The following is a 57,671-nucleotide window of genomic DNA, read 5'->3' as shown; positions in this document are numbered from 1 at the left end:
CTGCTGTTTTTACGCCTGCTGAAGCGCCCATGGTTGACGCGCCTGATTCGCTGCTACACCGAACTGTTTCAGGGCACGCCGTTGTTGATGCAGCTGTTCCTCGCCTTCTTTGGCGTCGGGCTGTTTGGCATTGATGTGGCGCCCTGGACCGCCGCTTCGCTGGCATTAACTTTCTACACCAGCGCATTTTTGGTGGATATCTGGCACGGCAGTATTCGTGCGCTGCCGAAGGGCCAGTGGGAAGCATCGCGTTGCCTCGGCCTGACTTTTGGTCAAACGCTGTTTCGCGTGGTGGCACCGCAGGCGATTCGCATCGCCATCGCGCCGACCGTGGGCTTTGCCGTTCAGGTGATTAAAGGCACCGCGCTGGCCTCGATTATCGGTTTCGTCGAGCTGACGAAAGCCGGCACTATTTTGAACAATGTGACGTATCAGCCCTTTAAGGTATTTGGCCTGGTGGCGCTGGGTTACTTCCTGATGTGTTATCCGCTGTCGCGTTACAGCCAGTACCTGGAGAAAAAATTCAATGCCGCTCATCACCATTAATCAGGTCCAGAAGTACTACGGCGACAACCACGTCCTGAAAGGTGTCGATCTGGATATCGACAACGGCGAGGTGATTTCGATCATCGGCCGCAGCGGCTCGGGCAAAAGTACCTTGCTGCGCTGCATGAACGGGCTGGAAGGCTACCAGGAAGGCAGCATCAAACTCGGCGGTATGACGATCACCGACCGTGAATCCCAGGCGCGTGAAATCAGCCGCTCGGTGGGCATGGTGTTCCAGAACTTCAACCTGTTCCCGCACATGACCGCGCTGGAAAACGTGATGCTGGCGCCGCGCCGGGTACTGAAGAAGAGCGAAGCCGAATGTCGCGAACTGGCCACGCAGATGCTGGAAAAGGTCGGCCTTGGCGAACGCATCAACTACTACCCGGCCAATTTATCCGGTGGACAACAACAGCGTGTGGCGATTGCCCGTGCGCTGGCGATGCAGCCGAAAGTATTACTCTGTGACGAGATCACCTCAGCGCTCGATCCTGAACTGGTAGGCGAAGTGCTGAAGGTGCTGGAACAGCTGGCTGCCGAGGGCATGACCTTAATCCTCGTTACCCATGAAATGAACTTCGCCCGTGATGTGGGCGATCGCGTGGTGTTTATGCATCAGGGCCGTGTCTGGGAGCAGGGTGACAGCAAAACGCTGTTTGCCAATCCGCAGACCGCCGAGCTTAAACAGTTTATCTCCACCGTCCGTCTTTAAGTCTTCAAAAGGAATAGCACATGGATATCAGTCAGTTTTCGCAAATAAATCCACCACAACGCCTGCTGATGGGCCCTGGTCCTATCAACGCCGATCCGCGTGTCCTGCGCGCCATGTCGAGCCAGCTGCTGGGTCAGTACGATCCGGCGATGACTCACTACATGAATGAAGTGATGGCGCTGTATCGTGGTGTATTTCGTACCGAAAACCGCTGGACCATGTTGATTGACGGCACCTCGCGCGCCGGTATCGAAGCGATTCTGCTCTCGGCTATCCGTCCGGGCGACAAAGTGCTGGTGCCGGTGTTTGGCCGCTTTGGCCATCTGCTGTGTGAGATTGCCCGCCGCTGCCGCGCCGAAGTGCACACTATTGAAGTGCCGTGGGGCGAAGTGTTCACCCCCGATCAAATTGAAGACGCGATCAAAAAAGTGCAGCCGCGCCTGCTGCTGACGGTGCAGGGTGATACTTCCACCACCATGCTGCAGCCGCTGGAACAACTCGGCGCCATCTGCCAGAAATATGGCGTGCTGTTCTACACCGATGCCACCGCTTCACTGGGCGGTAACGTGCTGGAAACCGATGCCTGGGGACTGGATGCGGTCTCTGCCGGTATGCAGAAGTGCCTTGGCGGTCCGTCGGGTACTTCTCCGATCACCCTCAGCCCGCAGATGGAAGCGGTGATCCGCAAACGTAAGTGTGTGGAAGAGGGGATTCGTACTGCGGATCATCAGGACGGCGATGACGAGATGATCTACTCCAACTATTTCGATCTCGGCATGATCATGGATTACTGGGGGCCGGAACGTCTGAACCACCATACCGAAGCCACCACCGCGCTGTTTGGTGCACGTGAGTGCGCGCGTTTGATGATGCAGGAAGGGCTGGATAACGGCATTGCACGTCATAAGTTGCACGGCGAGGCGATGCTGAAAGGTATTCAGGGCATGGGCCTCGAAACCTTTGGTGACCTGAAGCACAAGATGAACAACGTGCTTGGCGTGGTGATCCCGCAGGGCGTAAATGGCGACCAGGTGCGCAAATTGGTGCTGGAAGATTTTGGTATTGAGATCGGCACCTCGTTTGGCCCGCTACACGGCAAAGTGTGGCGCATCGGCACCATGGGCTACAACGCGCGCAAAGATTGCGTGATGCAAACCCTGAGCGCGCTGGAAGCGGTATTGAACCATGTGGGTTACCGTTCGACACAAGGCGCGGCCATGCAGGCGGCGTGGGATCATTACGGGAGCCACGCATGAGCAACAGCCTGATGACCGCCAGCGAGGCGCAGTCCGCCGCTGCCCGCGTCATGGCACGCTGCGATGCCCTGGCTGAAATCAGTGAAAGTGAGGATGGTCTGACGCGTGTCTATCTCTCGCCTGAACAGGTCCGCGCCAACGCCCGCGTGGCAGAATGGATGCAGGCGGCCGGCATGACCACCTGGCAAGATGCTGTGGGCAATATCTGCGGTCGTTATGAGTCTGCTGAACCCGGCGCGCAGGCGCTGTTGTTGGGCTCTCATCTGGACACGGTGCGCAATGCCGGGCGCTATGACGGCATGCTGGGTGTGCTGAGTGCTATTGAAACCGTACAGTGGCTGCACGATCGTCAGCTGCGCTTACCGCTGGCGATTGAGATTGTCGGGTTCGGCGATGAAGAGGGCACGCGCTTTGGCATCACGCTGTTGGGCAGCCGGGGGATTACCGGCACATGGCCCGAGAGTTGGGTAACGCATCCGGATGGAAACGGTATAACTGTGGCGGAAGCGATGCAGGATCTCGGTCTGGACGCTGCCAACATTTTGCAGGCAGCACGCGACGTCAACGACATTGCGGCTTACCTTGAACTGCACATTGAACAAGGGCCGTGTCTGGAACAGGAAGATTTGGCGCTTGGCGTGGTGACCGCGATTAACGGCGCGCGTCGTTTGAATTGCAGCTTTATCGGTGAAGCGGGCCACGCTGGCACGGTGCCGATGACCCATCGTAAAGACGCACTGGCCGCCGCCGCCGAGTGGATGGTGTTTGTTGAGCACACCACTGCCGAGCAAGATCCACAACTGGTGGCCACGGTCGGCACCCTGAGCTGTTTGCCGGGCGCCGTGAATGTTATCCCCGGTGAAGTGCAGTTTTCACTGGATGTACGTGGGCCGCAGGATGAGCCGCTGGAGCGCCTGTTGTCCGCGCTGCTGACACAAGCCGAAGCGATTGCCTTGCGGCGTGGACTGACTTTTACCGCTAGCGAGTATTACCGTATTGCGGCAACCGCCTGTGATGCACGTTTGCAACAGGCGCTGAGCCACGCGGTGGAAACCGTACAGGACCGCAGCGTTTCTTTGCCAAGCGGCGCAGGGCACGACGCGATTGCGATCGCCGATCGCTGGCCAGTGGGTATGCTGTTCGTGCGCAACTATCGCGGTATTAGCCATCATCCAGCCGAGTCCGTGCAGGTAGCCGATGTGGCATTGGGCGTGCAGGCTTATCTGCAAGCGGTCAACGATCTGGCACAGGCTTAAGGAGCCGTTGCATGGAGTTAGCGGTGTTTAACGATGCCACGCCCAATGAGGCACACACAGCGATAGCCCACTGCGTGGCAATTCCTGACTGGCAGCAGGCGCTGGTGGCCGCACGGCCTTTTGCGGATGTGGAAGCGCTCTATACGACCGCCGAAACACTGGCAAAGCGCTGGCAAGGTGCCGAACTGGAACAAGCATTACGCGCTCACCCCCGTATTGGTGAAAAAGCCGCGGGCGCGGGCAAAGAGGCAGTATCGTCACGCAATGAGCAGTCGGCGATGCAGCAGGCCGATGGCGCGCTGCAATTTGCCATGCTGGCGGGCAATCAATCCTATGAACAGCGCTTCAGCCGGGTGTTTTTGATTCGTGCCAAAGGGCGGAGTGGCGAGGAGATGCTGGCGGAATTGCAGCGCAGGCTCAACAATGATGCAGAGACAGAGCAGCAGGAAGCGCTGACGCAACTGCGTGAAATCACCCTGTTACGGCTTAAGGAGAGCATTGTATGAGCACCATTACCACTCACATTCTGGATACCGCGCTGGGTAAACCCGCTATCGGCGTGGCCATATCCCTGGAGCAGAACAGCCCGGAAGGCTGGTTGCCGATGGCGGAGGGGGAAACCGATAGCGATGGCCGTATTAAGGATTTAACGCCCGAGCCGTTAACACCAGGCCATTATCGATTGACCGCAGAGATCGGTGACTATTTCGCTGCTGACGGACGCGATGCGCTGTACGTCAGTGCACAGATTGATTTTGTGATTGGTTCGGCGGGCAGCCATTATCATCTGCCGTTTCTGATCTCACCGTGGTCGTGGTCAACCTATCGCGGCAGCTAATTTTGTCACGGCCACCCTAAATGGCGACCCTGCAACACTCCAGTGACTGCAGGGTGCGCACTTAGGGACAACTGGCTGCAAAGGACACCTGTTTTAGTGACGAAATTATGCGCAGCTGACGATAAAACCCTACTTTTTGTGCGTCATGTCACACGCTGCGCTTGAAAGACAGTAACTATCAAAACCTTCGGTTCATCCAAATATATTCTTTCACAAGGTACGGTTATCTTTACCGGACAATGTGAAGCAAACGGAGCCGAAAAATGAGCACGCACGACAATAACGATAATGCAGCAGCGTCAGGCAAGTGCCCCTTTCATCACGGGGCGTCTGAAGAAAAAAGCGTACTGGCACGTGGCGCGGGGAGCGGAACAACCAACCGCGACTGGTGGCCAAATATGTTACGTGTCGACCTGTTAAATCAGCACTCCAACCGTTCCAATCCCCTCAGTGAAAACTTCAACTACCGCGACGAGTTCAGCAAAGTGGATTACCCGGCGTTAAAAGCGGATATCCGCGCTATTCTGACCGACTCTCAATCCTGGTGGCCAGCCGACTGGGGCAGCTATATTGGGCTGTTCATTCGCATGGCGTGGCACAGTGCCGGTACTTACCGCACCGTGGATGGTCGTGGTGGTTCCGGCCGTGGGCAGCAGCGTTTCGCGCCGCTTAACTCCTGGCCAGACAACGTTAGCCTCGATAAAGCACGTCGCCTGCTGTGGCCGGTAAAACAGAAATACGGTCAGAAAATTTCCTGGGCCGACCTCTATATCCTGGCGGGTAACGTCTCGCTGGAAAATGCCGGCTTCCGCACCTTTGGTTTTGGTGCCGGACGTGAAGACGTGTGGGAACCGGATCTGGATGTGGATTGGGGTAACGAAACTGAATGGCTGGCGCATCGCCACCCAGAAAGTCTTGCCAATGCGCCGGTGGGTGCCACCGAAATGGGCCTGATCTACGTCAACCCGGAAGGCCCGGAAGCCAGCGGCGATCCGAAATCAGCGGCACCAGCGATTCGCGCCACCTTCGGCAATATGGGCATGAACGATGAAGAGATCGTCGCGCTGATTGCCGGTGGTCATACATTGGGTAAAACCCACGGTGCGGCTGCCGCCAGCCACGTGGGTGTTGATCCAGAAGCCTCGCCAATTGAAGCGCAGGGCCTCGGCTGGAGCAGCAGCTACGGCAGCGGTGCCGGTGCTGATGCGATTACCTCCGGTCTGGAAGTGGTGTGGACGCAGACGCCTACCCAGTGGAGCAACTACTTCTTCGAGAACCTGTTCAAATACGAATGGGTACAGACACACAGCCCAGCAGGCGCGATCCAGTTCGAAGCGGTGGATGCGGAAGCGATCATTCCAGACCCGTTCGATCCCGAGAAAAAGCGCAAGCCCACCATGCTGGTGACCGATCTGACGCTGCGTTTTGACGAAGAGTTCGGCAAGATCTCCCGCCGTTTCCTCAACGATCCACAGGCGTTCAATGAAGCCTTTGCCCGTGCCTGGTTCAAACTGACCCACCGCGATATGGGGCCAAAAGCGCGTTACATCGGCCCGGAAGTGCCAAAAGAAGATCTGATCTGGCAGGACCCGTTGCCTGCCGCGATCCACCAGCCAACCGTTGATGAGATCACCGATCTGAAAGCGAAGATTGCTGCTTCCGGTCTCAGCGCCAGCCAACTGGTCTCTGCGGCCTGGGCATCTGCTTCCACTTTCCGTGGCGGTGACAAACGTGGCGGGGCCAACGGTGCACGTCTGGCACTGGCACCGCAAAACGGTTGGGCAGTGAATGCCAGCGTGATTCACGATGTGCTGCCAACCCTGCAAAAAATTCAGCAGGAGTCTGGTAAAGCGTCGCTGGCGGATGTGATCGTTCTGGCCGGCAGTGTGGGTATTGAAATGGCTGCCGCAGCGGCGGGCGTGGCGGTGCAAGTGCCGTTTACACCGGGCCGTGTGGATGCGCGTCAGGACCAAACTGAGGTGGAGTCATTTGACGTGCTGCAACCGCTGGCCGATGGTTTCCGTAACTATCGCCGTATTGCGGGTGGCTCATCCACCGAAACCCTGCTGCTGGATAAAGCACAACAACTGACGCTGAGCGCACCGGAATTAACCGTGCTGTTGGGGGGTCTGCGTGTGCTGGGCACCAACTTCGATGGTAGTCAGCGCGGTGTGTTCACCGATCGTGTCGGCGTACTGAGCAATGACTTCTTCGTCAACCTGCTGGATATGCGCACCGCATGGCGCGCCACCGATGAGAGCGCCGAGCTGTTCGAAGGCCGCGATCGTGCCAGCGGTGAAGTGAAGTACAGCGCCACCCGTGCCGACCTGGTGTTTGGTTCCAACGCCATTCTGCGCGCACTGGCCGAAGTCTACGCCAGCGGCGATGCCAAACAGAAGTTCGTCAATGACTTCGTGGCAGCCTGGACCAAAGTGATGAATCTGGATCGCTTCGATCTTTAATCACATTAAAGCCGCAGCGGTGACACGCTGCGGCTTTTTTCTGTTTAATCTTCGCGGAATGCCTCAAACGGCACGTTAAAACGTTTTGCCAGCGCAGCTTTATGCTTATCCGTTAACTTACGTTCACCTTTCAAAATCCGGCTAACATACGAACGCTGACCAATTTCCTGAGTGAAAGATGATTGGTTCAAATCGTGTTGATCTATCAAAACTCGTAGCAGCGCGACTCCACCTGGCAGAGTCTTAATGCGTGCATTGAAGGCTGAAAATTCCGGCGCGTGCTCTTCGTATTTCGCGACTTTATCAGCCAGCATATCAATCAGTGGATGAGAAGGCTGATGCTCAACCAAATACTCAACCAGCTCTAGCGCTTGCTCATAATCTGCTTTCGATTGACTACCGCCAAGCAAGGGGACGGCTTTAATCAGGTTATCTGAGGCCTGAATAGCTTCGGCGATCATTTATCATTCCCTCGGCATGTTCCAACATGGAAACATTTTAGCCGAAGTTAGGGGTGTTTCCAATGTGGAAACAAAAATTAAAAAAGAGATGAAGCCGCGCCAGAAAGACGCGGCAAGACGTTTACTTCAATGTATAGCCATCGGCATCGCGCCACGCCGGGAAGCGTTCGCGATAGGCTTGCAGATCATCCAGCGACAGCTCCGCCTCCAGCCGGGCGCGGGCAAAAGGTTCGCCAGCGACGAGTATCTCACCGAGCGGCGAAATAATCCGGCTGTCTCCACTGTATTGATGGTTGTTACCATCGCTGCCGACACGGTTACAACCGGCGACATACGCCTGATTTTCAATCGCACGGGCCATCAGCAAAGACTGCCAGTGCAGCGCACGTGGTGCTGGCCAGTTGGCAACGTACAGCGCCAGATCGTAATCATTGTGATTGCGTGAGAACACCGGGAAACGCAGGTCGTAACAAATCTGCGGCAGAATACGCCAGCCGCGCCAGGTGAACACTTCTCGCGTATCACCCGCAACGTAATGCTGATGTTCATTGGCCATACGGAACAGATGACGTTTGTCGTATTGGTGCACGGTGCCATTCGGTTCAACCAGCAGAAAACGGTTCACGGCGCCTTTTTCGGTCTGGATGGCTGCGCTGCCACCGACCAGCGCATTGCTGGTTTTCGCATGGCTGTGCAGCCATTCAATGACCTGTTGCTGCGGCAGCGAACTCTCTGCTGCTTCCATGGCAAAACCCGTGGTGAACATTTCGGGCAGCAGAATCAGATCGCGACCTTCAATGCCTTTCAATACGCCATCGAAGTGATGAAGGTTGGCTTCGCCGTCCATCCAGCTCAGGGTTTCCTGCAGAACGGTAATTTTTAAAGCTGACATAAGCGCTCCGCAGCGGCGATAAGTGTCGCGGGTTGTTTGGCAAAGCACAGGCGAATCAGCTTGTGCGGGAACGGATCGGCACAGAATACCGACAACGGAATGGCTGCCACGCCGACTTCTTTGGTTAGCCATTGGCAGAAACTGACGTCATCCAGATCGGAAATGGCGCTGTAATCCAGCAGCACAAAGTAAGTGCCTTCGCACGGCAACACCTTGAAGCGGCTACCCGACAATGCATCAACCAGACAATCGCGGCGTTCGCGATAGAAGGCCGGCAGGTCACGATAGTGTTCCGGCTCCTGACGCAGCATATCGGCAATCGCCAGCTGCGCCGGGGTATTAACCGAAAACGTCAGATACTGGTGTACTTTACGGATTTCGGCGCTGATCGCTGCTGGTGCAACACAGTAGCCCACTTTCCATCCGGTCATATGGAAGGTTTTGCCAAACGAAGAGACGGCAACGGCACGCTGGCGTAACTCGGCATGCGCTAACACGCTGGCGTGGCCCTCTGCATCAAAACAGATGTGTTCGTAGACTTCATCGCTCAGCACATAGATTTCCTGCTCAGCGATCGCCTGCCATAACTCGGCATAATCGCTTTTTCGCCACACGGTCGCAGAAGGGTTGTGCGGCGTATTCAGAATGACTAAACGGGTTTTCGCGCTCAGCAAGCTGCGGAATTCACTCCAGTCAACGCGGAATCCCGGTGGCTGCAATGCAATGCGTTTCAGCGCGCCGCCGGCCAGTTGAACAGCAGGCGCGTAACTGTCGTAGCTGGGATCGAAGCAGATCACTTCATCGCCCGGACGCACCAGCGCCGTAATCGCGGCATACAGTGCCTCGGTCGCGCCGGCGGTTACAGTGATATCACTGTTAACATCGGGCGTGTGACCGTAAAGCTCAGCCGTTTTATCGGCAATCGCTTCACGCAGGGGTAACACACCGATCATCGGCGCATATTGGTTTGCGCCCTGGCTCACATGATAGGCCAGACGATCCTGTAAATATTGCGGGCCGTCAAAATCCGGAAAACCCTGTGATAAATTGATGGCGTTGAACTGCGCGGCAAGGGCGCTCATTTGCGTGAAAATCGTGGTGCCGAGCGCCGGTAATTTGCTCTCGGGAGTCAGGTTGAGCTGCGTCATTATTTAGTGGCCTTAAGCGCGAATGTCGATGCGGAGAAACCCTGTGTTGCTGCCACTCTACACAGGATGCTAATATTTGGCAATCGAGACGCTTAGACGTCTAAAACAACTGCGGAGCCTCACCTTCACTATGACGGATTTTCTCCCATTGGAACATTTAGTGGCCGCCTGCCACTGGATTGGCGCAAAAGGCTGGGCACCCGCGACGGGCGGAAACATGTCGGTGCGCCAGGATGCCGAATATTGCCTGCTAAGCGCATCAGGTAAAGATAAAGGCAGTTTGACGCGTGATGACTTTATTCAGGTGGAGATCGCGACAAACAGTGTCCCTTCGGGACGTAAACCGTCGGCGGAAACCGGGCTGCATACCCTGATTTATCGCTTGTTCCCACAGGCCGGGGCTGTACTGCATACCCATACGGTGAATTCCACCGTACTGTCGCGTGTAGAGAAGGGCAGTGCGTTGCTGCTGAGCGGCTACGAGATGCAGAAAACCCTCGCGGGTCAGGACACGCATCTCAATACCGTTGCGATTCCGCTGTTTGATAACGACCAGGATATTGAGGCACTGGCACAGCGCATTGAAGCTTTTGCGGCGGACACGCCGTTGCGGTACGGCTTCCTGTTACGTGGTCATGGCTTAACCTGCTGGGGCAAAGACGTCAACGAAGCGCGCCGCCACCTGGAAGGGCTGGAATTCCTGTTTGAATGTGAACTGCAACGTCGACTGCTGGAGACCCAATGATTCGCGCGATTGTTACTGATATTGAAGGCACCACCAGTGATATTCAGTTTGTGCACAATGTCCTGTTTCCTTATGCACGTCAGCATCTGGCAGCCTTCGTGCGGGATAACCAAACGGATGAGAAGGTGGTTGCGGCGCTAAACGCAGTGCGTGAAGAGTCAGCGACGCCCCAGGCATCGCTGGATGACCTCATCGCCACGCTGATCGGTTTTATTGATGAAGATCGCAAATCGCCGGGGCTGAAAGCGCTGCAAGGGATGATCTGGCGTGCGGGTTATGTTGAAGGTCAGTTCACCGGCCACCTTTATCCCGATGTGCTGCCCGCCTTTGAACGCTGGCAGCAACAAGGGATTGCCCTGTATGTTTATTCCTCGGGATCGGTGCCTGCGCAGAAACTGTTATTTGGCTACAGCGATGAAGGTGATTTAACCTCGCTGTTTAGCGGCTATTTTGATACAGCGGTTGGCGCTAAGCGTGAAACCCAGTCGTATCACAACATCGCCGAACACATTGGCCTGGCACCCTCTTCGTTGCTGTTCCTGTCAGATATCCATCAGGAACTGGATGCTGCGGCACAAGCAGGCTGGCACACATTGCAGTTAATTCGTGGCGAGGCCGATAACGCCAGTCGCCATCATCAGGTAAACGATTTTTCGCAGATTAATCCGGAGTCGATTTAACATGAGTGCACTGACAATTTTTAGCGATACCGAATCCAGCCAGCCACTGTGGCACAGTACCGATGCCGAGGCGATTCGCGAGCGCCTGAACGCCAAAAACGTCCGCTTTGAGCGTTGGGAAGCGGATCGCGATCTGGGTAACGACCCTGACGCTGAAACGGTGATCAAAGCGTATCAGCACGCGATCGATCGTCTGGTGGCAGAGAAAGGTTATCAGAGCTGGGATGTGCTGAGCATGCGTGCAGACAATCCTAACAAGCAGGCGTTGCGCGAGAAGTTCCTGAATGAACACACGCACAGCGAAGATGAAGTGCGTTTCTTCGTCGAAGGGTCTGGCCTGTTTTGCCTGCATATTGGCAGTGAGGTTTACCAGATTCTGTGCGAGAAGAATGATCTGATTTCAGTACCTGAAGGCACGGCACACTGGTTTGATATGGGCTCTGAACCGCACTTTACCGCGATTCGTATTTTCGATAATCAGGAAGGCTGGATCGCCAACTTTACCGGCGACAAGATTGCGGATGCTTATCCTCGTCTGGCATAACGCGCTGTGTGCTTAAACCTGCATACGCATAAATGTAATCAGCCTTTGAAAGGTCACTCTTCAGAGTGCATCTGACACCATAGGGCTCGGCATCGTAAGGTCGCCATTTATGGCGACTTTTCCATTTCTGGCGCACCGTAAGGATACGCCATCTGGTGCACCCTTAAGGCTGAAAAATCCCTTCCTTAACCTGTTCTGGCGTCACGACGCCAGTATCCAACACCCAACCGCTAATCAGTGCAGCTGGCGTGACATCAAACGCCGGGTTGTAGACCACCGCATTCTCCGGTGCCCACTGCACACTACCAAAACTGCCGGATACGCCGGTGACTTCACTGGCGGCACGCTGCTCAATCGGGATAGCATCGCCGTTCGGGCATTGACGATCCAGCGTGGTGTGCGGCGCCGCCACATAGAACGGAATGCCGTGATAGTGCGCCAGTACCGCCAGGCTGTAGGTGCCGATTTTGTTGGCGACATCGCCGTTGGCGGCAATGCGATCCGCGCCGACCCAGATCGCATCGACCACGCCGCGCGCCATTAAACTTGCAGCCATCGAATCGGTGATCAGCTGGTAGGGAATGTGCAGCTCGCCCAGCTCCCACGCGGTTAAACGACCGCCCTGCAGCAGTGGTCGCGTCTCATCCACCCAGACGCTTTTCACCAAACCTTGCTGATGAGCATGCGCAATCACGCCCAGTGCGGTACCCACGCCTGCGGTGGCGAGACCGCCGGTATTACAGTGCGTCAGCAGCTGGCTGCCGGGCTTGACCAGAGCGCTGCCGGCGCGGGCAATGTTGTCACACAGCTGCTTATCTTCTGCCACCAGGCGCAGCGCTTCGGCGCTCAGGGCGTTTACGTGATCGCTCTCCGCCAGCGCAATCTTCATACGATCCAGATTGTTCATCAGGTTGACGGCAGTCGGTCGTGACGCACGCAACACCTCCAGCGCTTCCGCCAATGCCGCGCGAGTGACACCTTGCTCGCCCAACAGCGCCAGCAGCAAGCTGGCTGAAAGGCCAATCAGCGGAGCACCGCGCACGCGGAGCGCATGGATATGATCAACCAACTGCGTCACAGTGTGCGCAGGCAGCCAGTTTTGTTGTTGTGGCAGCGCTTGCTGGTCGAGGATCCACAGTTGATTATCGCGGACCTCAAGACTGGTGGTACGAAGTGTTTGCATGGTGTGAAATCCCTGTTGCGTTAATAGCGGCTATTGTGCCAACATGCGTGACGGATGTATAGACGTCCAAACGGCTTATTACTATCGAATGTCGAGGAACAGGCAATGTCGCAATACCGTACCTTCACCGCTGCTGATGCGGTGGAATATGCTAAAAAATTTGGCGGTGTGGACGATCCGTCAGCGCTGGTCAGCGCAGAAGAGATCGGCGATGGTAATCTCAACCTGGTGTTCAAGATTTTCGATAACCTGGGACAGAGCCGTGTGGTGGTGAAACAGGCACTGCCTTATGTGCGTTGCGTGGGTGAGTCCTGGCCGTTAACGTTGGATCGCGCGCGCCTCGAAGCGCAGACGCTGGTTGAGCACTATAAACATTGCCCAGAGCACACGGTTAACGTCACCCATTATGATGCCGAACTGGCGGTGATGGTGATGGAAGATCTCTCCAGCCATCGCATCTGGCGCGGCGAGCTGGTGAAGGGGGCTTACTACCCTGAAGCGGGTCGTCAGCTGGGCGAATATCTGGCGCAGACGCTGTTCCATACTTCTGATTTTTTCCTGCATCCGCACAAGAAAAAGGCCGAAGTCGCGCGTTTCATCAACCCGGAAATGTGCGAAATCACCGAAGACCTGTTCTTCAATGATCCCTTTATCGATCATGAGCGTAATAAATACCCGGCGGCACTGGAGCCGCTGGTGGTCAGCCTGCGCACTGACGATGCGCTGAAAATCGCGGTGGCCGGGCTGAAACACCGCTTCTTTGCGGATGCCGAAGCGCTACTGCACGGCGATGTGCACAGCGGCTCAATCTTCGTGGCCGATGGTAGCCTGAAGGTGATCGATGCGGAGTTTGGCTATTTCGGTCCGATAGGCTTTGATGTCGGCAGCGCGATTGGCAATCTGCTGATTAACTACTGCTGCCTGCCGGGCCTGCTGGCCCCGCGTGAAGCGGCAGAAGGGCGTGAGCGTCGTCTGAGCGATGCGCATGAAGTCTGGACGCAGTTCTCCAGCCGCTTCCTCGAACTGGCACACGCCAACACTTCTGATGTGGCGCTGGCGTATCCGGGCTATGCGGAAGCCTTCCTGCGCAAAGTATGGAGCGACACCATTGGTTATTGCGGTACGGAACTGATTCGTCGCACCGTGGGCATGTCTCACGTGGCCGACTTCAAACAGATCGCCGATGATACCATGCGGACAGAATGTATTCGCAGTTGCATCACGCTGGGGCGTACGTTGATTCTCGCGGCAGATCATATTGCGGATGTCGATGCGCTGATTGCGCGCATTCGTCAGGCGGGGTAAGTCAGGCTTCAATCTTATAACTGCGCCATTCACTGCCCGCTTTGGCAGCGAAACCGCTGTATGTATGCGGGATAAGTTATGCCTGGCCCCATTAAAAAAGCCTCCGTCAGGAGGCTTTTTCGTTTTATGCCGCTTCACTGGCGCGTGTGGCGCCTTTATCCTGCGGCTTCGGTGAGGCCAGTGCCTCCGGCACAAACTCATCGACGTTGATGGCTTTGAGACGGCTGGCTTCAGCGCGCGTCAGTACTTTGGCTTCGCTCTCATCAATCCAGCCCTCTTTCAACGCACGCTGTGCCAGCGCATCCAGACGGGTAAACGACAGATGTTTTTTCTGCTGCTGGCAAAGACGTTCATGAATCACTTCCGCGGCCATCACATCCTGCAGCGCCTGCTCCAGTTGGCCTGCTGGATTGTGTTCGCTTGGCGTCAGGTACATGCCACGGCCCAGCCGCGTACGGGTGGCTGACGGCAGTTGCAACAGCTTCGCCAGCTTGTGGTCCAGTTTGTCAGACGGTGCCGGGCAGTGTTTGCCACCGGCGAAAATCACCATGCGCAGCGCGCCTGCCACCAGGCGATTAGGGAAGTTACGCAGCAGGTCATCCATCGCCACCTCAGCCTGATGCAGCGCATCCTGTACGCCCCAGTGCACCAGCGGCAGATCGGCTTCATTGCGGCCTTCGTCGTCAAAGCGTTTCAGGGTGGCAGAAGCGAGGTACATCTGGCTCAGCACATCCCCCAGACGTGCTGAGATACGTTCACGACGTTTCAGGCTGCCGCCTAACACCGCCATCGACACATCTGACAGCAGTGCCAGGTTGGCGCTCAGGCGGTTGAGCTGCTGATAGTAGCGGCGGGTCACGTCGCGGGTTGGCGACGCGCTGGTGCGGCCTCCGGTTAAACCGAGCCACAGACTGCGCACTTTGTTGCTACCGACATGGCCAATATGGCTGAACAAGGCACGGTCAAAGGCCACCAGATCGTTTTTCGCCGCAGCGTTCATCTCTTCCAGCACCCATGGATGGCAGCGAATCGCGCCCTGGCCAAAGATGATCATGCTGCGCGTCAGGATATTGGCGCCTTCCACGGTAATCGCAATCGGTGCGCCCTGATAAGCCCGCGCCAGGAAGTTGTTGTCGCCCAGCATAATGCCTTTACCGCCGGCGATATCCATCGCATCGATAATGGCGCGCTGGCCTCGGTGGGTGCAGTGATATTTTACAATCGCCGACAGCACCGCCGGTTTTTCACCCAGCATAATGCCGCTAGTGATAAGTGTAGCCGCCGCATCCATCACGTAGGCGTTACCGGCAATGCGTGCCAGCGGTTCCTCGATGCCTTCCATTTTACCGATAGAGACTTTGAACTGACGACGGATATGCGCATAAGCACCGGTTGCCAGCGCAATGCTTTTCAGACTACCGGTCGAGTTGGAAGGCAAGGTGATACCGCGACCGACTGACAGACATTCAACCAGCATACGCCAGCCCTGACCGGCCATCGACGGGCCACCGATGATGAAATCGATCGGCACGAAAATATCTTTACCGCGTGTTGGACCGTTCTGGAACGGCACGTTAAGCGGGAAGTGGCGATGGCCAATCTCTACGCCCGGCGTTTGCGTCGGGATCAGGGCGCAGGTAATGCCCAGCTCTTCAGTCTCACCCAGCAGATGATCGGGATCGGAGAGTTTAAAGGCCAGGCCAAGCACGGTAGCAATCGGTGCCAGCGTAATGTAACGCTTATTCCATGTCAGGCGCATGCCCAGCACTTGCTGGCCTTGCCATTCGCCCATGCAAACCACGCCAGTATCCGGAATGGCACCCGCATCCGAACCCGCTTCCGGGCTGGTCAGCGCGAAGCACGGAATTTCATCGCCGCGTGCCAGACGTGGTAAATAGTGATCTTTCTGCTCATCGGTGCCGTAATGTTGCAACAGTTCGCCTGGGCCGAGTGAGTTAGGTACACCCACGGTGATCGCCAGGATCCCGGAAACGCCCGCCAGTTTTTGCAAGACGCGCGCCTGAGCATAGGCGGAGAATTCGAGGCCGCCATACTCTTTCTTAATGATCATGGCGAAGAAGCGATGCTGCTTGAGATACGCCCACAGTTCCGGCGGAAGATCGGCCAGTTCGTGAGTGATCTGGAAATCATTCGCCATACGACAGGCTTCTTCGACCGGCCCCTCAAGGAAGGCTTGTTCCTCTTCCGTCAGACGTGGCTGCGGATAGTTGTGCAGTTTCTGCCAGTCTGGCTTGCCACGAAACAGATCGCCTTCCCACCAGGTCGTACCGGCATCAATCGCTTCCTTTTCCGTACGCGACATCGGCGGCATCACTTTCTGGAAACTGTGCAGCGCGGGTTTAGAGAACATGCTGCGACGCATGGCAGGCAGATTGAAGGGCAGCAGGATAATCGCCAGCGGCAACAGCAACCATGGCGTCCACAGGCCCACCGTAGCCAGCCCGGCGGTCCACAGCAGCAGGATTACGCTGCTGAGCCGCAGCGAAACTTGATGGTAAAAGAGGGCGCTAATGACAATCAGCGTCGCGACAATCGAGGCAAGCAACATAATGAACCGCTCCGTAAGTTGTAAGAGGTCTGACCTGTTATAAGGTAAGGTTTAGAGCAGTGACCGCTTTTTAGCAATCTGTTTACATCGCAATTACAACAGAACTCACAAAATCGCACTCTCTGGACACCAACAGAGCAGGAATGGCAAAGCCTGGGCCTTTTTCCCCGATGCTGGCGCTTTGCGGCTTTGTCCCATTCCGTTAAACTTGCAGAGTAAATCTTTCCTCTAAAGGACATCCCTATGTATCAGGACATTATTCGCTCAGAACTTAATGAAGCAGCCGATACGCTTAATAAATTCCTGAGTGACGAAGCGAACATTCACGCGATTCAGCGCGCGGCAGTCTTGCTGGCAGACAGCTTCAAAGCAGGGGGCAAAGTGCTCTCCTGTGGCAACGGTGGTTCTCACTGTGATGCGATGCACTTTGCTGAAGAGCTGACAGGGCGCTACCGTGAAAATCGTCCTGGCTACCCGGCGATTGCCATCTCTGATGTGAGCCACCTTTCCTGCGTCAGCAACGATTTTGGCTATGACCATGTGTTCTCGCGCTATATCGAAGCCGTAGGCCGTGAAGGCGATGTGCTGCTGGGCCTGTCCACTTCAGGTAACTCGGCGAACATCATCAAAGCGGTCGAAGCGGCACGCGCCAAAGGGATGAAAGTGATTACCCTGACCGGTAAAGATGGCGGCAAAATGGCAGGCACAGCGGACATCGAAATTCGCGTACCACATTTTGGCTACGCTGACCGCATTCAGGAGATTCACATTAAAGTGATTCATATCCTGATGCTGCTGATCGAAAAAGAGATGGTTAAGTAATGACGCGTCACTCCTGCTCACGCGGGAGTGCTGACTTAAGGCGGTTGCTATGTGCGAATTGCTCGGGATGAGCGCCAATGTCCCCACGGACATCTGTTTCAGTTTTACCGGTCTGGTGCAGCGTGGCGGCGGAACCGGGCCACATAAAGATGGCTGGGGCATCACTTTCTATGAAGGAAAAGGGTGCCGCACATTCAAAGATCCTCAGCCCAGCTTTAACTCACCGATCGCCCGTTTGGTGCAGGAATACCCGATCAAATCACATTCCGTGGTCGCTCATATCCGCCAGGCGAATCGTGGTGAAGTGTCGCTGGAAAACACCCATCCGTTTACCCGTGAGCTGTGGGGACGTAACTGGACCTACGCGCACAACGGGCAGCTGAAAGGCTATAAACAGCTGGAGACCGGGACTTTCCGACCCGTTGGCGAAACGGACAGTGAGAAAGCGTTTTGCTGGATCCTGCATAAGCTGTCTGAGCGTTATCCGCGCACTCCTGGCAATTGGCCGGCGGTATTTCGCTACATTGCTGAGCTGGCGGCTGAGATGCGCGAGAAGGGCGTGTTTAACATGCTGCTGTCGGACGGTCGATATCTGATGGCGTTCTGCTCGACCAATCTGTATTGGATCACTCGTCGTGCGCCTTTTGGCAAAGCCAAGTTGCTCGATCAGGATGTAGAAATTGATTTTATGCAGCAGACAACGCCGAAGGACGTTGTGACGGTGATTGCGACACAGCCGCTGACAGGAAATGAAACCTGGCACCGAATAGTGCCAGGCGAGTGGGCATTATTTTGCCTGGGTGAGCGCCAGGAATGACTTCGAGGCAGCATCCGGTGTAGAAATCACCGGCGTGCTGTTCACCGCATATTGACCCGTCGTCGTCACATTAACCGTTGGCGGTATGTGGTACTTCTCGAAGTACGCATAACCCGGCTGCAGTTCACGCCAGAAGTTGATGTACGTTGAGTAGCGATGACGCTGCATGTTGCTATCAGTCATATGGAACGGATAGATATTGATCTGTACATCCTGCTGACCGTTGCGCAGCGCAGCGTTGACGTAGGTAAAGATCTCGTCCATTGATGCGTTGGTCATGGCGTAGCAGCCAATTGAGACGCAATCACCGTGAATCATCAAATAGTTACCGTCATAGCCTTTATCACGATCGTATTGATTCGGGAAGCCGGTATTAATCGCGCGGTAGAAACGGCTGTCCGGTTTTAACTGGTTCAGCTTAACGTTATAAAACCCTTCCGGACTTTTAAAATCGCCCTGACGACGCTTAGGCCCCAATCCGCCAGAGAAATTACAAATGCGATAGCTGTCCAGCAGACGATATTCATTACCGATTTTGCCGTACAGTTCCAGCGTACGCTCTTCCTTGAAGATCTGAATAAAAACAGGAGTGCCAAGTAATTGTTTCTTTAACTCTTTGCTCACCGGTGCCGACAGTTGCGTTGGCTCTGGCGAAATGGCCCAGCTAAGGACTGGCATAAGAATCATCGCAAGCCACAATGCGATTCTGCCCATTCTGTGTGTACCTTGAAGTGAAGAGAGACGATGACGCTGAGCGTCTTGGTATTGCATTATCGGAAATATCCGCTACCGCAGCGCAACATTAACATTGTCTGAGGTTTAATCAAGACAGTCTCCGTGAAAATGGTGCAATCCTAAAGGGATTACGACCAGAATTTTGTAAACTTTAATTCATCGCTCAACAAATATTGCCGAAGTTTTTTATTGCTGTATACTTATCCAGTATTCGGAGGGCGTATGCGCAAAATCATTCATGTCGATATGGACTGCTTTTTCGCGGCCGTTGAAATGCGCGACGATCCTTCATTAACGGATATACCTATCGCCATTGGCGGCAGCCGGGTGCAGCGTGGCGTCATCAGCACCGCCAACTATCCCGCGCGCAAATATGGCGTGCGCAGCGCGATGCCGACGGCAATGGCGCTCAAGCTCTGCCCGCATCTGAAATTACTGCCTGGACGCTTCGATGCCTATAAAGAGGCGTCACGCCAGATACGCGATATTTTCTCACGCTACACCCCATTGATTGAGCCCTTATCACTGGATGAAGCGTATCTTGATGTCACCGATAGCGAGCATTGTCAGGGATCAGCGACGCTAATGGCGCAGGCGATACGTGCCGATATCCTGCGCGAAACCGGTTTAACCGCCTCGGCTGGCATTGCGCCGATCAAATTCCTCGCCAAGATCGCCTCTGATTTAAATAAGCCCAACGGGCAATACGTCATTACACCGCAAGTGATGCCGGACTTTTTACTGACGCTACCGTTGAGCAAAATTCCTGGCGTAGGAAAAGTGGCGACCAAAAAACTGGAAGAGATGGGACTGCGCACCTGCGCCGATGTGCAGAGAGCCGATCTCGCCTTGCTGCTGAAGAGATTTGGTAAATTCGGCCGCGTGCTCTGGGAGCGTAGCAACGGCATTGATGAACGCGATGTGGTGGTGGAGCGCGAACGCAAATCGCTCGGTGTCGAACGCACATTGATGGAGGACATCCACAACTGGGAGCAGTGTCTGGCAATCATTGATTACCTCTATGCTGAGCTGGATCGACGCCTGACAAATATCCGTCCCGACAAGCAAATCGCGCGTCAGGGCGTGAAGCTCAAATTTAATGATTTCCAGCAGACCACGCAGGAGCATGTCTGGCCGGTGTTGAACAAGGATGACATGATCGCAGTGGCGCGGCAGGCATGGGATGAAAGGCGTGCCGGGCGCGGAGTGCGGTTGGTGGGATTGCATGTGACGCTGGTGGATCCCCAGCTGGAGCGGCAGTTGGTATTAGGTTGGTAAAATCGGCGATTTACACAGCGTGATGCTGGTCAGCGGCGTGTGATCTACCCGGCAACCACGCACAGGCCATTTCTGATACGCATAAAAAAGCTGCCATGTTAAAAACGGCAGCTCTTCTTGAGTATGGCTTAGCTAACAAGCATGACGGCTTGACGCGCCACCAGTGTGCAACACCCGGTAGCTAAATTACTTCTTAGCGTACTTCGCTTCCAGCGTGGCAAACCACGGCGCAACAAAATCGTTGTTCACACCCCAGCCTGGAATAATCTTGTTCAGAGTTGCCACGTTAATCGCCCCTTGCTGGCTATTCAGCAACTGCTGCGAAATGGAAGACGCTTTAAACTCGTAGCTTGCCGGAGTGGCTTCACCCGCGATTTTATTGGCCACTAAGCGCATATTGACCGCACCGATGGTTTTTGGATCGACCGCGACCGTCTGCACCCATGGGCTGTTCTTCTCATGCATCAACTGCAAGTCCTGGTTGGACACGTCAATACTGTAGATTTTGATTTCAGTACGACCATTCTCCTGTAGCGCTTTATAAGCACCCTGACTGAACGCATCCCACGACGCCCAAATCGCATCTATTTTACCTTTAGGATATTTTGCCAGGATCGCACCCACTTTGTTGGCGGTGTCGCCCTGTACATCGGTAGAAACTGCGCCAATGGATTCCAGCTGATGAATGCCTGGATTCTCTTTCAGCAGTTTCTCATACACCACCTGGCGGCGTTCCTGCGGCGGGAAGCCTGCGACCCACAGTTTGATGATGTTGGCTTTACCATGGAAATCACTGATCAACTGACCCAGTGACGCCTGCGCCAGCGAGGCATCATCCTGCGCAGTGACGGTCACGCCATTGACCGGCGTATTTACCGGGGTATCAAAGACGGACAGTTTGATACCTGCATCGACAATGTGTTGCACCAGAACGGTGGAGTAGGGTTCTTTGCCGTGAGAGAGAATGATGCCATCGTATTTCTGGCTGATCGCCTGATTAACAAAGTCCTGGAAACGCGCATCATCGCCGTTACTCAGGAAAGTACTGACTTTAAAGCCCAGTTGACGACCTTGCTGAATGGCACCGGCAATAAACTGCGTGGTGTTATCGTCAGACCCCAGGTTACGGATGATGGCGATGCGCACCGGACCTTCGTGATTCGCAATCGCTGCGGGAACCGGGGTAACGGTATCGGCAAAGGCAGCGCTGGCGTTCAGCAGGCTTAATGCCAGCAGCGAAAGGGTAATTTTTTTCATTAGAATCTCTTTCTCAGTAAACGCGCCTTAGCGGCGCTGAATGTAGGTAATCGCCAGGGCCAGAGCCAGCACCAGGCCTTTGATAATGTCCATGGCGTAATAAGGCACGGACAACATCACCAGCCCGTTCTGCAACACACCCAGAATCACCGCGCCCACCAGCGTACCGAGCGCGTTAGGTTTGCCGGAACCGGCCAGCGAGAAGCCGATCCATGCCGCAGCAACGGCATCCATCAAATATCCACTGCCGGCGTTCACCTGCGAGGAGCCAATACGCGATGCCAGCAGAATGCCGCCTAATCCGGCCAGCAGCGATGCGAGTACATAGGCCAAAACGCGGTAGCGCGTGGTGCGAATACCGGAAAGGCGTGCGGCTTCTGGATTGCCACCCAGCGCGTACATGCGACGGCCATGCTTGGTCAATGACAGCGCCAGTTGTGCCACAATCGTCACCACCAGCATGATGATCACAATGGTCGGCACCTGACCCAACAGAGCGAACGCTGCGGGGATAGTGCCCTCCGCCATATCGCCGCTTGGCATCACCATATTCTCGGTAATCGAACCGCCGAAGCTGTAAGTCATCGCCACGCCCTGAATGACAAACAGGGTGGCCAGTGTAGCCAGCATGTCGGGAATGCGCAGAATCACGATCAGGAAGCTGTTGAGCAGCCCCACCAGGGTACACAGCAGCAGCGTGATGATAATGGCTTCGGTGGTGCCAAAGCCGTGCCAGACAAACAGCGAAATCACCAGCGCATTGGCCAGTGAGGCGGTTGAGCCTACCGACAAATCGAAGCCGCCGATGGTCAGCGAAATCGACACACCAATCGCAATTACCGTGACGATAGCAATCGAACGCAGGATGTTGATGATGTTGGTGGGCTCGAGGAAGCTGTCCGATGCCAGACCAAACCCAGCGATCAGAATCACCACGGTCAGCAACATGCCCCATTTATAGAGAAAATCGAATAGTTTATGACGCAGAGAAACCTGCGGGTTCAGGGATAGTTCTTTGCTGCTCACGCAGGGGTTCCTCCGGTGGAATAAAGCAATAGCATCTCTTCTGTGGCCTGACGACCTTCCATCTCTGCCACAATGCGCCCATCCCAGAGCACACAAATACGGTCACATAAGCCGACCAGTTCGGAAAACTCGCCCGAAGCGTAGATGATGCCTTTGCCTTCACGTGCCAGGCCGTCAATCAGGCTGAACAGTTCGGTTTTGGCTTTGATATCGACACCTTTGGTCGGCTCATCAAAAATCAGCACATCGGCGTTATTGCGCAGCCATTTTCCAATCGCCACTTTTTGCTGATTCCCCCCCGACAGACGACGCAGAATCTGCGCCGGGCCGGTGGTGCGCACATTGAGGCGCTGAATCACCTCTTCGGCCCAGCGCCATGCCTGACGATGGCCGAACAGGCTCCAGCGGGAAAAACTGTTGTCCGCGCTGACGCTCAGGTTCATGCTCACCGGTTCATCGATAAAAATACCTTCCTTGCGACGCTCTTCCGGCACCAGCGCCATGCGGTTTTCCACCGAATCGTGCGGTGAACGCGGCCGCCACGGTTTGCCGTGCAGCTCGCCTTTTTCGACGCGGCTTTTGCTTGCGCCAAACAGCGCCTTACACAGCTCGGTTTTCCCCGCGCCCGCCAAGCCGGCGATGCCGAGAATTTCGCCTTTGCGCAGATGCAGTGAAATGTCCGCCAGCAGTTGATCATCGTGCAGACCTTCCACCGACAGCAGCAGCGGTTGCTCACTCTGTTCACGGCGAGGTGGATAGACATCGGTCAACTGGTGCCCCAGCATTTTCTCAACAATCTGCTCGCCACTCAGTGCCGCCATCGGGCTGCTTTCAATCAAGCGGCCATCACGCAGCACGGTTAAGCGATCGCAAATCGCTTTGAGTTCGTGAATGCGGTGGGAGATAAACACCACGCCAATGCCGTTATTTTGCAGGCGGCGTACCACGGTAAACAGACGCTCGCTTTCATGCTGATCCAGCGGCGCGGTCGGTTCATCCAGAATGAGAAAACGGCAGTGATGGGAGAGGGCGCGCGCCAGCAGGATTTGTTGTTTCTCCGCCAGTGAGCAGCGTTCCACCAGACGATTAACATCGATGTTCACTTCCAGCTGATTGAGCAGGGCACGCGCCTGGCGACGGATTTCACGCCAGCTATAGACATGGCCGGGTTCTGCCAGCTGATCGAGCAGGATGTTTTCTGCCACGCTGAGCTGCGGCACCAGCGCCACATCCACCTCCTGTTGCACCAGATGAATACCGAGTTTTTTGGCATCGCGCGGTGAACGAATGGAGACCGGCGCATCGTCCAGCAGAATCTCGCCACTGTAATCACTGTGTGCGCCGGATAGCACCGCCATCAGCGTGGATTTTCCTGCGCCATTGGCCCCGGTCAACGCATGCACCGACCCGCCTTCGGTCAGAAAATCGACCTGGGTCAGCGCGGCAAAACCGCCAAAAGCGATGGAGATATTACGCATCTCCAGGCGGTTAATCGCACTCATGGGGCAGGCCTTTCATTAAGAGAGTGGGTGGCATTTTTTCTGAACCCATAACGCTGGGCAACAAACGAAAGCGCATAAGCTAGCACGAAATCTTATTAGCCATCCAGACATCTGGGCGTAACGGCGTCTAAAACTAGAGAGGGAGTGTGGAGTGGTAGAATGCTGGGGTAATAAGCAGGATTTATAGTGAAATATGCTGCATGTTACCGTCGGTCTCAAAATGGGTTCCGGCAAATATTGCGACCTTATTAGCAAGAGAATCCTTAACCTCAGGATTGCAGGCATAAAAAAACCAGGCCTTAGCCTGGTTCCTTACAGCATCGCAAAGATTTACGCCTTCTCTGGCACCACGTTCAGCAGCGCAGTCAGCAGTTTCCAGTAAAGACCGACGCTCTCAATGTGCACCTGCTCATCCGGTGAGTGTGGACCGGTAATGGTTGGCCCAATCGACACCATATCCATGTTCGGATACGGCTTCTTGAACAGACCACACTCCAGACCCGCGTGAATCACCTGAATGTTTGGCGTTTTGCCAAACAGGGCTTCGTAGGTTTTACGCGTCAGCGCCATCACCGGTGAATCAGCATCAGGCTGCCAGCCAGGATAACCGCCTTTTGGTGCGGTTTTCGCGCCAGCCAACTGGCCCAGTGAAGTCAGGGTTTCCACCACCCAATCTTTGCCGGTGTCGATCAGTGAACGAATCAGGCAGATGATTTCGGCATTGTCCTGATCCATGGTCACCACGCCGACGTTCAGCGAGGTTTCCACCACGCCTTTGGCCACGTCAGAGTTGCGGATTACACCGTTCGGCGTGCTGTTCAGCAGGTTGATAAAGCGATCGCGGCTTTCGGTGGTCAGCGCCTGGCCCTGATGTGCCAGCGGCTCGGTGGTTAACGCAATGTTCTTCTCTTTAATGCCCAGCTCGTTCAGCAGCGTGGCCTGGAAATGAGCCGCAGCCGATTTGAGTGCATCCACTTTATGGCTGTCGATTGCCAGCGTGGCAAAAGCTTCGCGCGGAATCGCATTACGCAGCGTGCCGCCAGTGAACTCAATCAGACGCACATCCAGTTCCTGCGCGTAGACCGCAAAGAAACGCGCCAGCAGCTTGTTGGCGTTGCCCAGACCATGATGAATATCGGCACCGGAGTGGCCGCCTTTCAGGCCTTTCAGCGTTAGCTTCAGGGTTTCAAAGCCCGCAGGTACGGCTTCACGGTTTAATGGCAGGGTGGTGATGAAATCAATACCGCCCGCGCAACCCATGTAGATCTCACCCTCTTCTTCAGAGTCGGTGTTGATCAGGATATCGGCTTGCAGCCAGTTTGGCTGGAGACCAAAAGCACCATCCATGCCCGATTCTTCGGTCATGGTCAGCAGTACTTCCAGTGGGCCGTGGGTCAGGCTGTTATCAGCCAGCACCGCCAGCGCAGAAGCCATGCCAATACCGTTGTCGGCACCCAGCGTGGTGCCACGCGCTTTAACCCACTCGCCATCAACATAAGGTTGAATCGGGTCTTTAGTGAAGTCGTGCACCGTATCGTTGTTCTTCTGCGGCACCATATCGAGGTGCGCCTGCAGCGCGACAGGGGTACGTTTTTCCATGCCCGCAGTGGCCGGTTTACGAATCAGGATATTGCCGACCTGATCGCGCTCAACCCAAAAGCCTTGCTCTTTGGCCCAGCTGACCACGTGTTCGGCCAGCGCTTCTTCATGGTAAGAAGGGTGCGGAATGGAGCAGATTTTAGCGAAAATATCCCACAGCGGTTGGGGGGAAAGTTGCGACAATTCAGACACAATGCATCTCCTGTGTCAGCGCGGCGGACATACCGCTCGCACGCCGGGTTCCAGTGAAAGATCGCCGTCAGCACATCTGACGTGATGTGGCTGAGAATATCACTGTTTTTCACCGGGTGCGTACTCAGGCGCGCTAAAATCCTGCATCCAATGCGACAGATGCTGGTTTTTAACGCGTCAGATCCTTATAATCTCGCGCAACCTTTTCCCCCTTGCCTATTTTTAAACCAACATTGTTGGTCGGGATTTCTTTTATGAGCGAAAAATACGTCGTCACCTGGGACATGTTGCAGATCCATGCCCGCAAACTGGCCCAGCGCCTGCTTCCTGTGGAACAGTGGAAAGGTATCATTGCGGTAAGCCGCGGTGGTCTGGTTCCGGCATCGCTGCTGGCGCGTGAATTGGGTATTCGCTATGTCGATACCGTCTGCATCTCAAGCTATGACCACGATCATCAGCGCGAAATGAAAGTGCTGAAGCGTGCGGAAGGCGACGGTGAAGGTTTCATCGTGATTGATGACCTGGTGGATACCGGTGGCACCGCGCAAGCGATTCGCGATATGTATCCAAAAGCGCGTTTCTGCACCATCTTCGCTAAGCCAGCTGGTCGTTCGCTGGTGGACGACTACATTGTTGATATTCCGCAGAACACCTGGATCGAACAGCCGTGGGACATGGGCGTGGTTTACATCCCGCCAATCGTCAAAAGCTGATTGATGCAACGCAAACAACGCCCGGTTATGCCGGGCGTTGTGCATTCTACGCCTCGCACCCAACATGTGGGTGCAGTACACTCTTAGGCATCTATGCGACTATCGCGGGAGAACGTCTAAGATGTCGGATAAAAACCTCAGCGAAGAGCTTTTTAAGCCCCGCTTTAAACACCCGGAAACCTCCTCTCTGGTGCATCGTCAGCACCATCATCCGGTTCAGGTGCACAACACCCTCGAAGGGGATACCCAACCTTGCTGGTATCGCATGCTCAACAAGCTGCTGTGGACGTGGCGCGGCTTGTCTCCGCAGGAGATCAGCGAAGTGCTGGCGCGCATCGCTATCAGTGAGTATGAGCACACTGATGACACCCAACTCGACACGGTGATTGGCTATCGCGGGGGTAACTGGAACTATGAGTGGTCGAAGCAGGCCGCCTTATGGCAACAGCGCGCGATGGAGAATGAAGATCACGAGGAAGCCGGGCATCAGTGGATGCGCGCATCTAATCTCTACAGTATTGCCGCCTATCCCTATATCAAAGGCGATGATCTGGCCGATCAGGCACAGGTGCTGGCAAACCGGGCATACGAAGAGGCCACGCAGCGTCTGCCGGGTGAGCTGAAAGCGCTGACCTTCCAGATCAGCGGTGGCAGCCCGGTCACCGGTTTCCTGCATATGCCTGCTGAGGCCAAAGCCCCATACCCAACGGTGCTGCTGTGCGGTGGCCTGGATTCGCTGCAGAGCGATCATTATCGCCTGTTCCACGATTATCTGGCTCCGCGTGGCATCGCCATGTTGACGCTGGATATGCCCTCGGTGGGCTTCAGCAGCAAATGGAAGCTGAACCAGGACACCAGTCAGCTTCACCAGCAGGTGCTGCGTGAGCTGAGCAATGTGCCGTGGATTGATCACACGCGCGTTGCGCTGTTTGGCTATCGCTTTGGCGCCAATGTCGCCACCCGACTGGCTTATCTGGAAGTGCCACGCCTGCGTGCGGTCGCGACACTGGGCGCGATGGTGCATAACGTGTTTGTCGATGAGCAACGCCAGCAACAACTGCCGGACATGTACATGGATATGCTGGCCAGTCGCCTGGGGATGCCGTCCGCGTCTGACAGCAACCTGCGCATTGAGCTCAATCGCTATTCACTGAAGGTGCAGGGTCTGTTGGGGCGTCGCACGCCGACGCCGATGCTGGCGGCATACTGGCCGGGCGATTTGTTCAGCCCAGAAGAGGAGGCTCAATTGATTGCCAACTCTTCCGCACAGGGCAAAGTATTGGCAATACCCGCCACGCCGGTGTTCTCCAGTTTTGAGAAAGCGTTAAATCAAATCTGTGACTGGTTAGCAAAACAATTGGGTGTATGACTGGCAAAAATTCGACGCTCTGCTACTACTTATATCCGGGATATTTTGCGTTGCGCGCGTGATTCGCGTAACGAGAAACAATTTTACGGTTATTTGAGGGAGAATTAGCATGACGTTACCGAGTGGTCATCCCCGTAGTCGCCTGCTGAAGCGCTTCACCGAATTGGGGCCGTACATCCGTGAAGGAAAATGTGAAGAGCAGCGTTTCTTCTTTGATTGCCTGGCGGCGTGTGTCAACGTTAAACCCGCACCCGAACTCCGTGAGTTTTGGGGCTGGTGGATGACGCTGGAAGCGCACGAAGACCATTTCACCTATGAATACCACTTTGGGTTGTTTGATAAAGACGGTGACTGGGGTGTGGCGACGATCAAAGGCAAAGAGAACAACGAGAAAGTGGAGAGTACGCTGCGTAATTTCCATGAGCGTCTGAAAGCGGTCTTGAAGGATCTTAAGTTGGATCTCAAACCTGCATCAGGTTTTAAAGAAGAGCCGGTGAAGCTCAGCGCTTAAGCACGCCATCGTCGGGCTCGGCTTTTAAGCCAACTAAACAGACAAAAAGAAGAAAGAGCCGGTGATGAGCCGGCTCTTTTTTTATAGACACATTGAGGGTAAAGCTAACGACTTAGAACTGATAAGTCAGACCAACAGCAACCACGTCGTCAGTGTTCAGGCCGAGTGGGTTGTTGTCATCCAGCTGGTTGATTTTGTAGTCAACCATGGCAGACATGTTTTTGTTGAAGTAGTAAGTCATTGCTACGTCAACATATTTAACGATATCCGCATCGCCGATACCTTCGATGTCTTTACCTTTGCTCTGTACATAGCCCAGGGATGGACGCAGGCCGAAGTCGAACTGGTACTGTGCAACCACTTCGAAGTTCTGTGCTTTGTTCGCCACACCACCCGTGATTGGGGTCATGTTACGGTTTTCAGAGTAGGTGGTCGCCAGGTAGATGCTGTTAGCATCGTATTTGATACCTGCAGCCCATGCTTCTGCCTTGTCGCCGCTGCCCAGACGACCAGTAGAGGTCTGAGTGTCAGTACGGTCCGCAGAAGACAATGCACCCATCAGGCTGATGCCGGTATCAGCAATGGTGTAACCCAGTGACGCACCGTAACCGTCGCCATTCTGCTTAGAAGCATCTGAACGGCTGTTAGCGCTGGTCGCGTCGTTTTTGCCCTGATATTGCAGCGCGAAGCGCAGGCCATCAACCAGACCAAAGAAGTTATTATTGCGGTAAGTTGCCACGCCAGAGGTACGGCCCAGCAGGTAAGTATCGGTGTAATCGCTGTCACCGCCGAATTCTGGCAGAACGTCAGTCCAGCCCATTACGTCGTATACAACACCGTAGTTACGGCCATAGTCGATAGAACCATATTGACCAAACTTGATACCGGCGAAGCCCAGACGGGTTTTGTTACCACTGTTAGCATCGCTGCCTTCAGTGCGGTTACCCTGGAATTGATATTCCCACTGACCGTAACCGGTCATCAGGTCGTTGATCTGAGTCTGACCTTTGAAGCCCAGACGGATGTAAGTTTTGTCACCGTCTGAACCCGCGTTGTCACTGAAATAGTGCATGCCTTTAACGCGACCGTACAGATCCAGTTTGTTGCCGTCTTTGTTATAAACTTCTGCGGCTTGGGCGGTGGAAGCCAGTGCCAGCGCTGATACGACTAATGCCAGTGTGCTCTTCTTCATTTGCTATCAATCCCAATGAGTAAAATTTGTTGTACCCTTGAAAGGGTTTGTAAAACAGGGGACTTTTTACCGACTGGTGATGAAAGTTTTATGACAGTTTTTCTGATTTCTTGTTAATCGCGAACTTTTGGTCTACTGCATTGTCAGGGGATTTTTGTGCTTTTCCCCTTGCTGTTATTGGCTTCCTCGCTCACTCCTGATAAAACGTCCCTTCGCAGAATTTTTTTCTTATATGGCAGGAAAAACATGAGTGGCAGTCAGACCCTTGTGGTCAAATTGGGTACCAGCGTCCTCACCGGCGGCTCGCGTCGGCTGAATCGTGCGCACATGGTGGAGTTGGTTCGTCAGTGTGCACAACTGCACGCGGCGGGTCATCGTATCGTTATCGTCACATCAGGCGCGATTGCCGCTGGACGCGAACACCTGGGTTACCCCGAACTGCCGCCCACCATCGCCTCAAAGCAGCTGCTGGCTGCGGTGGGGCAGAGCCGTTTGATTCAGCTGTGGGAACAGCTGTTCTCCATCTACGGAATTCATATCGGCCAGATGCTGCTGACGCGTGCGGATATGGAAGATCGTGAGCGCTTCCTCTACGCGCGTGACATGCTGCGTGCGCTGCTCGACAACCATATCGTGCCGGTGATTAACGAAAACGATGCTGTTGCTACCGCTGAAATTAAAGTCGGCGATAACGATAACCTGTCTGCGCTGGCGGCGATGCTCGGCGGCGCGGATAAACTGCTGCTGCTGACCGATCAACAGGGCCTGTTCACGGCCGATCCGCGTACCAATCCGGAAGCGGAACTGATCAGCGATGTGCACCAGATTGATGATGCGTTGCGCACGCTGGCTGGAGGCAGTGTTTCCGGCCTCGGCACGGGTGGCATGGCGACCAAACTGCAGGCGGCCGATGTGGCCTGCCGCGCCGGTATCGACGTGATCATTGCGGCGGGCAGCCGCCCGGATGTGATCAGCGATGTGCTGTATGGCAAGCCCGTCGGCACCCGATTCCACGCACAGCAATCACCGCTGGAGAACCGCAAGCGCTGGATCTTCGGCGCACCGCCGGCTGGCGAAATTGTCATTGATGACGGTGCGCTGGCTGCGGTATTAGAACGCGGCAGCTCACTGCTGCCGAAAGGCGTGCGTGAAGTACAGGGCAACTTCTCTCGTGGCGAAGTGATCCGCATTCGTAACCTGCAAGGCCGCGATATCGCTCACGGCGTGACGCGCTACAACAGCGACGCCATGCGCATGATTGCCGGTCATCACAGCCAGGAAATCAGCGACATCCTCGGTTACGAATATGGCCCGGTTGCGGTGCATCGTGACGACATGATCGTCAGTTAAGGAGCAGATGATGTTAGAAGAAATGGGAAAAGCGGCGCGTGTAGCGTCGTACAAGCTGGCAGAACTCTCCACAGAACAAAAAAATCAGGTGCTGCTGACGATTGCCGATCGCCTGGAAGCGGAAAGTACCGACATTCTGGCGGCTAACGAGCTGGATTTGGCCGATGCGCGGCAAAATGGCATGAGCGCGGCATTGCTGGATCGCCTGACGCTCAATCCACAGCGTCTGAAAGGTATCGCTGACGATGTGCGTCAGGTGTGCCGTTTGGCCGATCCGGTCGGACAGTTGATCGATGGCGGCGTGCTGGACAGCGGTTTACGTATTGAACGTCGCCGCGTGCCATTGGGCGTGATTGGGGTGATTTATGAAGCGCGTCCTAACGTCACCGTGGATGTGGCTTCTCTGTGCCTGAAAACCGGCAATGCGGCGATTTTGCGCGGCGGTAAAGAGACCTATCGCACTAACGCGGCTACCGTTCGCGTAATCCAAAACGCGCTGAGCGAGCATGGCCTGCCAAAAGGTGCGGTGCAGGCGATTGAAAACCCGGATCGCGAGTTGGTTAACCAACTGCTGAAACTTGATCGCTACGTCGATATGTTGATTCCACGCGGCGGTGCAGGGTTGCACAAGCTGTGTCGTGAAAACTCGACGATTCCGGTGATCACCGGAGGTATCGGTGTGTGTCATCTCTATCTTGATGAAACCATGGAAATCGAACCCGCGCTGGAGGTGATTGTTAATGCGAAAAAACAGCGTCCAAGCGCCTGCAATTCACTGGAAACCTTGCTGATTCACCGCGATCAGGCTGAACGCTTTATTCCTGCATTTTTGCAGCGCATGGCGCAGGAAAACATCCCGCTGCACGGCGATGAAAATGTCCTGTCGCTGCTGCAAAACGGCCCGGCCAGCGTGGTGGCGGTGAAAACCGAACAGTATGACGATGAGTGGTTATCCAACGACCTTAACGTCAAGCTGGTGGCGGATCTCGACGATGCGGTTGCACACATTCGCGAACACGGTACGCAGCATTCGGATGGCATCCTGACGCGCAGCATTGGCAACGCCAATCGCTTTGTGAATCAGGTCGATTCCTCCGCCGTTTATGTCAATGCCAGTACGCGTTTCACCGATGGCGGGCAGTTCGGTCTGGGCGCGGAAGTCGCGGTCAGTACGCAGAAGCTGCATGCGCGTGGCCCGATGGGGCTGGAAGCGCTGACGACCTACAAGTGGATTGGCTGGGGCGACGATACGCTGCGCGGCTAATTTTCACTTCTGCAACACAATGGGCACCGTAAGGGTGCCCATTTTTTTTGCTTCCGATCCAATTATTTCCAGAGCTTTTTGATTTATTTCTGTCATCTATGGCGCCGACGCGCTTTTTCGCGCATTTTTTGTTTTAGGTGCTGGTATCAGCGTCACAGAACAATCCTGAAAACCCCTGTCAGAACAAGCTGTAGGGCATTCATTGCTGGTTTCCACCCCGTCGAAGAGGATAATGATCATCCAGCTTCATTGATAAAAGCTGTTGGGTAGTAAACTGACGGTAATATAAAATGAACTGGTAGCAAAAAAGAAAATAACATTCAGTCTTTAACTGATGGCAGATTATTAACTGATGGTTAAAAAAGAGAGTAGCAGACAAGCTTTTACTGCCAGGCTGATTGCCGCGTGTGATAGCGCGGGAATTGTCGGACATGGACGAAACAAACAGGTTGCACAGGCGCTGCAGAAAAGGGGATGCAGGATCTCAACACCGGGGGTCTGGAAATGGTTTAACGCTCAATCGATTCCGGATGACAGTAATCTACTGGCGCTCAGCCAGTTGCTGGACGTGCGCGTAGAGTGGCTGCAGTTTGGCATGGAGCAACCCGATGCCACGGTGAGCCAGCATGCACTTATTGACCCGCAACATCGGTTCCGCGTCGAGAGTCTGGATATTGGGCAGCGAAGCGCTCAGGGCATTGCTGCGCGTGATGAACTGGTCGAAACCATTCAGGCTATCGAGTATGGGCTGGATGAGGCACGCGTGCTGTTCAGCGGCCGTCCGGCAGAGAGCATCCGCCTCATCGCGCTAAACAATGATTCGATGGCCGGCACCTTTGCGCCACGTGATCAGCTGTTCGTGGACATCAGCGTGCATCGCTTTGACGGAGACGGGATTTACCTGTTTACGCTGGATGATCAACTTTATCTCAAACGTCTGCAGCTGCAGCACAGAAAGGTCGCGGTCATCTCCGACAACAAGCGCTATGAGACCTGGTACTTAACGCTGGATGAGGCGGCCTCATTGCAGGTCGTGGCGCGCGTCATCATGAGCCAGGCGCGTGATTACCAGATTTTAGGTTGATCACAAAACGCGCTGAGCAGGTAAAAAAATATTCCGGCTGAAATCATAAATTTAACCGATGGTAAATAAAAAATTAACTGTTGGTGTTTGCCAATGCATTAGAACCTGTTAATAATTTGACCATGGAAGGACGACATCACTGCTCCCGGATGAGCCCGCTCTTAAACAATTGAGGCGCTGCACAAGCGCGATACCCACCACCCAAAGTCAGTGAATTTTGGGATGGGGTGGATGCGCATTATGCAGCGTCGTCAGCTCTCTTCTGACTTCACTCTCCTCTGCTTATTCCTGGCCGCGAACGCAGCCGGGCGGGTCGATGTCGAGTGTTTGCAGTGGAATCACGGACGCCTCGGCTTCAGCCGACACGCCGCGCCTGCCACCCCATCGCCAAAGACTCATTCACAGGAGGAGTTATGGCGATTATCCAGTATGGCAAGTCAGTCTTCACCGGGAACGCGCGCACCCGCCGTCACCGACGCCGCCAGTCACTTAGCCGCCTGAAGCGCAGTATTGACTGCGCCTTAGGCCTTGAGCCCGATAACCCAAGCCTGCGTAGCGCAGAACGCATCTGCCAGCGCCAGACGCAATCGCGAGTCGACTGTGCGGTAATGGCCCCCACACCACGTCAGGCCGAAAGCGCCAGCTTCGACAACTGCTGTCTGCCCCACGTCCATTTGTACGCCGTGCGCTAAATCCTTGTCATATTTCCCAGCTTTAAGCGGAACGTTTCGTTGTTGCTCACTGTTTAGCCTCGCTTGAGCGTAGCGCGGATTACGCGTGGTCTCAGAAGGGCGGATAGATCAGTGAGATTTATGTTTTGGAGTCTTTGCGCAGTCATTTTTGCATCGTTGCGCCCGTCAAAGAGGAATCGCTATGAGCCAGATTATTGCCATTTTGAATTTTGAAGAGGGCTACCGCGAGGCGCCCTACCTTGATACGCAAGGGTTTCCTACCGTGGCCGGCGGTATCCGCATCGGGCCTAAAGGAGCCTCACTCAGCAACTACATCTTCCAGGTACCGCGACGAGTCGGGGATGTGTGGAAGCAGTGCATTGTGGAAAACAAAGTGCTGGAGATGAACCAGCGTGCTCTGGTGCAGCAAGCGCTAAGCAAGTGCAGTGAGGCGCGCTGTGATGTGCTGATCAGCATGGCATATCAATTGGGCGTTGATGGGTTATCCCTGTTTCGCGGCATGCTGAGCGCCATCACCCAGGGGGACTTTAATGGCGCCGCCAATGCCATGCTCGACAGCTTGTGGGCACGGCAAACGCCCGGGCGCGCACGGCGTCACGCTGAAGTCATGCGCAGCGGCAGCTACGACATTTATCGGGGGCTGTTATGAACATGAGATGGATGGTGTTTGTCATCGCGGTGCTGGCAGCAGTGATTGTGCTGTTGCTGCTCCAGCGTTTCACCACGCTGGAGTTTGTGAAGCATGCGCGACTGTTGTTCAAAACCTGGTCAGTATGGCTGGCTTCATTGGGTTCGATGCTCAGCGCCTGGGCGCAATCCTTCCCCTCATCCGCGCTGGATACCTGGAATGCATTGCCTCAGGACATCAAAGACATTCTTCCCCACAACTACCTCGGTTTGATTGGTGCCTTCATGGTGGCGATGGGGGTTCTGGCGCAGTTTGTCCGACAGAAAAACCTGATTGAACAGCGCAAGACGCTGGAGGAGAAACCATGACGCTTATTACTTCACTGCTTGGCGGCAGCTGGCACTGGCTGGCTGCGCTGGCGGGCATTGTTGCGGCACTGGTGGCCAGCTACTTCGGTGGCAGAAAGATTGGCAAGGTGCAGCAACAAGCCAAATCAGAGGTGGACTCCGCGAACAAAGCGGCCGTGCAGGCTGTCGCGGTTAACCAGCAGCAACAACAGTTGCGCGAGGAGGCTAAACGTGTGGAAGCCAGCAATCTTAATCTTGATGACGCTGCTGCTCGCGACAAGCTGCAGCACTCGAAATACAACCAGCCCTGAATCCCCCGTCGTTATCGACTCTGCTTGCACGCTTTTCTCCCCGATTTACACCCACGGCAATGATGCCGAGCGTATGGATGTTCGCACCGTGCGCGCCATCAACAACCACAACGATCTCTGGGATCAGCACTGCGGCCGATTGGCGCAGTAACGCCGTTCCCACACTTGCATTGCAAACCTGAAAAGGCCGAGGAGGCTATGATGATCGAAGTTAATTCATTCGCAGAACTGCGCACCACCACGCCGACTAAAAATGGCGATCTGGCGTTTTTGCGCCGCTACAACGCGGACTCCACCTTCCATGGAGGCGGTGACTTCACCGGTTTTATTGGCACCACTACTGCGACAGACGATGGCGGTACCTTAGCCATCGGTAATGGCTTTTACTGGAAACGCGTGATTAACGATCCTTCTGACGTGAACGTCTATCACTTTGGTGCCAAAGGAGACGGTTATGCCAATGACACGGACGCGGTTAATCGCATGCTAACCTGGACGCAGAATTACAGCGGTAATATTAAGGACCTGCCGATTCGTTTTCCCGGCGGGAAGTTTCTGATCAGTCCAATTGATATCAGCGGCACCGATAACGCCTTCTTCGGTCTGCAGGGTGATGATGTTGAGCTGGGTTCGCTGCCGCGTACCACGATTATCTCGGATAAGAGTGCCAACCCGGTATTCAAGGTGAAGGCGCGCCGCACCTCAATTCGCGGCATTGCCTGGAATGGTCAGGCCTCGGCCGATATCACCACCAACAAAGGCACCATCACTGCCGATATGTGCAGCAACGTGCAGCCGTTCTTCGAAAATACCTGTATCGAAGGCACCACGGTAAATATCTACTGTTTCCGCGCACAGAATAACGGCGGCACGGTGATTAAAGTGCTGGATACGCTGGACACCAAATTTGACCAGATTTATACCCTCTACACCTATGCGCGCGTCTTCGATGTGGGCTGGTCAAATTCACCAAATGGGGTATGGGATCACTCTACCGCGATTGAGATTTGTAACTGTAACTTCCAGACGGGTTATGGTGACGCCACGTTGTATATGCCGCGCTGTACACAGGGGATTTTGCGCAATGTGTGGATCGAGCACACGCGCAATCCAGGAGACTTGTCGGATGGTGGCTGGACCATTGACACGCTCAATATTGAGGATTGCGGCAATCCTTTCAATCTCAATAATGCGCGCGTGGTGATGCGTCAAATCAACCTGCAATCTGGCGCGAAAGTGTCGAACGATCTGGTGGCCGGCAGATGGCTCTCCACCTTCGAATATGGTTATCGCCGCGACGAGAGTTACGGTAGTTTCCTGACCGGATCGCTACGTGCCGGCTATTATAGCGGCTACAAGATCACCAATAACACGTCAACTGACAACTGGTATCGCCTGGGGCAGTTGTTCTTCCCGAATGCGAACCAGCAGTGGGTGATGGAGTTTATTGGTAAAGCCGATGCCACCCAGCCCACCGGCACCGCCGGCACCCCGGTTAACGTGGCAAGTAGCGGCAAAACCTGGATCAATTTGCAACGGCTGGAAACGGTGTGGGCGGATGCCTTTCATATGGGGCAGCCCGCCATCCTGGATATGCGTTACGGCCGTGTCGGTACCACTTATGCCGTGGTGTGGGTGAAGCTGAAAGCGAACAGTGGCGACACCATGCTGAACCTGAAAACTACCGGCCCAACGCGTTTCGATTCAGGCTCATGCTCGCTGTTCCAGTCTGATCTGTCGGTTGTTACCGATACCACCAACATGGGCACACTGAAGCCAGCCGCACGCTTTGGCATGCACAATGGGCTGGCGGGGATTGGTGCTAATGAGAAGGGCGTGCTGACAGTAGCCACTGCCGCCGGCACGCCAACCAATAAAACCGCGCCAACCGGCTTTGTGCTGGTGAATATCAACGGTGTCGATCGTAAACTTCCCTATTACGATTAGGTTCAGCACATTTTGGCGAGGCTTTGGCCTCGCCTTTTTTGTTTGTGGCGTGAGGCTGCCATCTATTTCATGGGGGCGGACTTCGGGCTGTGTGAAGGGGCCTCAGAGGCGCTGCATTACCCCTGCAATAAGGTAAGCACCTGCTGCGGCTGGAGGTTGGCTTTAGCCAGCACGGAAGAACTGGCTTGCTGCACAATCTGTGCCCGGGTCAGCGCGGAAACCTCCGCTGCATAATCTGCATCTTCGATACGTGAGCGAGCACTTGCCAGGTTGGTCGTAGCACCACTTTGTAAGCTTTGCGCCGAACTCAACCGATTGGCCGTTGCACCCAACTCACTGCGTTGGCTATCAACGCGTGCAATCGCTCTATCCAGTGTTGCCAGTGGATCATCAGGATGCTTCAGGCGGATCTCGTCACCCACTTCTTTTACGCTGGTGGTGGTGAGGTTAGTTGAGGTATCCGTGACCGAGGACACATTGGCCATATAGTAGATTTGAACATCACCGACGCCCCGTAAAGTCTTCAGCATCAAAGCGTTCGGTGCGCTGTCTTCCGTCACAAAGGTGGCGGTTTTGCTTTCACGCCCGTCAGGTACCCCCATGTAGTAGTTCCCATCACTGTCCAGCCGCAATACGTCATTGCTGCTGACGCCCTGGGCATCGGTATACCTGACATCGACATTGGCGGGATCCAGCGTGATGTACGAAGTACCGGTCACGCTGGTGACGTCATTAAAACTGTTGATGCTGGTGGCGCTGGTGGCCTTAACACTCAGGCTTACGTCGTTGCCATCCGAGGTGGTGGTCACCGTGGCGTTGTAATATTGGTAGCTACCGCCGCCATTATCCACTTCCATCACATATTGTCCGCCTGTGGTGCGGAGTAAGCGTGCATCACTGTTGGCAACTGCATTGTTTAAGCTATCGCTAAAACTCAGGGTCGCACTACTGGTGGTGACGGTTGGCGTGGCGTTCACCGTGGTTGGCAGTGTGGTGAAATCACTGTCCGTCTTCGCAGGATCGGTGGTCATTGTCGCCGTAATGGCGCCACTGGAGCCGTAACTTATGGTAGCAGGATAATAATTATCATCCTGTTGAATATAATACTGGCCGCTGTCTTCAGTCAGCGTTGGGGCGGGCGTGTTACTCAATGCGGTGCCAGTATTATCCTGGTAGTTAATCGAGGTCATGCTGCGGGAAGCAATGCTCTCCACCGGGCTGTAAAGCGGCACGCTGGTGCTTCTGCTAATTAAAACATTACCCGCCGCTGAGGCGGTATCCCAGCGGGCGCTGACACTGGCCAGATAATAGGTTGGCTTGCCATCGCTGCCTGTGGTTTGAATGAATTGCTGGCCATTGCTACTGCTTTGCACCAACTGTGGCGAGTCCGCTGCAGGAGAGTAGGCCACGGTAATGTCCGGACTACTCAATGACATATTCAGCGCCAAACCGGTCAGGCTCGGAACCGCCGTAACCTTGCCACTGATACCGCTGATCACGAAGTCATCCAGACCTAACTCACTGACGCTGAATCCGCTCGATAAATCGACGCCAATCTTTTGATTATCATTGGCACCCACCTGAATTCCCACACGACCCGCGCTGCCATCCAGGAGTTTTAATCCGTTGAAGCTTGAACTGCTGTTGAGGCGATTGATCTCCTTGAGATTCAGGTTAATTTCCGCCTGAATGGAATCGGTATCTTCCTGAGAGTTGGTGCCGTTCAACCCCTGCACCGTTAGCTGACGGATACGCTGCAAGCGATTGTTGACTTCATCCAGTGCGCTACTGGCAGTATCCACCATCGATAAACCATCGCCAGTGTTACGCTGCGCCTGCGCCAGACCACTCTGCTGGCTGCTAAAACGGTTTGCTATCGCCTGGCCTGCCGCATCATCACGGGCGCTGTTAATGCGCATCCCTGAGGACAGGCGCTCAATCGCCACGCTCAGTGCGGAACCATTTTGGTTTGATTGCTTCGTCGCGATCATCGCAGACACGTTGGTTTGAAGGCTGATCATCGGGGTTCTCAAGGCCAAATTGCACTGTATGCATTATCGGCATCTCATCCCAGACTTTAAAAAATATTTGAGCTAAGTAACCTTTATTGGCTACGCTTCGCTTAAATTATCAGTGTTTTATTCGATAAGTTTGCCTTTGAAATTAATGTTGTTCTGCATAGTGTTGCATAAGCGGCTTTTTATGGAGATATCGACAACAGACTACTAAATATAGTAGGTCCGAAAGTAACTGAAGATTAATTACAGTTTAATTCAATGAGATGATTTGCCTGATAACTTAAAGAACAACGTGTTAGCGTCGGATGGCCTTTTAAATTGTTTTCTATCTTATTATTCCTAACAATCTGTTACAGCTGAACTTATCAATTTGAAGAATCCCAATTCATCACGGCTAATCTTTTCCACTCTGCTTAATCCGTTTATCAGCTAAGTAAATTCCGTATTGGCCTCCAGGCCATTGACCTCATCGCGTTGTCTGGTGAGAATGCGATTAAAAGTTTGAATCAGATCGCAAAATTAGGGCCCTGAGCCCATTGCAACACGGCTGCGAGAGCCATGTTGAATTAACGCCACTTGCCTTTATCGAACGGCGAAAGACGCATCGAGATAATAAAAAGGCAGGGCATACAGCAAAATCGTTAATGTCGTAACGTTCGTTGAGAAGGCCGTCTTTAGATGTACCTTTTCAATCCCGGTCGGCATTTCTTGTGGTGCAAAAAAATTCAGTAGGCTGCACCCGTTTTAATCATATTGAATGGCATATTGATAATTGGCGTTTCTTATTGATGTCACGGTGATTGCACTAAGCGTCATCTTGTCTTCAATATGAGATTTAATATAACCACATGATATTTAACTGAACTCGTCTGAGTGCAGTGTGGTTTCTTTGCGCCAAAAATAGCCCGTAACAGGTAGTCAGTAAACTGGTAGCTGTAAGCCAGGGGCGGTAGCCTGCGCTTTTAGTTAAATGAATGAATAATAAAATTGCACGATTTGATTGGCGATAATCTTATTTAACCCACCGTTTTATGAGAGTTAAAAGGCCGGCGATTTCTGCCTGAGGAAACTCCTAAATAAATCAAAGTTAATGTTAAGTCGGACGAAAGGGACGTGAAGTTTGGCTTAGTCATGATTCTCACTGAGGTTGATCTGTGAAAGATAAATTAAAAAATTCGATGTGGATGATTGCTGAAAAACTCATCGCAGTGTTTGGTCTGATTTTTGTGACGTCCTATGTCGCGAAATATGTTGGACCGACCACCTTCGGCATTATCTCACTCTCCATGCTGGTGTTTCAGTTTATTCAGTCGATCGCCGTGATGGGCAGCGATGTGATTTTGCTGAAGCGTATTTCGCAAAATCGTCATTCAGGTATTCGCCTGATGATGGCGACTTTTCTGCTGGTGATGCTGATTTACTGCGGTTTAGCGCTCAGCGGCATGGTGATCATGGGAGAGGCGTGGAGCCGTGAAGCGCTGGTATTTATCTGCGCAGCGGCGATGGCCTGTCTGTTCTCGTCGATTGATCTGGTCAATATCTACAACGAGGCCATGCTCAACGCTCGACTCAATGTGATCGCCAACGTGATCGGCCTCGCCATCAGTCTGTCAGTGCGCTTCATTATTTCGTATCTGCAACTGGACCCTCAGTTTCTGGCGATCCCCATTGTGCTGGCTACGTTGCTGCCGTTCAGCATCAAGCTGGCGATTTTCTGGCGCTATCATCGCCAGGGGCCGATTCCGGCGCTGCGCCACATCAAAAAGTATTCGCGCTACATGGTGGCTTCTGGCATTTCGCTGGTGTTCTCGGTGATCGCTATCGCGATTTATACCCGCGTCAACCAACTCAGCGTTTCGTATTTCCTCGGTGTAAAGGAGGCGGGGATATTTGCTGTTGCCATGACGCTGGCAACCTCATGGGTGTTTTTACCTAATGCCTTGTTGGCCTCATTTTTTCCGGCGTTCTTTGCCGAGCGTGATGATGAGCAGTCAATTGTCAAAGCGCAAAAACTGCATCTGCTGGTCGTGGGGGTGTCCGCCATTGTGATCATGGCGATATGGCAACTCGCAGGCTGGTTTATCCGTGACTTTTACGGCGAGGCGTATCTCGATGCCATCGCGCCGACGCTGCTGCTCAGTGTGGGCGCGATGTGTGGTGTGCTCAGCAGCCTCATGGACCGTTTTATTATTAAGTACAACGGTTATCGCTTTTTAGTGAAAAAGACCTTTGCGGTATTAATTATCTGCCTGGCATCGTCCATTTTATTGGTGCCGCTTTTGGGTTTAACCGGCGCTGCCCTCAGCGTGGTATTAACCGAATTCCTCTCTTTCTCGCTGCTTAATTATTTCTTCACTGCGCAACCGGTGATGCGTATTCATCAGATTTTCATCAACCCCAGGAAACTATGGCAGTTATTTGTCAATTACAAAACCTCAGACAGTAAAGAGAGTTTATCATGAATGAAAAACCACTTTTCAGTATTATTATTCCCGTCTATAACTCACAAAAAACCATCAAGCGGACATTGCTGAGTGTGCTTAATCAGACGTTCAGCGATTATGAAATTGTGGTGGTCAATGATGGTAGCACTGATTCAACCCTAAACGTACTGGAGGAGTTTTCACGTTATTATCAGGTCACGGTAATAAACCAAAGGAACGCCGGTGTCAGCGCGGCTCGCAATAGCGGATTGCAACAGGCCAGTGGGGAATATGTTCTTTTCCTCGATGCAGATGATTGGGTGGATGATGATTTTCTAATGATCTTCAAACTGAATCTGGATGCATGGCCAACGGAGTCGGTAGATTTGATGGTAGGAAACCTCAACGACGGCCGTGTGGGCAAGGTCTCTCAGGCTGGCTTCTTCAGCAACGAGGATATTCCTTATGTGCTCGGTGAGCTGGAGATGAGCGACAACATTGGTTATTTGCATAATAAGTGTTATCGCCGTCAGATACTGAGTGAGCTGAATCTGCGCTTTATTGAGGGGATCTCAATGAGTGAAGATCTTTTATTTAACCTCAAATTCTTCAGCTGTATTAGCAATTTTCTGGTCACTCAGGGAACGGCTTACCATTATGAAGATGTTGCCGGTTCATTATCCAAGCAAAAGGTGCATTATAGCGAGCTTAAAGTCAGGAAACAGTTTCTGACCACGCTGTATGATTCTATCGTTGAAAAATATCAGGGAAGTAATCTCGATTACCTGCTAAAAGGCATTTCAAAACGCGTACTGGCGTTAGATATGCAAATTGTCACAGCGATGTATCATTCGTCGTTTTCACCTGCGGACATCGCGCAGGAAATAAATGAAATAAAGCGGGGGAAATACTCGAAAGGGATTTTCATTCTGCTGAATAAAAATGAAAAACTGAAGTACATGATTATGAATTTGAATACTATCACAGCGTACTATTTCCTCTATGCACTCTACAGAATGCGCGCATTCTGATTTGAAATTCCCCCGGGATTATTCTCTGTCATTGTCTGCTGCGGATATTCCTCAGAATGCCGAGTGGAACGATGGCTTCGCCAGAGAGCAGTTGCCGGGGGAGTTTCACCTTTCTCTACTGCAGTCCCTGTGGCAACGGTTCGCCGTTGCCACATTTTCTCTGCCAGCACGGCCTGCTTTTCACTCCTCGCTGTCTCACGCATGATTCTCCTGCCAATACCCTGGCGGTCTGCCATTCGCGCCCGACAAACCCTTGCACTCCAGCATGCTCTCAGGTCAAATAGCGCCCCATGCAAACGTTTGCGTGCGCGAATCATGCATTTTTGTTGATTAAATAACCGATTCGCGCATTTATGATGGCTTTGTGATGCATGTCTTGCGTTCAGGCAACCTTAAGTCGTCAAAAACGCGTAGCATGTGCCCCGTCGCACCAATGGCATGTTTAGCCGCCGTGATTTCGGCTGCATTGTTTAAAAAGCTTTAAATTCTGGAGAGACAGATGGACAACTCACAAACCGTTGCGCAGGGCACGGTTGAGGCCCGTTCAACAGGCTGGCGTAAGAGTGATACCGTGTGGATGCTGGGCCTCTACGGTACAGCGATAGGCGCAGGCGTTTTGTTCCTGCCTATCAATGCAGGTGCAGGTGGTCTAATCCCCCTGATTATTATGACAATCCTCGCGTTCCCGATGACCTACTATGCACACCGAGCTCTGACGCGCTTTGTGCTGTCGGGTAAAAACCCCGGTGAAGATATTACTGAAGTGGTGGAAGAGCATTTCGGTGTGGGCGCAGGCAAGATCATCACCTTGCTCTATTTCTTCGCTATTTTCCCGATCCTGCTGATGTACAGCGTGGCGATCACCAACACCGTCGACAGCTTTATCGTGCATCAACTCGGGATGGTCTCGCCGCCGCGCGTGGTGCTGTCATTGGTACTGATCATCGGCATGATGACGGTGGTACGCTTTGGCGAGCAGATGATCGTCAAGGCAATGAGCGTGCTGGTGTTCCCGTTTGTCGCGGTGCTGATGCTACTGGCCGCCTATCTGGTGCCACACTGGCACGGCGCTGCACTGGAAACGCTGTCGTTCAGCCAAAGCGCTGGCGATAGCAGCATCTGGATGACGCTGTGGCTGGCAATTCCGGTGATGGTGTTCTCCTTTAACCACTCGCCGATTATCTCGTCGTTCGCGGTGGCGAAGCGCAACGAGTATGGCGCAGCAGCGGAAAAGAAATGCTCACGCATTCTCGCTAGCGCACACTTGATGATGGTGGTGACGGTGATGTTCTTTGTGTTCAGCTGTGTGCTGAGCCTATCACCGGCGGATTTGCAGGCGGCGAAAGAGCAGAACATCACCATTCTCTCCTATCTGGCAAACCACTTTAATGTGCCGATGATTGCCTGGATGGGACCGATTGTGGCGATGGTGGCAATCACCAAATCGTTCCTCGGCCACTATCTGGGTGCGCGTGAAGGCTTCAATGGAATTGTGGTGAAATCGCTGCGCAGCCGGGGAAAAAACGTGTCGCCTCAGCGTCTGAACCGCGTCACAACCGGCTTTATGCTGCTGACGACCTGGCTGGTTGCCACCTGGAACCCGAGTATTCTCGGCATGATTGAAACCCTCGGCGGGCCGATCATTGCGATGATTCTGTTCCTGATGCCGATGTACGCCATTCAGAAAGTCCCGGCGATGCGTCAGTACAGTGGCAAAATCAGCAATGTGTTTGTGGTGATTGTTGGCCTGTTAGCGATTTCGTCGATTGCGTATTCGCTGATGCATTGATGCAAAAGGGCGGCGCGACTCCTCGCGCCGCTCTGTCTTACACTGCCGCGGTTTTGAAGACGCTCATTGACTGCGCCAGACGATCGGCCTGCTCCTGCAACGCTTGTGAAGCGGCAGAGGCTTCCTGCACCAACGCGGCATTTTGCTGAGTGACCGCTTCCATCTGGGTTATGGCCAGATTGATCTCACTAATACCACTGCTCTGCTCGCTGCTGGCAATGGTAATTTCACTCATGATATCCGCCACGCTCTTCACGCTGTTCACCACTTCACCAATGGTGGTTCCCGCGTGCGTCACCAGACGGCTGCCTTCATCCACTTTCGAGACTGAGTCTTCAATCAGGACTTTGATCTCTTTCGCGGCAGAGGCGGAGCGCTGTGCCAGATTGCGCACTTCGGTGGCGACCACAGCAAATCCACGGCCTTGTTCACCGGCGCGAGCAGCTTCAACCGCAGCGTTAAGCGAGAGAATGTTGGTCTGGAAGGCAATGGAGTCGATCACGCTGATGATATCGACAATCTTTTTAGAAGAGAGAGTGATCGCCTCCATCTTCTCGATGACCTGTTCCATCACCACGCCACCCTCTTTGGCAACGGTTGAGGTGGTGGCCACCAGCTGATTGGCTTCACGCGCGTTATCCGCATTGTGCTTCACGGTCGCGGTCATCTGCTCCATGGCGGAGGCGGTCTCTTCCAGCGAGCTGGCCTGCTGCTCGGTACGGGATGAGAGATCGATGTTGCCGCTGGAGATCTGATTTGAGGCCACGGCAATAGTGTCAGAACCGGCACGCACGTTGGACACGATGGTCAGCAGGTTATCGTTCATCGCCTGCAGTGCCTGCATCAGCACGGCGGTTTCATCTTTGCCGCTGACCTCGATGTGGGAGCTGAGATCGCCCGCCGCCACTTTCTTGGCGATGCCAACCGCTTCATTGAGCGGGCGGACAATTGAGCGCGTCAGCATAAAGCCAAGCAGCACGGAGGCGGCAATCGCAATCGCCGAGAAGATCAGTGTGATTTCGATGGCGGTCGAGCCGTCATCAATAATGCCCGTCCCCTCTTTGCGCAGTTGATCGGACTGTGAGTTGGCAAAAGCCACCGCGCTATCAAGGTAGGCGTTCTGGGTACTGGTGATTTTCTTGAGCACATAAGTGCTGGCTTCTTCAAGCTTGCCTGCACGTACCAGATCCAGCACTTCATTCTTTTGCTGCTCAAACAGCTGGCTGGCGGCCAGCAGACCGGCGATTTTCTTTTTACCGATTTCGGTAACCTGAATGGCTTCGATCTTTTTCATGGCGCTGTTGGTGCGCTCGGTTGCCTCATCCAGCTGCTTAAAACGCTGTACGTTGTTTTCCGGGCGCAGCGTATCAATCACCATGCCGCGTAAGTATTTGATCTGATCGTTCACACCATCGCGCACGTCAAAACCCAGACGGACTTTGACATAGCGGTCTTCCACAATGGAGGTGATGCCGTTTTTAATGTTGTTGATTTTCATAATCGACGTCACACCGACTACCCCCAGAAGGGCCACAACAAGTGCGAAGGCTATCCCTAAACGGACGCCCACTTTCATATTCTTTAAGCTCAACATTGGTTCTCCCCGTAATGCTAAATAGTGTTGTTTTCAAGACGGAAAAGCAGGCTGAGGGCCCGCATCAGGCTGATGTTTTATAAGGTAAAGATACTTTCCGGGCGTAATTAATCTGGTATGGCAGCACCGGTTCAAGCGCTATCAGTTATCGGTTGTTAATGTTTTAACTTTAATTTTTTAGAGGTGCGTCACAAAACCGTTAACATGATTAATGAGTGGATCGGTTTTATCAGGGAAGGCAGGACGTAAAAAAGGCGCGAATAACGCGCCTTATAGGGAGGTAGGTGAGATTAGAAAGGATTAACGTTTCTTTTCCAGCACGCGATGGATCACGCTCGACAGTTCATTAATCTCAAATTTCGCCACATAGCCATCGGCGCCGACTTTACGCACGTGGTCTTCGTTGGCACTGCCGGAGAGCGAGGAGTGGATCACTACCGGAATCTGACGCAATGCATCATCACGTTTGATATTACGCGTCAGGGTAAAGCCATCCATCTCTGGCATTTCCAGATCGGTTAACACCAGCGCGATTTTGTCGTGTATCGACTCGCCTGCCGCTGCGGCTTCTTTCTGCATCTCGTTAATTTTGATCCAGGCTTCCAGACCGGTGTTATGCATGATGGCCGGAATGCCCATGCTTTTCAGACCCTGTTCCAGCAACTGACGCGCCACTTTGGAGTCTTCCGCGACAATCGCCACCTGGCCAGGCTTGAGGTTGAAATCTTTCGCCGTCTCAGCACTTGGCTCAACGCCACGCACCGAAGGGATGATGTCATACAGAATCTGCTCAACGTCCAGCACCATTGCCAGATTGTTGCTCTGACCGTCGGTATCGAGGCAGGCGATACTGGTGATATTGCGGCTGCCAATGCCGGCTTCGGCAGTGTGCACCTGGTTCCAGTCGAGACGGACGATATTCTCCACCGACTCCACCGCGAAGGCCTGGGTGCTGCGCGCATATTCGGTCACCAGCAGCAGATTGAGGCCGGTTTCCGGTTTACAACCGGTCACTGCGGGCAGGTCGATGACCGGGATAAACTGACCGCGAATACTGGCCATACCGAGCAGCGGTGACTGCATACCCGCTGCACGGGTAATGGTGGGCATCGGTACGATTTCGCGCAGTTTAAACACGTTGATGCCGTATAGCTCAGATTTGCCTTTCAGCTGATCGGAACCCAGGCGGAACAGCAGCAGTTCGAATTTATTGGAAAGCGCAAGGTTAGCGCGTTCATCGATCTCTTTCTGAAAATTATCCATCATGGCCTCAAGCGGAATCTGGGCTGGGTAAAGGGGCAATGATTAACTTATCGGCAGCGCGGAAAAAAAATGAAGGGGCGGGGCAGAAAATTTAGCGCGAGAGTGAATACCCTCGCGCATAGGGGATTACTTCAGCAGGATGGCGCGGACGCTTTTGCCTTTGATCTTGCCTTCTTTCAGTTTGATCAGCGCTTTCTTCGCTTGTGCGGCATCGATCGCCACATAAGCGTGGGTTTGTGTCAGGTCGATCTTACCGATTTGATCAGCGCTGAATCCGGCTTCACCGGTGAGCGCGCCGAGGATATCGCCAGGGCGGATTTTGGCTTTACGACCACCATCAATGCACAGCGTCATTTTGGTGGCAGGCAGAGCTTGCGCCGCTTTCCCTTTCAGGGTAGCGGAGGAAACCCAGTTGAGTTTCTGGCTCAGATACTCTTCCAGCGCATTAGCCCGCACCATTTCATCGGGCGCGACGAAGCTGACCGCCAGTCCTTTTTCGCCTGCACGACCGGTACGACCGATGCGATGGATATGCACTTCAGGATCCCATGCCAGCTGGAAGTTCACCACCAACGCCAGCGATTTGATATCCAGCCCGCGTGCAGCCACGTCGGTGGCAATCAGTACGCGGATGCTGCCGTTGGCGAAACGGATCAGCACTCGTTCACGATCGCGCTGCTCCAGATCGCCATGCAGTGCCAGTGCACTGATTTGACGATCGTTCAATGCCGCTGCAACGTCATCACACTCACGTTTGGTATTACAGAACACCACGCAAGAAGCGGGCTGCTGCTGGCTGAGCAGGGCACTGAGCAGATTGCCACGCTCACTGACGCTGGCTTCGATAAATTGCTGATCAATAGCAGGCAGTTCCGCTTTGTCTTCCGTGGCCACGGCCAATGCATCGCGCTGGAAACGCTGGCTGAGGCTGGCGATGGTATCCGGCCAGGTGGCAGAGAACAGCAGCGTCTGGCGTGCATCCGGCGTGAAACCAATGATCGCTTCCATATCGTCTCGGAAGCCCATCTCCAGCATGCGATCGGCTTCATCTAACACCAGCGTTTGCAGTGCGGTGAGATCGAGGTTGTCGCGCTTCAGGTGATCAAGGATGCGGCCCGGCGTGCCGACCACAATATGCGGTGCGTGCACCAGCGAATCGCGCTGCGCACTCATCGGTTGACCGCCGCACAGCGTCAATATTTTGATGTTGCGGGTAAAACGTGCCAGCTGACGCAGCACATTACTCACCTGATCGGCCAGTTCACGCGTTGGACATAGAATCAACGCCTGAGTTTGGGTTCGGGTGTTGTCAATGCGCTGCAGCAAGCCAATACCAAAGGCTGCCGTTTTACCGCTGCCGGTTTTCGCCTGCGCACGTACATCGCGCCCTTCAAGAATGGCGGGCAATGAAGCCGCCTGAATAGGTGTCATGGCGTCGAAGCCCATCTCGCGCAGGTTGTCGAGTTGGCTGGCAGGGAGTTGCGTCAGGGTAGAAAAAGCGGTCACGGGAATGTCTCAAATAGCGGTCAGGATTGCGGCGGTCAGTCTCGCAGAAAGGGCTGCTATCGGCAATGCAAATTGCGCAATTGATAACGCATTGAAATCAATTAGCGCGATGATCGTTTGATTAAATTTTCGCCTTTAATAGGTGTAAAATTCTAATCATTTTACTCTTTGTGACCGGTTGCTTCAAAAGATGTGAAACGTCTTTCCTGAATGAAAAGGTGCAATTAGCGTTGATAAAGGGACTATATAGCGTCTTTTTGACCTGTTTTTGTCTATGTTACGCTTATGTGTCACTTAAGATGGGTAAAATTCCGATTAAAATAACCTGCCGTTTTGCTTTATATTTGGCGCGCCATTTGGCAAACAATAATATATTCAGAGGTCCACTTTGAGTCTTTACGTCCAGGGACAAAACGAAGACATTCTGAAAATCGTCGGCCGCGCCGTGTTAACCCTGCATCTGCACGGAGAGACCCTGTCTTCGGATAAAGTCAGCTCCATGATTGCCTGTTACGCGGAAGAAGAGCCTGTTAGCGACGATGAAAACCAGCGTTTATACGCGCTGGCGATTCAGATGTTATCGTAAATCCAGCAACTCGCATGGGGCGCTTGCCGCCCCTGCATTTTTCGTTCATCAAGCCTCCGTAAGGAGGCTTTTTTGATCTCAGACGCTGAACACCGGCATACCGCTGTGGAAGGTGGCTCGTACCGGCGAGATGCGGGCGACAGCCTCAGCGGAGCAGCTTGCTTCAACCAGCATCATGCTGGCGTCATCCTGGACTTTTGGCCACTGGCGCTCGCCCTGGTTCGATAGCGGCAAGATGCCGCCGGTGGCAATGTGCAGTGCCCGGCTCAAACCAAACTCATCCGAACCGCGATAGAGTTGTGCATACAGGTTGGCTTTCTCCAGCATGCTGCCGGTGCCAAACGGTGACCAGTGATCGATCACGCTGTCGGTGCCGGTCATTACCGTGATGCCCGCGGCCTGCAATTGCGGTAACGGCATGGTGAGTTTGCCGATGGGGATGGTGGACGCCACGCTCATCTGTTGTTCAGCCATGCCTGCAATCATCTTATCGAGCGTTTTGCCTTCCAGCGTGGCCAGCGCAAAGCCATGGCTCAGCGTCACTCTGCCTTTGAGCGGCGGGTTCTTCGCGATGGTGTCCACCATATACTGAATGGCCGCCATGCCAGAAGGTGCGGTTTCGTGCAGATGGATATCGACGCCACGATCAAAATCGAGCGCAATCTGGAACATGGCATCCAGCGAGGCCTGCATCGCGCCATCCACATTGGTGGGATCCAATCCGCCAACGTACTGCACGCCCATCTGCATCGCTTCGCGCATCAGGCCATCCACTTTTGAATGCAGTAAACCGTGCTGTGGGAAGGCGACAATTTCACAGGGAAATTCGGGGTGGTTCGCCAGCGCCCGCTTCAGATGCTCCAGGCTTTTTAGGCCACTCACCGGATCAATGTTGCAGTGGCTGCGTGCTTCGGTGGTGCCTTTACTGTGCAGCAAACCGATCAAAGCTTCGGCACGCGCCTGCGAGGTTGGGAGCAACTGCGGGATCAATACCTGCTCACGGGCGATCATATCCATGATGGTTTTGCCCTGGCGCGGACGTGGGGCTTGCCAGGGGCCGCTGTAAAATGTTTTGTCCAGGTGGATGTGCATGTCGCGGGTGCGTGGCAACAGCAGCGAGCCTTCGGCATCCCACTGCGGAATGTCGGCGTTGCGCGCTTTACCAGCGGCTTCGATGGCGGCAAATTTGCCGTCTTTGACGGTGATATCGTAAAGCGCAGTACGCGTCGCGATGATGTCGTTGCCCTCACGCTCAAAGCCTTCCTCGAGGCGTACGTTGAGCAATTGGTAATGATCCACGCGCGGTGGCGGCGTAGAGATTGGCGCTGCGGCAGAAGAGTGTGAGGGAGCGGCGGCGCTCATGCCGGCAGCCAGCAGGCTTCCGGCTGCGGTGAGGCGGACGCCCTGGCTAATGAAATCGCGACGGCTAGGTGAAGTGAGGTGCATCAGAGGCTCCAGTCAACAAGGAAAACGTTAATCTGGCAAAACCCAGGGCGCGGCGCTGCGATATTTCCCACTGCTGAGCAGTGGAAAAATCACTGCCACTTTAACTGGCCAAATTCCACTAACGCCACGGCCAGCGCCTGTTGCAAATCATCCTGTGGAGAGCGGCAAAACAGCGCCAGCTCAAAGTGGCTGATCGGCGGTAAGCCTGCGGCTTCGTCCAGCACACGATGGCCGGGCAGGCGACAACTGGCAGGCAGCAGCGTTAAACCTAATCCGGCCGCGCTGGCACTGGCGAGTGCCACCAGACTGGCGCTGCTGTAGCTGATGCGCCAGCTGCGGCCCAGCGCATCCAGCGTCTGACACATCTCCTCGCGATACAGTCCCTGCTGGGGAAATACCACCAGCGGCACTGGCGTCTGCTCAAAGCAGGGGTGTTCGGCGCTGTCCAGCCACAGCAGGGGTTCCGGTCGCGCTGCCAATGGGCGTTCACCGCCGGGTTGCTTGATCAGCATGATATCCAGCTCTTCTCGCTGCCACGCACGATGCAAGTCGACATACATGCCGCTCATCACATCGAGGCGCAACTGAGGATGCTCTCGGCTAAACTGCGCTAACAGAGCTGCGGTAGGGGCGGCAAAATCCTCCGGTACACCGAGGCGCAGGACGCCATCGCGCCACTTGTCGCTCAGCACATCGTGCGCTTCACCGTTGAGCGCAATAATGCGGCGGGCATAGCCCAGTAATTTCTCTCCCTCTTCAGTTAAGACCACCTGATGCGAGGTGCGCTCCAGCAACGCTTTGCCAATCATCTCCTCCAGGCGGCGCACCTGCTGGCTGACGGTGGATTGCGATAGATGCACGCGGTCGGCGGCGCGCGTAAAGCTGGCGGTTTCGCATACCGCAACAAAACTAAGTAACTGCTGCGGCGTAAACATCGGCTGACGATTCATTTTTCCACTGATCGCTATGGTGTTATTTCATTTCCAAATAGTAACCATTGCTGCGACCCTGACAACCTTTCTACTGCAGGATTGTGTATGAACCGACATTCCAACGGATTGACGCTCGCCGCTTTGGTGCTGGCCGGGCTCAATATGCGTCCGTTACTGACTTCTGTTAGCCCATTGCTGGGCGAACTGCGCCAGGCCATGAGCCTCTCTTCCATTGCCGCTTCGTTGTTACCCGCCGTACCGATGGTGATGATGGGCGCGGTGGCGCTACTCAGTGCCTCCCTGATGCAACGTGTTCCGCTGCAACGTTTGTTGATCGCCGGGCTGGTTCTGCTGCTGCTGGCGCTGGCCGCACGCGGTGTGATTCACGACGGGCAATGGCTGGTGGTCAGCGCGCTTTTTGCCGGGCTGGGGGTTGGCGTGGTGCAGATGGCGATGCCAGGGTTGATCCGCCAGCGCTTTGCCCAGCGCAGCGCCCCCGTTACCGGGTTGTGGGCGGGCGCGTTAATGGGCGGCGGAGGATTGGGGGCAGCACTCTCGCCGTGGCTCAGTGCGCATTTCGGCTGGTCACTGGCGCTCACCGGTTGGGCATTGCCCGTATTGCTGGCGATTGTGCTGTGGTGGATCGTGCGTGTGCCGGTGGCGCAAAGCGCAGAGACGGTATCTATGCCCTCGCTATGGCGCAAACCGCGCGCCTGGTCGCTGGCACTCAGTTTTGGCCTGGTGAATGGCGGCTACGCCACCTGCGTGGCCTGGCTTCCTGATACCTATCATCATCTTGGCTGGTCAGCGCAGGCAGGAGGTTCGCTGCTGGGCGTAATGATTCTCTGTCAGGTGGCTGGCGCGTTATTGATGCCATTACTGGCGCGCAAGGCGGATCGCCGTCCACAGCTGATTATCAGTTTAGTGTGCCAATTGCTGGGTATGTGCGGCTTCCTGTTTGCCCCCCTGATGGCGCCATGGTTGTGGGCGGCGATTGCCGGATTTGGTTTAGGGGCCGCGTTCCCGCTGGCGATGGTGCTGGCGCTCGATCACCTGCCGCATCCGCAGGCCGGCGCTCGACTGGTGGCGTTTATGCAGGGCGCAGGTTTCATCATCGCAGGGTGTATGCCGTTTATCGCCGGACAGTTGCAGGCGATGACGCACAGTTTTAGCAGCGTGTGGATGATGCAGGGGGCCGTGACGGTGGGATTGATTGTGCTGAACCTTCGCTTTCATCCCCACAGTTATCATCGGGCCTTTGGTCAGACAGAATGATGATTGGTCCTACCAAATCGATTTAAATGTTGCCGCATCGTCACAGAACACGAAAAATCACTCCAGCTTCGTTGCTTTAGGTTAACAATGCATTAACTATCTGGAGCCAGAAAGCCCCGCATCGCATTTTGGTCCTACCAATTTCGATGATCAGAAGGGCAAGACCTGTGGCGCAAACCTGCATTGCCGTTGCGCCGCACTCATCTGGTAACCTCTGGAGATAACGGCATGCCGGTGTGGCAACAAAACTACGATCCTCTCAACAATCTGTGGCTCTCCAGCCTGGTGGCGGTGATCCCGATTGTGTTCTTCTTCTTCGCCCTGCTGAAGCTCAAGCTGAAAGGCTATCAGGCGGGCACCGCCACGGTGGTGATTGCACTGCTGGTGGCGCTGTTCCTGTATGGCATGCCGTTGGGCCAGGCGCTGGCTTCCGTGGTGTATGGCTTCCTGTACGGCCTGTGGCCAATCGCCTGGATCATTGTCGCGGCGGTGTTTGTGTATAAAATCTCGGTGAAAACCGGGCAATTCGACATCATCCGTGCTTCGATCCTCTCCATCACACCCGATCAGCGCTTGCAGATGCTGATCGTCGGATTCTCCTTCGGCGCGTTTCTCGAAGGGGCGGCGGGTTTTGGCGCACCGGTGGCAATCACCGCAGCCCTGCTGGTGGGATTGGGCTTTAATCCGCTGTACGCGGCTGGCTTATGCTTGATCGTCAACACCGCGCCAGTAGCCTTTGGTGCGATGGGGATTCCGATTATTGTCGCCGGTCAAGTCACCGGACTCGACAGCTTCCAGATTGGCCAGATGGCCGGGCGTCAATTGCCGTTCCTGACCCTCATTGTGCTGTTCTGGATCATGGCGATTATGGATGGCTGGCGCGGTATCAAGGAAACATGGCCAGCGGTGATCGTCGCGGGCGGATCGTTCGCCATTGCGCAGTTCCTCAGCTCCAACTTCCTTGGCCCGGAATTGCCGGACATCATCTCGTCACTGGCCTCTCTTATCTGCCTCACGCTGTTCCTGCGCCGCTGGAAGCCAGTACGTATTTTCCGTTTCGATGAGAAAACCGCCGTTGACCCGACGCAAACCTCTCAGCGCTATACGCTGGGCCAGATTGTGCGCGCGTGGATGCCATTCCTGTTCCTCACGGCTACCGTCACTCTGTGGAGCATTCCGCCGTTCAAGGCGCTGTTTGCTAAAGGTGGCGTGATGTATGACTGGGTGTTCAGCGTTCCGGTACCGCTGCTGCATGAGCTGGTGGCACGTATGCCGCCGGTGGTGAGTGCGGCAACGCCTTATGCGGCCATCTTCAAGTTTGATGTGCTGTCAGCCACCGGTACAGCGATTATCGTGGCGGCGGTGCTGTCCGTGATCTGGCTGCGTATGAAGCCCGCTGCGGCGATCCAGACCTTCGGTGAGACGCTGAAAGAACTGGCACTGCCCATCTACTCCATCGGTATGGTGCTGGCCTTCGCCTTTATCTCCAACTACTCCGGATTGTCTGCCACACTGGCCTTAGCGCTGGCGCACACCGGCAATGCCTTTACTTTCTTCTCGCCGTTCCTTGGCTGGCTTGGCGTGTTTCTGACAGGATCTGATACTTCTTCAAATGCGTTGTTCGCGGCGTTGCAGGCCACCACCGCGCAGCAGATTGGTGTGTCGGATGTGCTGCTGGTGGCCGCCAACACCACGGGTGGCGTGACGGGTAAGATGATTTCACCTCAGTCGATCGCCATCGCCTGCGCCGCCGTGGGGCTGGTGGGTAAAGAGTCGGATCTGTTCCGCTTTACCGTTAAACACAGTCTGATCTTCACCTGCATGGTGGGGGTGATCACAACGCTGCAAGCTTATGTCTTAACCTGGATGATTCCATGACAGAAAACACGCCGCGATTAGCGGAAACGCTACGGGCGCGATTGCTCGCCTGGATTGAGGAACACCAGCTGGAGCCGGGTATGCGCTTACCGGCCGAGCGCCAGCTGGCCGCTGAGTTCGGTGTGTCACGCTCATCATTGCGTGAGGCGATTCAGCAGCTGATCAGTAGCGGCGTGTTAATCAGTAAACGCGGCGGCGGTACCTGGCTGTGTGAGCCGCAGGAGCCCTGGTCAGAACAGCGGATTGTCGAACCGATTCGCCAACTGCTGGCGGACGACCCGGATTATCGTTGGGATATCCTGGAAGCGCGTCACGCCATCGAAGCCAGTACCGCCTGGCACGCCGCCTTGCGTGCCACTGAAGCGGATAAAGAGAAGCTGCGTCTTGCCTTTGATGCTCTGCTCAAGATGCACGACTGTGACGATCCCGATATCGCGGCGCAGGCCGACCTGCGCTTCCATCTCGCTATTGCTGAGGCCTCGCACAATGTGGTGCTACTGCAAACCATGCGTGGTTTCTTCGATTTGCTGCAGTCTTCGGTACTGCACAGCCGCCAGCGCATGTACACCCAGCCGGTGATTTTTAATCGCCTGAATGAACAGCATCAGGCGATGTTCGATGCGGTGATGGCCGGTGATGCCGAGGCGGCACGCCAGGCGGCGATGGATCACCTCGGCTTTGTACATACCACCTTGAAATCGCTCCATGAAGATGAAGCCCGACAGGCGCGCATTACCCGCTTGCCAGGCGAATCCCTGGATAATCGTAAGGAAAAAAACTGATGATCATCTCTGCAGCCAGTGACTATCGCACCGCGGCGCAACGCATCCTGCCCCCGTTCCTGTTCCACTACCTTGACGGCGGCGCGTATGCCGAACACACCCTGAAGCGCAATGTGTCCGATCTGTCGGACGTGGCGCTGCGTCAGCGGGTGCTGAAGAACATGTCCGATCTCAGTCTGGAAACCAAACTGTTCAACGAAACGCTGTCGATGCCGGTGGCGTTAGCGCCTGTGGGGTTGTGCGGCATGTACGCGCGACGTGGGGAAGTGCAGGCCGCGCGTGCAGCGGCACTGAAAGGTATTCCGTTCACGCTCTCCACGGTATCGCTGTGTCCGATTGAAGAGGTGGCGCCAGCCATTAATCGTCCGATGTGGTTCCAGCTGTATGTGCTGCGCGATCGTGGCTTCATGCGTAACGCACTGGAACGCGCGAAAGCGGCGGGCTGCTCGACGCTGGTCTTTACCGTAGACATGCCGACACCGGGCGCACGCTATCGCGATGCGCATTCGGGCATGAGCGGGCCAAACGCGGCGATGCGTCGCTACTGGCAGGCGGTAACGCATCCGCAGTGGGCGTGGGATGTGGGGCTGCATGGCCGTCCGCACGATCTCGGTAATATCTCAGCCTATCTCGGTAAACCTACGGGGCTGGAAGATTACATTGGCTGGCTGGCCAATAACTTTGATCCGTCGATCTCATGGAAAGATCTGGAGTGGATTCGTGAGTTTTGGGATGGCCCAATGGTGATCAAAGGCATTCTGGATCCCGAAGATGCGCGTGATGCGGTGCGCTTCGGCGCGGACGGCATTGTGGTCTCTAACCATGGCGGACGCCAGCTGGATGGCGTGCTGTCATCGGCGCGCGCACTGCCCGCCATTGCAGACGCCGTGAAAGGCGATATTGCCATTCTGGCCGACAGTGGTATCCGCAACGGGTTGGATGTGGTGCGCATGATCGCGCTCGGTGCAGACACTGTCCTGTTGGGCCGCGCCTTTATCTATGCGCTGGCGACGCATGGTCAGCGTGGCGTTGAGAATTTGCTGAATTTGATCGAAAAAGAGATGAAAGTGGCGATGACGCTGACCGGGGCCAAAAGCATTGCTGAGATCACCCAGGACTCGCTGGTGCAGGCGAATGCGCTGCTGAGCGAAGCGGGTCTACATCCGGCTCGACCACGTGCCGTGAGCTGAGTTGCGGAAAGCAAAATTAGAGGCGTTGTCTATACTGACTGCTGTCTGACTAACAGGAGGAATGACATGACCATTCATAAGAAAGGATCGGCCCATTGGGAAGGCGACATCAAAGGCAAGGGTACCGTGAGCACCGAAAGCGGCGTGCTGAGCAACCAGCCTTATGGCTTCAATACCCGCTTTGAGGGTGAGAAGGGCACGAATCCGGAAGAGCTGATCGGTGCTGCACATGCGGCGTGCTTCTCCATGGCGTTGTCGCTGATGCTGGGTCAGGCTGGGCATCCGCCTAAAAGCATCGACACCACTGCGGATGTGTCGCTGGACAAGAAAGGTGAAGGTTTTGCCATTACCAAAATTGCACTCACCAGCACCATCGCGCTGCCAGGTATCGATAGCGCCAAATTTGATGAGATTATTCAGAAAGCCAAAGCGGGCTGCCCGGTGTCACAAGTCCTGAATGCTGAAATTAGCCTGGACTATACGCTGAATAATTAATCGCCCTTACGGGTTACCAGCGGTAGAATAACGATGCGCCTTAGGGCGCATCGTTGCTTTCTGCCGTCTGGAGGATGCGTGGGGAAAAAACTGGCTGCAACTAAACACTGGAAAATGATTGTGGTGCTGCTGTGCATCTGCGGCGCGCTGATGCTGATTCGCTGGGCGGCGATGATATGGGGTTGAAAGACTGGATCTGCCGCCATAAGCTCGGCGTGCTAGTGATGGTG

At 54.6% G+C, this 57,671-nt stretch carries 52 protein-coding genes (1 of these 52 only partly in view); 35 read left to right on the top strand and 17 right to left on the bottom strand.

Translation table 11 applies throughout. The features are described from left to right. From FD744_RS08655 to katG, 7 genes are all read left to right on the top strand, one after another. Positions 1–546, top strand: partial view of an amino acid ABC transporter permease gene (locus FD744_RS08655; protein ID WP_058961561.1) — the 3' portion only. It extends 111 nt beyond the left edge of the window; the window shows 546 of its 657 coding nt (coding positions 112–657); its start codon lies beyond the left edge, outside the window; the stop codon is at positions 544–546. Further along, a complete protein-coding gene (locus FD744_RS08650) occupies positions 527–1,258 on the top strand; it encodes an amino acid ABC transporter ATP-binding protein (RefSeq protein WP_034825388.1) in 732 nt (243 codons plus the stop codon). Before FD744_RS08655 ends, FD744_RS08650 begins: the two co-directional genes overlap by 20 nt. A 20-nt stretch (positions 1,259–1,278) precedes the next feature. Beyond that, positions 1,279–2,514 (top strand): alanine--glyoxylate aminotransferase family protein, encoded by a 1,236-nt coding sequence (locus FD744_RS08645; RefSeq protein WP_160867989.1) that lies wholly within the window; start codon positions 1,279–1,281, stop codon positions 2,512–2,514. Further along, on the top strand, positions 2,511–3,770 hold the full coding sequence (hpxK, locus tag FD744_RS08640) for an allantoate amidohydrolase (RefSeq protein WP_160867988.1): 1,260 nt from the start codon (positions 2,511–2,513) through the stop codon (positions 3,768–3,770). Before FD744_RS08645 ends, hpxK begins: the two co-directional genes overlap by 4 nt. Positions 3,771–3,781: 11 nt before the next feature. After that, positions 3,782–4,276, top strand: coding sequence for a 2-oxo-4-hydroxy-4-carboxy-5-ureidoimidazoline decarboxylase (uraD, locus tag FD744_RS08635; RefSeq protein ID WP_160867987.1), 495 nt, complete (start codon positions 3,782–3,784; stop codon positions 4,274–4,276). Further along, complete coding sequence (uraH, locus tag FD744_RS08630) at positions 4,273–4,608, top strand: hydroxyisourate hydrolase (protein ID WP_160867986.1); 336 nt, start codon at positions 4,273–4,275, stop codon at positions 4,606–4,608. The genes uraD and uraH overlap by 4 nt, the downstream gene beginning before the upstream one ends. A gap of 263 nt (positions 4,609–4,871) precedes the next feature. Continuing rightward, positions 4,872–7,070, top strand: a complete 2,199-nt coding sequence (gene katG / locus FD744_RS08625; RefSeq protein ID WP_160867985.1) for a catalase/peroxidase HPI — start codon at positions 4,872–4,874, stop codon at positions 7,068–7,070. Positions 7,071–7,114: 44 nt separating this feature from the next. On the opposite strand, the gene FD744_RS08620 is transcribed toward katG, so the two are convergent. The 3 genes from FD744_RS08620 to FD744_RS08610 all read right to left on the bottom strand — a co-directional run bounded on the left by FD744_RS08620 (position 7,115) and on the right by FD744_RS08610 (position 9,571). Then, a complete protein-coding gene (locus tag FD744_RS08620) occupies positions 7,115–7,531 on the bottom strand; it encodes a type II toxin-antitoxin system HigA family antitoxin (protein WP_160867984.1) in 417 nt (138 codons plus the stop codon). Between the two features lie 121 nt (positions 7,532–7,652). After that, positions 7,653–8,423, bottom strand: a complete 771-nt coding sequence (locus FD744_RS08615) for an amidohydrolase (protein WP_160867983.1) — start codon at positions 8,421–8,423, stop codon at positions 7,653–7,655. Continuing rightward, entirely contained in the window at positions 8,411–9,571 is a 1,161-nt protein-coding gene (locus FD744_RS08610; protein WP_160867982.1) for a pyridoxal phosphate-dependent aminotransferase, read from the bottom strand. Before FD744_RS08610 ends, FD744_RS08615 begins: the two co-directional genes overlap by 13 nt. Positions 9,572–9,701: 130 nt before the next feature. On the opposite strand from FD744_RS08610, the gene FD744_RS08605 reads away from it, so the two are divergent. The 3 genes from FD744_RS08605 to FD744_RS08595 are packed head-to-tail and all read left to right on the top strand — an operon-like array spanning position 9,702 to position 11,540. Continuing rightward, complete coding sequence (locus FD744_RS08605; protein ID WP_160867981.1) at positions 9,702–10,316, top strand: methylthioribulose 1-phosphate dehydratase; 615 nt, start codon at positions 9,702–9,704, stop codon at positions 10,314–10,316. Next, complete coding sequence (gene mtnC, locus FD744_RS08600) at positions 10,313–10,996, top strand: acireductone synthase (protein WP_058961552.1); 684 nt, start codon at positions 10,313–10,315, stop codon at positions 10,994–10,996. Before FD744_RS08605 ends, mtnC begins: the two co-directional genes overlap by 4 nt. Before the next feature lies 1 nt (position 10,997). After that, positions 10,998–11,540 carry an acireductone dioxygenase gene (locus FD744_RS08595; RefSeq protein WP_034825366.1) on the top strand — a complete coding sequence of 181 codons (543 nt, stop codon included), beginning with the start codon at positions 10,998–11,000 and terminating at the stop codon, positions 11,538–11,540. Between the two features lie 163 nt (positions 11,541–11,703). On the opposite strand, the gene mtnA is transcribed toward FD744_RS08595, so the two are convergent. Next, on the bottom strand, positions 11,704–12,723 hold the full coding sequence (mtnA, locus tag FD744_RS08590) for an S-methyl-5-thioribose-1-phosphate isomerase (protein ID WP_160867980.1): 1,020 nt from the start codon (positions 12,721–12,723) through the stop codon (positions 11,704–11,706). A gap of 105 nt (positions 12,724–12,828) precedes the next feature. On the opposite strand from mtnA, the gene mtnK reads away from it, so the two are divergent. Beyond that, positions 12,829–14,028, top strand: coding sequence for an S-methyl-5-thioribose kinase (gene mtnK, locus FD744_RS08585; RefSeq protein ID WP_160867979.1), 1,200 nt, complete (start codon positions 12,829–12,831; stop codon positions 14,026–14,028). 124 nt (positions 14,029–14,152) lie between these two features. Here the strand turns inward: mtnK and fadE are convergent, their stop codons facing one another. Next, positions 14,153–16,597 carry an acyl-CoA dehydrogenase FadE gene (gene fadE / locus FD744_RS08580; protein WP_160867978.1) on the bottom strand — a complete coding sequence of 815 codons (2,445 nt, stop codon included), beginning with the start codon at positions 16,595–16,597 and terminating at the stop codon, positions 14,153–14,155. A 243-nt stretch (positions 16,598–16,840) separates the two neighbouring features. Here fadE and lpcA point away from each other — a divergent pair, with 243 nt between their 5' ends. Then, a complete protein-coding gene (gene lpcA, locus FD744_RS08575; protein WP_034825351.1) occupies positions 16,841–17,419 on the top strand; it encodes a D-sedoheptulose 7-phosphate isomerase in 579 nt (192 codons plus the stop codon). Between the two features lie 49 nt (positions 17,420–17,468). Continuing rightward, a complete protein-coding gene (locus tag FD744_RS08570) occupies positions 17,469–18,236 on the top strand; it encodes a class II glutamine amidotransferase (protein WP_058961548.1) in 768 nt (255 codons plus the stop codon). On the opposite strand, the gene dpaA is transcribed toward FD744_RS08570, so the two are convergent. Next, positions 18,207–18,950 (bottom strand): peptidoglycan meso-diaminopimelic acid protein amidase, encoded by a 744-nt coding sequence (gene dpaA / locus FD744_RS08565; RefSeq protein ID WP_058961547.1) that lies wholly within the window; start codon positions 18,948–18,950, stop codon positions 18,207–18,209. The genes FD744_RS08570 and dpaA overlap by 30 nt on opposite strands. A gap of 243 nt (positions 18,951–19,193) precedes the next feature. On the opposite strand from dpaA, the gene dinB reads away from it, so the two are divergent. Then, positions 19,194–20,249: a DNA polymerase IV gene (gene dinB / locus FD744_RS08560; protein ID WP_097117553.1), complete on the top strand. Its 1,056-nt coding sequence runs from the start codon at positions 19,194–19,196 to the stop codon at positions 20,247–20,249. Positions 20,250–20,435: 186 nt separating this feature from the next. Here dinB and FD744_RS08555 read toward each other — a convergent pair whose 3' ends face one another. From FD744_RS08555 to pepD, 4 genes are all read right to left on the bottom strand, one after another. Next, a complete protein-coding gene (locus FD744_RS08555) occupies positions 20,436–21,506 on the bottom strand; it encodes a sugar ABC transporter substrate-binding protein (RefSeq protein ID WP_160867977.1) in 1,071 nt (356 codons plus the stop codon). 27 nt (positions 21,507–21,533) lie between these two features. Beyond that, positions 21,534–22,532, bottom strand: coding sequence for an ABC transporter permease (locus tag FD744_RS08550; RefSeq protein ID WP_160867976.1), 999 nt, complete (start codon positions 22,530–22,532; stop codon positions 21,534–21,536). Continuing rightward, the gene (locus FD744_RS08545; protein ID WP_160867975.1) at positions 22,529–24,034 is read right to left on the bottom strand and encodes a sugar ABC transporter ATP-binding protein; all 1,506 of its coding nucleotides are present in this window, start codon (positions 24,032–24,034) and stop codon (positions 22,529–22,531) included. Before FD744_RS08545 ends, FD744_RS08550 begins: the two co-directional genes overlap by 4 nt. A 330-nt stretch (positions 24,035–24,364) precedes the next feature. Beyond that, positions 24,365–25,825, bottom strand: coding sequence for a beta-Ala-His dipeptidase (pepD, locus tag FD744_RS08540; protein WP_160867974.1), 1,461 nt, complete (start codon positions 25,823–25,825; stop codon positions 24,365–24,367). Positions 25,826–26,079: 254 nt separating this feature from the next. Here pepD and gpt point away from each other — a divergent pair, with 254 nt between their 5' ends. The 3 genes from gpt (at position 26,080) to crl (ending at position 28,418) form a co-directional block, all read left to right on the top strand. Continuing rightward, positions 26,080–26,538 (top strand): xanthine phosphoribosyltransferase, encoded by a 459-nt coding sequence (gene gpt, locus FD744_RS08535; RefSeq protein ID WP_034825338.1) that lies wholly within the window; start codon positions 26,080–26,082, stop codon positions 26,536–26,538. 121 nt (positions 26,539–26,659) lie between these two features. After that, positions 26,660–27,907, top strand: coding sequence for an esterase FrsA (frsA, locus tag FD744_RS08530; RefSeq protein ID WP_160867973.1), 1,248 nt, complete (start codon positions 26,660–26,662; stop codon positions 27,905–27,907). 109 nt (positions 27,908–28,016) lie between these two features. Next, positions 28,017–28,418, top strand: coding sequence for a sigma factor-binding protein Crl (crl, locus tag FD744_RS08525; protein ID WP_034825334.1), 402 nt, complete (start codon positions 28,017–28,019; stop codon positions 28,416–28,418). 112 nt (positions 28,419–28,530) lie between these two features. Here the strand turns inward: crl and ompC are convergent, their stop codons facing one another. Continuing rightward, positions 28,531–29,610, bottom strand: a complete 1,080-nt coding sequence (ompC, locus tag FD744_RS08520) for a porin OmpC (protein WP_160867972.1) — start codon at positions 29,608–29,610, stop codon at positions 28,531–28,533. Positions 29,611–29,856: 246 nt separating this feature from the next. Between ompC and proB the strand changes: the two genes are divergently transcribed. From proB to FD744_RS08480, 8 genes are all read left to right on the top strand, one after another. Then, positions 29,857–30,960: a glutamate 5-kinase gene (proB, locus tag FD744_RS08515; protein ID WP_034825331.1), complete on the top strand. Its 1,104-nt coding sequence runs from the start codon at positions 29,857–29,859 to the stop codon at positions 30,958–30,960. Between the two features lie 10 nt (positions 30,961–30,970). Then, complete coding sequence (gene proA / locus FD744_RS08510) at positions 30,971–32,224, top strand: glutamate-5-semialdehyde dehydrogenase (protein WP_160868005.1); 1,254 nt, start codon at positions 30,971–30,973, stop codon at positions 32,222–32,224. A gap of 352 nt (positions 32,225–32,576) precedes the next feature. Next, positions 32,577–33,308, top strand: coding sequence for a S24 family peptidase (locus FD744_RS08505; RefSeq protein WP_034825327.1), 732 nt, complete (start codon positions 32,577–32,579; stop codon positions 33,306–33,308). Positions 33,309–33,721: 413 nt separating this feature from the next. Then, positions 33,722–34,000: a hypothetical protein gene (locus FD744_RS08500; RefSeq protein ID WP_034825325.1), complete on the top strand. Its 279-nt coding sequence runs from the start codon at positions 33,722–33,724 to the stop codon at positions 33,998–34,000. 181 nt (positions 34,001–34,181) lie between these two features. After that, complete coding sequence (locus FD744_RS08495; protein WP_034825324.1) at positions 34,182–34,649, top strand: glycoside hydrolase family protein; 468 nt, start codon at positions 34,182–34,184, stop codon at positions 34,647–34,649. Between the two features lie 2 nt (positions 34,650–34,651). Further along, the gene (locus FD744_RS08490; protein ID WP_202403453.1) at positions 34,652–34,996 is read left to right on the top strand and encodes a hypothetical protein; all 345 of its coding nucleotides are present in this window, start codon (positions 34,652–34,654) and stop codon (positions 34,994–34,996) included. Beyond that, positions 34,993–35,286 (top strand): hypothetical protein, encoded by a 294-nt coding sequence (locus FD744_RS08485; protein WP_097117544.1) that lies wholly within the window; start codon positions 34,993–34,995, stop codon positions 35,284–35,286. Before FD744_RS08490 ends, FD744_RS08485 begins: the two co-directional genes overlap by 4 nt. Positions 35,287–35,487: 201 nt before the next feature. Next, positions 35,488–37,233 carry an amylovoran biosynthesis protein AmsF gene (locus tag FD744_RS08480; protein WP_160868004.1) on the top strand — a complete coding sequence of 582 codons (1,746 nt, stop codon included), beginning with the start codon at positions 35,488–35,490 and terminating at the stop codon, positions 37,231–37,233. Between the two features lie 116 nt (positions 37,234–37,349). On the opposite strand, the gene FD744_RS08475 is transcribed toward FD744_RS08480, so the two are convergent. Then, complete coding sequence (locus FD744_RS08475; RefSeq protein WP_160867970.1) at positions 37,350–39,254, bottom strand: flagellin; 1,905 nt, start codon at positions 39,252–39,254, stop codon at positions 37,350–37,352. 1,151 nt (positions 39,255–40,405) lie between these two features. Between FD744_RS08475 and FD744_RS08470 the strand changes: the two genes are divergently transcribed. The 3 genes from FD744_RS08470 (at position 40,406) to FD744_RS08460 (ending at position 44,494) form a co-directional block, all read left to right on the top strand. Next, complete coding sequence (locus FD744_RS08470) at positions 40,406–41,713, top strand: oligosaccharide flippase family protein (protein ID WP_058961536.1); 1,308 nt, start codon at positions 40,406–40,408, stop codon at positions 41,711–41,713. Beyond that, positions 41,710–42,705, top strand: coding sequence for a glycosyltransferase family A protein (locus FD744_RS08465; protein WP_160867969.1), 996 nt, complete (start codon positions 41,710–41,712; stop codon positions 42,703–42,705). The genes FD744_RS08470 and FD744_RS08465 overlap by 4 nt, the downstream gene beginning before the upstream one ends. A 499-nt stretch (positions 42,706–43,204) precedes the next feature. Further along, entirely contained in the window at positions 43,205–44,494 is a 1,290-nt protein-coding gene (locus tag FD744_RS08460; protein WP_160867968.1) for an HAAAP family serine/threonine permease, read from the top strand. Between the two features lie 37 nt (positions 44,495–44,531). On the opposite strand, the gene FD744_RS08455 is transcribed toward FD744_RS08460, so the two are convergent. The 3 genes from FD744_RS08455 to dbpA all read right to left on the bottom strand — a co-directional run bounded on the left by FD744_RS08455 (position 44,532) and on the right by dbpA (position 48,857). Next, entirely contained in the window at positions 44,532–46,088 is a 1,557-nt protein-coding gene (locus tag FD744_RS08455) for a methyl-accepting chemotaxis protein (RefSeq protein ID WP_160867967.1), read from the bottom strand. A gap of 300 nt (positions 46,089–46,388) precedes the next feature. Then, positions 46,389–47,351: a chemotaxis protein gene (locus FD744_RS08450; protein ID WP_034825306.1), complete on the bottom strand. Its 963-nt coding sequence runs from the start codon at positions 47,349–47,351 to the stop codon at positions 46,389–46,391. A 126-nt stretch (positions 47,352–47,477) separates the two neighbouring features. Further along, a complete protein-coding gene (dbpA, locus tag FD744_RS08445) occupies positions 47,478–48,857 on the bottom strand; it encodes an ATP-dependent RNA helicase DbpA (RefSeq protein ID WP_160867966.1) in 1,380 nt (459 codons plus the stop codon). Positions 48,858–49,245: 388 nt separating this feature from the next. Between dbpA and FD744_RS08440 the strand changes: the two genes are divergently transcribed. Then, positions 49,246–49,443: a hypothetical protein gene (locus FD744_RS08440; RefSeq protein ID WP_038648725.1), complete on the top strand. Its 198-nt coding sequence runs from the start codon at positions 49,246–49,248 to the stop codon at positions 49,441–49,443. Positions 49,444–49,521: 78 nt separating this feature from the next. On the opposite strand, the gene FD744_RS08435 is transcribed toward FD744_RS08440, so the two are convergent. Next, positions 49,522–50,889: an amidohydrolase family protein gene (locus tag FD744_RS08435; RefSeq protein ID WP_160867965.1), complete on the bottom strand. Its 1,368-nt coding sequence runs from the start codon at positions 50,887–50,889 to the stop codon at positions 49,522–49,524. 89 nt (positions 50,890–50,978) lie between these two features. Beyond that, positions 50,979–51,839 (bottom strand): LysR family transcriptional regulator, encoded by an 861-nt coding sequence (locus tag FD744_RS08430; RefSeq protein WP_160867964.1) that lies wholly within the window; start codon positions 51,837–51,839, stop codon positions 50,979–50,981. Between the two features lie 87 nt (positions 51,840–51,926). On the opposite strand from FD744_RS08430, the gene FD744_RS08425 reads away from it, so the two are divergent. The 6 genes from FD744_RS08425 (at position 51,927) to yniD (ending at position 57,627) form a co-directional block, all read left to right on the top strand. Continuing rightward, positions 51,927–53,096: a cyanate transporter gene (locus tag FD744_RS08425; RefSeq protein WP_160867963.1), complete on the top strand. Its 1,170-nt coding sequence runs from the start codon at positions 51,927–51,929 to the stop codon at positions 53,094–53,096. Between the two features lie 228 nt (positions 53,097–53,324). Continuing rightward, positions 53,325–54,974 carry an L-lactate permease gene (gene lldP / locus FD744_RS08420; protein WP_160834020.1) on the top strand — a complete coding sequence of 550 codons (1,650 nt, stop codon included), beginning with the start codon at positions 53,325–53,327 and terminating at the stop codon, positions 54,972–54,974. After that, positions 54,971–55,756, top strand: coding sequence for a transcriptional regulator LldR (gene lldR / locus FD744_RS08415; protein ID WP_034830467.1), 786 nt, complete (start codon positions 54,971–54,973; stop codon positions 55,754–55,756). Before lldP ends, lldR begins: the two co-directional genes overlap by 4 nt. Beyond that, positions 55,756–56,946 carry an FMN-dependent L-lactate dehydrogenase LldD gene (gene lldD / locus FD744_RS08410; RefSeq protein ID WP_160867962.1) on the top strand — a complete coding sequence of 397 codons (1,191 nt, stop codon included), beginning with the start codon at positions 55,756–55,758 and terminating at the stop codon, positions 56,944–56,946. Before lldR ends, lldD begins: the two co-directional genes overlap by 1 nt. Positions 56,947–57,012: 66 nt before the next feature. Then, a complete protein-coding gene (locus FD744_RS08405) occupies positions 57,013–57,441 on the top strand; it encodes an OsmC family protein (RefSeq protein ID WP_034830472.1) in 429 nt (142 codons plus the stop codon). Between the two features lie 78 nt (positions 57,442–57,519). Further along, positions 57,520–57,627, top strand: a complete 108-nt coding sequence (gene yniD, locus FD744_RS25960; RefSeq protein ID WP_097117533.1) for a small membrane protein YniD — start codon at positions 57,520–57,522, stop codon at positions 57,625–57,627. Positions 57,628–57,671 lie beyond the last annotated feature (44 nt).

The sequence above is a fragment of the Pantoea sp. Taur genome (assembly GCF_009830025.1).
GTDB classification, from domain to species: domain Bacteria; phylum Pseudomonadota; class Gammaproteobacteria; order Enterobacterales; family Enterobacteriaceae; genus Pantoea; species Pantoea communis.
Note: the sequence above shows the minus strand (reverse complement) of the source record. Positions and strands in the feature narration are given on the sequence as shown.

Excerpts from the sequence above, each read along its gene's own strand:
- FD744_RS08650 (WP_034825388.1), top strand. The coding sequence starts at position 527 with ATGCCGCTCATCACCATTAATCAGGTCCAGAAGTACTACGGCGACAAC.
- FD744_RS08645 (WP_160867989.1), top strand. The coding sequence starts at position 1,279 with ATGGATATCAGTCAGTTTTCGCAAATAAATCCACCACAACGCCTGCTG.
- hpxK (WP_160867988.1), top strand. The coding sequence starts at position 2,511 with ATGAGCAACAGCCTGATGACCGCCAGCGAGGCGCAGTCCGCCGCTGCC.
- uraD (WP_160867987.1), top strand. The coding sequence starts at position 3,782 with ATGGAGTTAGCGGTGTTTAACGATGCCACGCCCAATGAGGCACACACA.
- uraH (WP_160867986.1), top strand. The coding sequence starts at position 4,273 with ATGAGCACCATTACCACTCACATTCTGGATACCGCGCTGGGTAAACCC.
- katG (WP_160867985.1), top strand. The coding sequence starts at position 4,872 with ATGAGCACGCACGACAATAACGATAATGCAGCAGCGTCAGGCAAGTGC.
- FD744_RS08620 (WP_160867984.1), bottom strand. The coding sequence starts at position 7,531 with ATGATCGCCGAAGCTATTCAGGCCTCAGATAACCTGATTAAAGCCGTC.
- FD744_RS08615 (WP_160867983.1), bottom strand. The coding sequence starts at position 8,423 with ATGTCAGCTTTAAAAATTACCGTTCTGCAGGAAACCCTGAGCTGGATG.
- FD744_RS08610 (WP_160867982.1), bottom strand. The coding sequence starts at position 9,571 with ATGACGCAGCTCAACCTGACTCCCGAGAGCAAATTACCGGCGCTCGGC.
- FD744_RS08605 (WP_160867981.1), top strand. The coding sequence starts at position 9,702 with ATGACGGATTTTCTCCCATTGGAACATTTAGTGGCCGCCTGCCACTGG.
- mtnC (WP_058961552.1), top strand. The coding sequence starts at position 10,313 with ATGATTCGCGCGATTGTTACTGATATTGAAGGCACCACCAGTGATATT.
- FD744_RS08595 (WP_034825366.1), top strand. The coding sequence starts at position 10,998 with ATGAGTGCACTGACAATTTTTAGCGATACCGAATCCAGCCAGCCACTG.
- mtnA (WP_160867980.1), bottom strand. The coding sequence starts at position 12,723 with ATGCAAACACTTCGTACCACCAGTCTTGAGGTCCGCGATAATCAACTG.
- mtnK (WP_160867979.1), top strand. The coding sequence starts at position 12,829 with ATGTCGCAATACCGTACCTTCACCGCTGCTGATGCGGTGGAATATGCT.
- fadE (WP_160867978.1), bottom strand. The coding sequence starts at position 16,597 with ATGTTGCTTGCCTCGATTGTCGCGACGCTGATTGTCATTAGCGCCCTC.
- lpcA (WP_034825351.1), top strand. The coding sequence starts at position 16,841 with ATGTATCAGGACATTATTCGCTCAGAACTTAATGAAGCAGCCGATACG.
- FD744_RS08570 (WP_058961548.1), top strand. The coding sequence starts at position 17,469 with ATGTGCGAATTGCTCGGGATGAGCGCCAATGTCCCCACGGACATCTGT.
- dpaA (WP_058961547.1), bottom strand. The coding sequence starts at position 18,950 with ATGGGCAGAATCGCATTGTGGCTTGCGATGATTCTTATGCCAGTCCTT.
- dinB (WP_097117553.1), top strand. The coding sequence starts at position 19,194 with ATGCGCAAAATCATTCATGTCGATATGGACTGCTTTTTCGCGGCCGTT.
- FD744_RS08555 (WP_160867977.1), bottom strand. The coding sequence starts at position 21,506 with ATGAAAAAAATTACCCTTTCGCTGCTGGCATTAAGCCTGCTGAACGCC.
- FD744_RS08545 (WP_160867975.1), bottom strand. The coding sequence starts at position 24,034 with ATGAGTGCGATTAACCGCCTGGAGATGCGTAATATCTCCATCGCTTTT.
- gpt (WP_034825338.1), top strand. The coding sequence starts at position 26,080 with ATGAGCGAAAAATACGTCGTCACCTGGGACATGTTGCAGATCCATGCC.
- frsA (WP_160867973.1), top strand. The coding sequence starts at position 26,660 with ATGTCGGATAAAAACCTCAGCGAAGAGCTTTTTAAGCCCCGCTTTAAA.
- crl (WP_034825334.1), top strand. The coding sequence starts at position 28,017 with ATGACGTTACCGAGTGGTCATCCCCGTAGTCGCCTGCTGAAGCGCTTC.
- ompC (WP_160867972.1), bottom strand. The coding sequence starts at position 29,610 with ATGAAGAAGAGCACACTGGCATTAGTCGTATCAGCGCTGGCACTGGCT.
- proB (WP_034825331.1), top strand. The coding sequence starts at position 29,857 with ATGAGTGGCAGTCAGACCCTTGTGGTCAAATTGGGTACCAGCGTCCTC.
- proA (WP_160868005.1), top strand. The coding sequence starts at position 30,971 with ATGTTAGAAGAAATGGGAAAAGCGGCGCGTGTAGCGTCGTACAAGCTG.
- FD744_RS08505 (WP_034825327.1), top strand. The coding sequence starts at position 32,577 with ATGGTTAAAAAAGAGAGTAGCAGACAAGCTTTTACTGCCAGGCTGATT.
- FD744_RS08500 (WP_034825325.1), top strand. The coding sequence starts at position 33,722 with ATGGCGATTATCCAGTATGGCAAGTCAGTCTTCACCGGGAACGCGCGC.
- FD744_RS08495 (WP_034825324.1), top strand. The coding sequence starts at position 34,182 with ATGAGCCAGATTATTGCCATTTTGAATTTTGAAGAGGGCTACCGCGAG.
- FD744_RS08490 (WP_202403453.1), top strand. The coding sequence starts at position 34,652 with ATGAGATGGATGGTGTTTGTCATCGCGGTGCTGGCAGCAGTGATTGTG.
- FD744_RS08485 (WP_097117544.1), top strand. The coding sequence starts at position 34,993 with ATGACGCTTATTACTTCACTGCTTGGCGGCAGCTGGCACTGGCTGGCT.
- FD744_RS08480 (WP_160868004.1), top strand. The coding sequence starts at position 35,488 with ATGATCGAAGTTAATTCATTCGCAGAACTGCGCACCACCACGCCGACT.
- FD744_RS08475 (WP_160867970.1), bottom strand. The coding sequence starts at position 39,254 with ATGATCAGCCTTCAAACCAACGTGTCTGCGATGATCGCGACGAAGCAA.
- FD744_RS08465 (WP_160867969.1), top strand. The coding sequence starts at position 41,710 with ATGAATGAAAAACCACTTTTCAGTATTATTATTCCCGTCTATAACTCA.
- FD744_RS08460 (WP_160867968.1), top strand. The coding sequence starts at position 43,205 with ATGGACAACTCACAAACCGTTGCGCAGGGCACGGTTGAGGCCCGTTCA.
- FD744_RS08455 (WP_160867967.1), bottom strand. The coding sequence starts at position 46,088 with ATGTTGAGCTTAAAGAATATGAAAGTGGGCGTCCGTTTAGGGATAGCC.
- FD744_RS08450 (WP_034825306.1), bottom strand. The coding sequence starts at position 47,351 with ATGGATAATTTTCAGAAAGAGATCGATGAACGCGCTAACCTTGCGCTT.
- FD744_RS08435 (WP_160867965.1), bottom strand. The coding sequence starts at position 50,889 with ATGCACCTCACTTCACCTAGCCGTCGCGATTTCATTAGCCAGGGCGTC.
- FD744_RS08430 (WP_160867964.1), bottom strand. The coding sequence starts at position 51,839 with ATGAATCGTCAGCCGATGTTTACGCCGCAGCAGTTACTTAGTTTTGTT.
- FD744_RS08425 (WP_160867963.1), top strand. The coding sequence starts at position 51,927 with ATGAACCGACATTCCAACGGATTGACGCTCGCCGCTTTGGTGCTGGCC.
- lldP (WP_160834020.1), top strand. The coding sequence starts at position 53,325 with ATGCCGGTGTGGCAACAAAACTACGATCCTCTCAACAATCTGTGGCTC.
- lldR (WP_034830467.1), top strand. The coding sequence starts at position 54,971 with ATGACAGAAAACACGCCGCGATTAGCGGAAACGCTACGGGCGCGATTG.
- lldD (WP_160867962.1), top strand. The coding sequence starts at position 55,756 with ATGATCATCTCTGCAGCCAGTGACTATCGCACCGCGGCGCAACGCATC.
- FD744_RS08405 (WP_034830472.1), top strand. The coding sequence starts at position 57,013 with ATGACCATTCATAAGAAAGGATCGGCCCATTGGGAAGGCGACATCAAA.